This window comes from Spirosoma profusum, from assembly GCF_014699005.1.
Classification (GTDB): domain Bacteria; phylum Bacteroidota; class Bacteroidia; order Cytophagales; family Spirosomataceae; genus Spirosoma; species Spirosoma profusum.
The window spans coordinates 230,687-285,944 of sequence record NZ_JACWZY010000003.1 but is presented as its reverse complement, the minus strand read 5'-3'; the positions used below and the strand labels follow the sequence as shown (position 1 = coordinate 285,944).

The 55,258-nt window shown below is 51.1% G+C and carries 66 protein-coding genes (2 of these 66 cut by a window edge); 3 read left to right on the top strand and 63 right to left on the bottom strand.

Annotated features, from left to right (window positions below):
- The 16 genes in view from IC229_RS05900 to IC229_RS05825 are tightly spaced (at most 60 nt apart) and all read right to left on the bottom strand, a layout consistent with a single transcriptional unit that may run on beyond the window.
- On the bottom strand, positions 1-2,183 hold the 5' portion of the coding sequence (locus IC229_RS05900) for a phage tail tape measure protein (protein WP_190886010.1). It extends 1,528 nt beyond the left edge of the window; the window shows 2,183 of its 3,711 coding nt (coding positions 1-2,183); its start codon is at positions 2,181-2,183; its stop codon lies beyond the left edge, outside the window.
- Positions 2,184-2,225: 42 nt separating this feature from the next.
- Complete coding sequence (locus IC229_RS05895; protein WP_190886009.1) at positions 2,226-2,708, bottom strand: hypothetical protein; 483 nt, start codon at positions 2,706-2,708, stop codon at positions 2,226-2,228.
- Positions 2,708-4,756, bottom strand: a complete 2,049-nt coding sequence (locus tag IC229_RS05890) for a hypothetical protein (RefSeq protein WP_190886008.1) — start codon at positions 4,754-4,756, stop codon at positions 2,708-2,710. Before IC229_RS05890 ends, IC229_RS05895 begins: the two co-directional genes overlap by 1 nt.
- A gap of 4 nt (positions 4,757-4,760) precedes the next feature.
- Positions 4,761-7,379: a right-handed parallel beta-helix repeat-containing protein gene (locus IC229_RS05885; protein ID WP_190886007.1), complete on the bottom strand. Its 2,619-nt coding sequence runs from the start codon at positions 7,377-7,379 to the stop codon at positions 4,761-4,763.
- 3 nt (positions 7,380-7,382) lie between these two features.
- Positions 7,383-10,823, bottom strand: coding sequence for an SGNH/GDSL hydrolase family protein (locus IC229_RS05880; protein WP_190886006.1), 3,441 nt, complete (start codon positions 10,821-10,823; stop codon positions 7,383-7,385).
- Complete coding sequence (locus tag IC229_RS05875) at positions 10,823-11,089, bottom strand: hypothetical protein (RefSeq protein ID WP_190886005.1); 267 nt, start codon at positions 11,087-11,089, stop codon at positions 10,823-10,825. Before IC229_RS05875 ends, IC229_RS05880 begins: the two co-directional genes overlap by 1 nt.
- A 2-nt stretch (positions 11,090-11,091) precedes the next feature.
- Positions 11,092-15,876: a putative Ig domain-containing protein gene (locus tag IC229_RS05870; RefSeq protein ID WP_190886004.1), complete on the bottom strand. Its 4,785-nt coding sequence runs from the start codon at positions 15,874-15,876 to the stop codon at positions 11,092-11,094.
- A gap of 60 nt (positions 15,877-15,936) precedes the next feature.
- Positions 15,937-16,440, bottom strand: coding sequence for a hypothetical protein (locus IC229_RS05865; protein ID WP_190886003.1), 504 nt, complete (start codon positions 16,438-16,440; stop codon positions 15,937-15,939).
- A 3-nt stretch (positions 16,441-16,443) separates the two neighbouring features.
- A complete protein-coding gene (locus IC229_RS05860; protein WP_190886002.1) occupies positions 16,444-17,331 on the bottom strand; it encodes a hypothetical protein in 888 nt (295 codons plus the stop codon).
- Entirely contained in the window at positions 17,332-17,667 is a 336-nt protein-coding gene (locus IC229_RS05855; RefSeq protein ID WP_190886001.1) for a hypothetical protein, read from the bottom strand.
- Positions 17,668-17,699: 32 nt separating this feature from the next.
- Positions 17,700-18,278: an N-acetylmuramidase family protein gene (locus IC229_RS05850; RefSeq protein WP_190886000.1), complete on the bottom strand. Its 579-nt coding sequence runs from the start codon at positions 18,276-18,278 to the stop codon at positions 17,700-17,702.
- A complete protein-coding gene (locus IC229_RS05845; protein WP_190885999.1) occupies positions 18,278-18,928 on the bottom strand; it encodes a hypothetical protein in 651 nt (216 codons plus the stop codon). The genes IC229_RS05850 and IC229_RS05845 overlap by 1 nt, the downstream gene beginning before the upstream one ends.
- Complete coding sequence (locus IC229_RS05840) at positions 18,861-19,163, bottom strand: hypothetical protein (RefSeq protein WP_190885998.1); 303 nt, start codon at positions 19,161-19,163, stop codon at positions 18,861-18,863. Before IC229_RS05840 ends, IC229_RS05845 begins: the two co-directional genes overlap by 68 nt.
- A gap of 13 nt (positions 19,164-19,176) precedes the next feature.
- Positions 19,177-20,121: a DUF6712 family protein gene (locus IC229_RS05835; protein ID WP_190885997.1), complete on the bottom strand. Its 945-nt coding sequence runs from the start codon at positions 20,119-20,121 to the stop codon at positions 19,177-19,179.
- A gap of 1 nt (position 20,122) precedes the next feature.
- On the bottom strand, positions 20,123-21,538 hold the full coding sequence (locus IC229_RS05830) for a hypothetical protein (protein WP_190885996.1): 1,416 nt from the start codon (positions 21,536-21,538) through the stop codon (positions 20,123-20,125).
- Complete coding sequence (locus IC229_RS05825) at positions 21,538-21,768, bottom strand: hypothetical protein (RefSeq protein ID WP_190885995.1); 231 nt, start codon at positions 21,766-21,768, stop codon at positions 21,538-21,540. Before IC229_RS05825 ends, IC229_RS05830 begins: the two co-directional genes overlap by 1 nt.
- A gap of 223 nt (positions 21,769-21,991) precedes the next feature.
- Here IC229_RS05825 and IC229_RS05820 point away from each other — a divergent pair, with 223 nt between their 5' ends.
- Positions 21,992-25,084: an esterase/lipase family protein gene (locus tag IC229_RS05820; RefSeq protein WP_190885994.1), complete on the top strand. Its 3,093-nt coding sequence runs from the start codon at positions 21,992-21,994 to the stop codon at positions 25,082-25,084.
- Between the two features lie 15 nt (positions 25,085-25,099).
- Here IC229_RS05820 and IC229_RS05815 read toward each other — a convergent pair whose 3' ends face one another.
- Positions 25,100-25,324 carry a hypothetical protein gene (locus IC229_RS05815; RefSeq protein ID WP_190885993.1) on the bottom strand — a complete coding sequence of 75 codons (225 nt, stop codon included), beginning with the start codon at positions 25,322-25,324 and terminating at the stop codon, positions 25,100-25,102.
- Between the two features lie 392 nt (positions 25,325-25,716).
- On the bottom strand, positions 25,717-27,207 hold the full coding sequence (locus tag IC229_RS05810; RefSeq protein ID WP_190885992.1) for a hypothetical protein: 1,491 nt from the start codon (positions 27,205-27,207) through the stop codon (positions 25,717-25,719).
- Here IC229_RS05810 and IC229_RS35700 point away from each other — a divergent pair.
- On the top strand, positions 27,206-27,331 hold the full coding sequence (locus IC229_RS35700; protein ID WP_262893383.1) for a hypothetical protein: 126 nt from the start codon (positions 27,206-27,208) through the stop codon (positions 27,329-27,331). The genes IC229_RS05810 and IC229_RS35700 overlap by 2 nt on opposite strands.
- 123 nt (positions 27,332-27,454) lie before the next feature.
- On the opposite strand, the gene IC229_RS05805 is transcribed toward IC229_RS35700, so the two are convergent.
- The 42 genes from IC229_RS05805 to IC229_RS05600 all read right to left on the bottom strand — a co-directional run bounded on the left by IC229_RS05805 (position 27,455) and on the right by IC229_RS05600 (position 51,160).
- On the bottom strand, positions 27,455-28,012 hold the full coding sequence (locus IC229_RS05805; protein ID WP_190885991.1) for a hypothetical protein: 558 nt from the start codon (positions 28,010-28,012) through the stop codon (positions 27,455-27,457).
- Positions 28,013-28,074: 62 nt separating this feature from the next.
- The gene (locus IC229_RS05800) at positions 28,075-28,710 is read right to left on the bottom strand and encodes a hypothetical protein (RefSeq protein WP_190885990.1); all 636 of its coding nucleotides are present in this window, start codon (positions 28,708-28,710) and stop codon (positions 28,075-28,077) included.
- Positions 28,711-28,788: 78 nt separating this feature from the next.
- Complete coding sequence (locus tag IC229_RS05795) at positions 28,789-29,004, bottom strand: hypothetical protein (RefSeq protein WP_190885989.1); 216 nt, start codon at positions 29,002-29,004, stop codon at positions 28,789-28,791.
- A 1-nt stretch (position 29,005) separates the two neighbouring features.
- A complete protein-coding gene (locus IC229_RS05790; protein ID WP_190885988.1) occupies positions 29,006-29,542 on the bottom strand; it encodes a hypothetical protein in 537 nt (178 codons plus the stop codon).
- An 85-nt stretch (positions 29,543-29,627) separates the two neighbouring features.
- Positions 29,628-30,080 carry a hypothetical protein gene (locus IC229_RS05785; RefSeq protein WP_190885987.1) on the bottom strand — a complete coding sequence of 151 codons (453 nt, stop codon included), beginning with the start codon at positions 30,078-30,080 and terminating at the stop codon, positions 29,628-29,630.
- Positions 30,081-30,215: 135 nt separating this feature from the next.
- A complete protein-coding gene (locus tag IC229_RS05780; RefSeq protein ID WP_190885986.1) occupies positions 30,216-31,301 on the bottom strand; it encodes a hypothetical protein in 1,086 nt (361 codons plus the stop codon).
- A 92-nt stretch (positions 31,302-31,393) separates the two neighbouring features.
- Entirely contained in the window at positions 31,394-32,878 is a 1,485-nt protein-coding gene (locus IC229_RS05775; RefSeq protein ID WP_190885985.1) for a S49 family peptidase, read from the bottom strand.
- Positions 32,879-33,372: 494 nt separating this feature from the next.
- Positions 33,373-33,768: a hypothetical protein gene (locus tag IC229_RS05770; protein ID WP_190885984.1), complete on the bottom strand. Its 396-nt coding sequence runs from the start codon at positions 33,766-33,768 to the stop codon at positions 33,373-33,375.
- An 89-nt stretch (positions 33,769-33,857) separates the two neighbouring features.
- Complete coding sequence (locus tag IC229_RS05765) at positions 33,858-34,343, bottom strand: hypothetical protein (RefSeq protein ID WP_190885983.1); 486 nt, start codon at positions 34,341-34,343, stop codon at positions 33,858-33,860.
- A 60-nt stretch (positions 34,344-34,403) separates the two neighbouring features.
- Entirely contained in the window at positions 34,404-34,988 is a 585-nt protein-coding gene (locus IC229_RS05760) for a hypothetical protein (protein ID WP_190885982.1), read from the bottom strand.
- Between the two features lie 224 nt (positions 34,989-35,212).
- On the bottom strand, positions 35,213-35,512 hold the full coding sequence (locus tag IC229_RS05755; RefSeq protein WP_190885981.1) for a hypothetical protein: 300 nt from the start codon (positions 35,510-35,512) through the stop codon (positions 35,213-35,215).
- A gap of 4 nt (positions 35,513-35,516) precedes the next feature.
- Positions 35,517-35,795: a hypothetical protein gene (locus tag IC229_RS05750; protein ID WP_190885980.1), complete on the bottom strand. Its 279-nt coding sequence runs from the start codon at positions 35,793-35,795 to the stop codon at positions 35,517-35,519.
- Between the two features lie 3 nt (positions 35,796-35,798).
- Positions 35,799-36,014, bottom strand: a complete 216-nt coding sequence (locus tag IC229_RS05745) for a hypothetical protein (protein ID WP_190885979.1) — start codon at positions 36,012-36,014, stop codon at positions 35,799-35,801.
- 33 nt (positions 36,015-36,047) lie between these two features.
- Entirely contained in the window at positions 36,048-36,647 is a 600-nt protein-coding gene (locus tag IC229_RS05740) for a hypothetical protein (RefSeq protein WP_190885978.1), read from the bottom strand.
- An 8-nt stretch (positions 36,648-36,655) separates the two neighbouring features.
- Positions 36,656-37,138, bottom strand: a complete 483-nt coding sequence (locus IC229_RS05735; protein ID WP_190885977.1) for a DUF1643 domain-containing protein — start codon at positions 37,136-37,138, stop codon at positions 36,656-36,658.
- On the bottom strand, positions 37,138-37,779 hold the full coding sequence (locus tag IC229_RS05730; protein WP_190885976.1) for a hypothetical protein: 642 nt from the start codon (positions 37,777-37,779) through the stop codon (positions 37,138-37,140). Before IC229_RS05730 ends, IC229_RS05735 begins: the two co-directional genes overlap by 1 nt.
- Positions 37,763-38,266 carry a hypothetical protein gene (locus tag IC229_RS05725; protein ID WP_190885975.1) on the bottom strand — a complete coding sequence of 168 codons (504 nt, stop codon included), beginning with the start codon at positions 38,264-38,266 and terminating at the stop codon, positions 37,763-37,765. Before IC229_RS05725 ends, IC229_RS05730 begins: the two co-directional genes overlap by 17 nt.
- Before the next feature lie 2 nt (positions 38,267-38,268).
- On the bottom strand, positions 38,269-38,529 hold the full coding sequence (locus tag IC229_RS05720; protein ID WP_190885974.1) for a hypothetical protein: 261 nt from the start codon (positions 38,527-38,529) through the stop codon (positions 38,269-38,271).
- Between the two features lie 18 nt (positions 38,530-38,547).
- Complete coding sequence (locus IC229_RS05715) at positions 38,548-38,931, bottom strand: hypothetical protein (RefSeq protein ID WP_190885973.1); 384 nt, start codon at positions 38,929-38,931, stop codon at positions 38,548-38,550.
- Positions 38,931-39,275 carry a hypothetical protein gene (locus tag IC229_RS05710; protein WP_190885972.1) on the bottom strand — a complete coding sequence of 115 codons (345 nt, stop codon included), beginning with the start codon at positions 39,273-39,275 and terminating at the stop codon, positions 38,931-38,933. The genes IC229_RS05715 and IC229_RS05710 overlap by 1 nt, the downstream gene beginning before the upstream one ends.
- On the bottom strand, positions 39,265-39,495 hold the full coding sequence (locus IC229_RS05705; protein WP_190885971.1) for a hypothetical protein: 231 nt from the start codon (positions 39,493-39,495) through the stop codon (positions 39,265-39,267). Before IC229_RS05705 ends, IC229_RS05710 begins: the two co-directional genes overlap by 11 nt.
- 10 nt (positions 39,496-39,505) lie before the next feature.
- On the bottom strand, positions 39,506-40,747 hold the full coding sequence (locus tag IC229_RS05700; RefSeq protein ID WP_190885970.1) for a phosphoadenosine phosphosulfate reductase domain-containing protein: 1,242 nt from the start codon (positions 40,745-40,747) through the stop codon (positions 39,506-39,508).
- Positions 40,744-41,418 (bottom strand): hypothetical protein, encoded by a 675-nt coding sequence (locus IC229_RS05695; protein WP_190885969.1) that lies wholly within the window; start codon positions 41,416-41,418, stop codon positions 40,744-40,746. Before IC229_RS05695 ends, IC229_RS05700 begins: the two co-directional genes overlap by 4 nt.
- A 2-nt stretch (positions 41,419-41,420) precedes the next feature.
- Positions 41,421-41,624, bottom strand: a complete 204-nt coding sequence (locus IC229_RS05690) for a hypothetical protein (RefSeq protein WP_190885968.1) — start codon at positions 41,622-41,624, stop codon at positions 41,421-41,423.
- 77 nt (positions 41,625-41,701) lie between these two features.
- Positions 41,702-42,028 carry a hypothetical protein gene (locus IC229_RS05685; RefSeq protein WP_190885967.1) on the bottom strand — a complete coding sequence of 109 codons (327 nt, stop codon included), beginning with the start codon at positions 42,026-42,028 and terminating at the stop codon, positions 41,702-41,704.
- 14 nt (positions 42,029-42,042) lie between these two features.
- Positions 42,043-42,273 (bottom strand): hypothetical protein, encoded by a 231-nt coding sequence (locus IC229_RS05680; RefSeq protein WP_223833877.1) that lies wholly within the window; start codon positions 42,271-42,273, stop codon positions 42,043-42,045.
- On the bottom strand, positions 42,266-42,610 hold the full coding sequence (locus tag IC229_RS05675; protein ID WP_190885966.1) for a LytTR family DNA-binding domain-containing protein: 345 nt from the start codon (positions 42,608-42,610) through the stop codon (positions 42,266-42,268). The genes IC229_RS05680 and IC229_RS05675 overlap by 8 nt, the downstream gene beginning before the upstream one ends.
- Entirely contained in the window at positions 42,611-43,057 is a 447-nt protein-coding gene (locus IC229_RS05670) for a DUF3127 domain-containing protein (protein WP_190885965.1), read from the bottom strand.
- A 57-nt stretch (positions 43,058-43,114) separates the two neighbouring features.
- Positions 43,115-43,711 (bottom strand): hypothetical protein, encoded by a 597-nt coding sequence (locus IC229_RS05665; RefSeq protein ID WP_190885964.1) that lies wholly within the window; start codon positions 43,709-43,711, stop codon positions 43,115-43,117.
- 23 nt (positions 43,712-43,734) lie between these two features.
- Positions 43,735-44,028, bottom strand: a complete 294-nt coding sequence (locus tag IC229_RS05660; RefSeq protein ID WP_190885963.1) for a hypothetical protein — start codon at positions 44,026-44,028, stop codon at positions 43,735-43,737.
- A gap of 11 nt (positions 44,029-44,039) precedes the next feature.
- Positions 44,040-44,249: a hypothetical protein gene (locus IC229_RS05655; protein WP_190885962.1), complete on the bottom strand. Its 210-nt coding sequence runs from the start codon at positions 44,247-44,249 to the stop codon at positions 44,040-44,042.
- Positions 44,215-44,760: a hypothetical protein gene (locus tag IC229_RS05650; protein WP_190885961.1), complete on the bottom strand. Its 546-nt coding sequence runs from the start codon at positions 44,758-44,760 to the stop codon at positions 44,215-44,217. Before IC229_RS05650 ends, IC229_RS05655 begins: the two co-directional genes overlap by 35 nt.
- Before the next feature lie 68 nt (positions 44,761-44,828).
- Positions 44,829-45,107, bottom strand: coding sequence for a hypothetical protein (locus IC229_RS05645; protein ID WP_190885960.1), 279 nt, complete (start codon positions 45,105-45,107; stop codon positions 44,829-44,831).
- A gap of 278 nt (positions 45,108-45,385) precedes the next feature.
- Positions 45,386-48,232, bottom strand: a complete 2,847-nt coding sequence (locus tag IC229_RS05640; RefSeq protein WP_190885959.1) for a toprim domain-containing protein — start codon at positions 48,230-48,232, stop codon at positions 45,386-45,388.
- Positions 48,177-48,518, bottom strand: coding sequence for a CHC2 zinc finger domain-containing protein (locus IC229_RS05635; protein ID WP_190885958.1), 342 nt, complete (start codon positions 48,516-48,518; stop codon positions 48,177-48,179). The genes IC229_RS05640 and IC229_RS05635 overlap by 56 nt, the downstream gene beginning before the upstream one ends.
- Before the next feature lie 131 nt (positions 48,519-48,649).
- Positions 48,650-49,027: a hypothetical protein gene (locus IC229_RS05630; protein ID WP_190885957.1), complete on the bottom strand. Its 378-nt coding sequence runs from the start codon at positions 49,025-49,027 to the stop codon at positions 48,650-48,652.
- 51 nt (positions 49,028-49,078) lie between these two features.
- Positions 49,079-49,708 (bottom strand): hypothetical protein, encoded by a 630-nt coding sequence (locus IC229_RS05625; protein ID WP_190885956.1) that lies wholly within the window; start codon positions 49,706-49,708, stop codon positions 49,079-49,081.
- Positions 49,692-49,958, bottom strand: coding sequence for a hypothetical protein (locus IC229_RS05620; RefSeq protein WP_190885955.1), 267 nt, complete (start codon positions 49,956-49,958; stop codon positions 49,692-49,694). The genes IC229_RS05625 and IC229_RS05620 overlap by 17 nt, the downstream gene beginning before the upstream one ends.
- Positions 49,955-50,092, bottom strand: coding sequence for a hypothetical protein (locus IC229_RS05615; protein ID WP_190885954.1), 138 nt, complete (start codon positions 50,090-50,092; stop codon positions 49,955-49,957). Before IC229_RS05615 ends, IC229_RS05620 begins: the two co-directional genes overlap by 4 nt.
- Positions 50,089-50,553, bottom strand: a complete 465-nt coding sequence (locus tag IC229_RS05610; protein ID WP_190885953.1) for a hypothetical protein — start codon at positions 50,551-50,553, stop codon at positions 50,089-50,091. The genes IC229_RS05615 and IC229_RS05610 overlap by 4 nt, the downstream gene beginning before the upstream one ends.
- 28 nt (positions 50,554-50,581) lie before the next feature.
- Entirely contained in the window at positions 50,582-50,851 is a 270-nt protein-coding gene (locus IC229_RS05605; RefSeq protein ID WP_190885952.1) for a hypothetical protein, read from the bottom strand.
- A gap of 12 nt (positions 50,852-50,863) precedes the next feature.
- Complete coding sequence (locus IC229_RS05600) at positions 50,864-51,160, bottom strand: hypothetical protein (protein ID WP_190885951.1); 297 nt, start codon at positions 51,158-51,160, stop codon at positions 50,864-50,866.
- A gap of 157 nt (positions 51,161-51,317) precedes the next feature.
- On the opposite strand from IC229_RS05600, the gene IC229_RS05595 reads away from it, so the two are divergent.
- Positions 51,318-52,025 carry an XRE family transcriptional regulator gene (locus tag IC229_RS05595; protein WP_190885950.1) on the top strand — a complete coding sequence of 236 codons (708 nt, stop codon included), beginning with the start codon at positions 51,318-51,320 and terminating at the stop codon, positions 52,023-52,025.
- A 421-nt stretch (positions 52,026-52,446) separates the two neighbouring features.
- Here IC229_RS05595 and IC229_RS05590 read toward each other — a convergent pair whose 3' ends face one another.
- The 3 genes from IC229_RS05590 to IC229_RS35910 all read right to left on the bottom strand — a co-directional run.
- A complete protein-coding gene (locus IC229_RS05590) occupies positions 52,447-52,695 on the bottom strand; it encodes an integrase core domain-containing protein (RefSeq protein WP_190885949.1) in 249 nt (82 codons plus the stop codon).
- A 245-nt stretch (positions 52,696-52,940) separates the two neighbouring features.
- Positions 52,941-54,572 (bottom strand): YceI family protein, encoded by a 1,632-nt coding sequence (locus tag IC229_RS05585; RefSeq protein ID WP_190885948.1) that lies wholly within the window; start codon positions 54,570-54,572, stop codon positions 52,941-52,943.
- 312 nt (positions 54,573-54,884) lie between these two features.
- Positions 54,885-55,258, bottom strand: partial view of a ligand-binding sensor domain-containing protein gene (locus tag IC229_RS35910; protein ID WP_317171540.1) — the 3' portion only. 316 nt of this gene lie beyond the right edge of the window; only the last 374 of its 690 coding nucleotides appear in the window; its start codon lies beyond the right edge, outside the window; its stop codon occupies positions 54,885-54,887.

Sequence of the window (55,258 nt, the reverse complement as noted above, 5' to 3'; positions counted from 1 at the left end):
TCGGCCATTCGCTTTTTAAGCTCCAGCTCTTTTTCGGCATGGTCAAAGACTTCTTTCTGCTGTTTTTCTAATAACTCCTTATCCTTATCAGCATACTTCTCATTAATGGTCAGTTTATCCACCACAAGTCGATCTTCGATACCCTTTATCCATTTAGCTTTTAGCGCTGCTGTCGCCTGAGATTTTCTGGCACGTTCTTTCTCCTGATTGGCTTCAAATTCCGCTTTAGCGATTTCACGCTGCTTTTCATTCTTAATAGCCTCCATGTCCATCTTTTCGATGGCCAGCTGAGCTTCATGATTGGCGGTGATTTTGGCCTCACGTTTCTTCTTTTCTTCATCACTCAAGCCGCCACCCTGACCACCGCCCAAACCATCAACCTTGGGTGGCGTAGTAGGGGTAGCGGTAGGCTTACCAGATGAATCACTTTTCGGATATTCACCCGTCATTGCGGCTTTGGTGGTATTAAGTTCATCAATCTTTGCGTTGAGTTCATCAACCTTAGTCTGCATTTGCTTCAGTTCCTTATCCGTCAGTTTACGACGAACCTCCATACCGCCCCGGTCAACGTTGACCCATTCGGTAGTAGTCTTGGAATTCATTTTGCGGACTAATGCATCCCGCTCAGCTGTCTTATCTTTTAATTCGGCAGTTGTAGTGGCGATGCCTTCTCGATAGGTATATTTAAGAAGCGCCTTCTGCATCTTAATGAACTCCTGTGCTTTTTCTGTATTGACATCCAGAGCCTTGCCGTATTTATCAAACTCGGTGACGGCTGTGGGGACAATACTAGCAACCTGTCCAATAATGGTTTTTAGTTCAGCCTGCTCATCTTTAGTGAGTACAGATTTTTTCTTTAGGGCATCGTGTCGATCAAGTAATGGCGTCAGGTTACGGGTGAGGTCACGAACTTTGCTGTTCTGATCGTTGAACGCTTGGGTAGCTTTTTCAGAAGCCGGAGTCAATCCGCCTGTAAGGACTTTAGTTAGCCAGGTAGCTCCCTCTACTACTTTAGTGAACACCGGTACCAGCTTCGTGCCCAGGATGATGGCCAGCCCTTCAACCCTCGCCCAGAATACCTCCAGTTGATGATCCAGACTTTCATTGTTGGTTTTGGCCTGGGTGAAGGCTTCTTGGGTACCCGATACTTTTTTGGTCAGTTCGGCAATCTCATTCCGATGGGTGATCATGTGCTGAGCGGCCGTGATGTTTTCCTTACCGAATAGTTTAGTCATTTCGGCGGTGCTCATGTTCTTCTTGCCCAGGTTCTCCAGCGCTTTTTCCAGTCCGACGACCTTGGGGTTGGTGGCATCTGAACCTGATCCAAGTGTCAGCAGCACGTTCCGTAACTGCGTACCGGCTTCACCACCTTTGAGGGCGATGGTCGACATGCTTTGCAGGGCTGCGTTGGTCTGCTCGAAGGAAACGCCCTGAGCAGCGGCTACGGTACCCGAGTTCTTCAGGGCAACACCCATGTCGGCGATTTCGGCGGAGCCTTCCTTGGCACCGGCGGCAATCACATTGATGAACCGGTTGGCCTGATCAGCACCTTCACCGAACTGGTTCAATGATTCGGCTGTCACCTGGGTAGCCTGCGCCAGATCGATCTTACCCGCCTGGGCGAGCGTAATGGCCGCTTCGGTGGTCTGGGTGAGCAGCTCCTTTTGCGAAAGCAGTTCCGGTTTGGCGGAGGCCATCAACTTGTAAGCCTCCAGCATGTCGGCGCCTGATTTGCCGAACGTTGGGCCAGTACTGGCGGCTGTTTTGTTGAGGTATTCCAGGTCAGCGCCCGTCATACCTGTGACGGCTGACAGTTCCTTGCTGGCGGCATCAAATACCCGGTATTTTTCAACAACGGCCGAAATAGCGCCGGGAATCGCCTGCAGCCCCATGGAGATGACGTTACCGCCCACTACGCCAGCGGCTACGCTGGACGCCTGCTGTTTGAATTTACTCCAGGCACTGGCTGTCGTGTTAATATTGGCCGTCATCTGCCGCTGGGCAGCCAATAACGCCTGTAACTCCTTCAGCTTGTCTTTATAGCCCGGATCCGTCTCCTTCATTTTGTAAAGGGCGGAGCGGGTGTTAGTAGCCGCCAGGCTGATTTCCTTCAGGCTGGTATTGGCCTGCTGGCCATTGATCACCAAGTCAATGACGGCGCGGTCGTTCTGTGTTTTTGGCATGGGTTCAACTGTGTTGTCCCAGCCAACTGGTCATTTTGTGAATTAAACGTGCACGGTTACCGCGTCGGTTAGGTAATTTTCCAGCGCTGCGAGCGTGATATTGACGTAATAGCGGGCCATCAGCTCCCGTAACCGGTGCACCTGATGAGCTTTTTCTTTCGAGTACCAGCGGGAAGGTTTTCGGGTCATGGTTTCCCCGTTTTTACGCACCCGCTGGTATTTGCTCAGGGCATACGTCGTGCCCTTGCCTACACCCATATCGTCGAAACGGCCATAGAGCATAAAACTCAGTTGCATGCCCTTAATGCCGCCGTTGGCCCGGTCGACGTAGAGCCGTTTACGCCAGTCCGAGCGGAGTTTACCTGTCCGCACCAGGCTACGTTTACGCGATCGCGGCCGACGTCGGCCATAGACCTTCTGATCGATCTGCTTCTGCATCCGCTCGATGGTGATACTCGACCAGGCTTCCACCAGTCCTTTCAGGTTGATGCGCTGGTTGATATCAAGCTGGCTGTAATTGGTCATCACGCAATGATATTATAACCATCACCCGGGTCAAGTGCGGCCGTCTGATCATAATAATCCTCGGGTTGGCCCGTCTTCTGAAACAGGCGGAACGTTAGCAGGGCTGGCTCAATGACCGAGACACTTCCGTTGGCCAAATATTGGAGCACATACTCTTTGTAAGGCTGGGGTGGGTCATTGGTCGTGGAATTGTACGTCTTTTTGAGTCGGATGGTCACCGGCAGATTCGTAACCGGTATCGCCTGGGTACGAGTGGCCGTAGTCCAGGCTTTAATGGTTAACGATGTTGTTACGTAGAGTCCATCGGTCTGCGCGGCTTCATCCTTATAGCTGCCTTCGCCAGACTGAGCCTGTATTAATTCAAGCCAGACGAGTGGCGTTTCAACGCCAGCGGACAGATCCAGCCCGGGTGGCAGGCTCAGCGCTTCCAGGCGAACCTTGGCCAGACCGGACAGGCCCGGCATTTCAGCCCGTATCTGTTTGATGAGATAGCTGCGCAGGATGAAATCATCCAGCGTCAGGCTCACCGACCGATACAGGGGCAACTGCGCCAGTACGCCCACCGGTAGTAACAGGTTCTGCACGATCGGCAGGGTTTGATCCCTAAAATAGTAATAGTCCCGCAGCGCTTTCTGCCAGGCACCGTTCTGACCCGATAAGCCCAGTGACTCCTGGCCTACGACCTGTTGCTGGCCGTTGCGGATATCCGGCGTTCCCAGTGGATACGCATTGTTTTTACTATCGGTGGTCATGCCCCGGTAGCTCAGTAGCTTCAGGCCAATGGTACTCCGTCGTTTCCCCTCTTTGTCCGGATAGCGATCGGACGCGCTGTAGCTGGCATCGAGCACGTTGCCGGCCTGACGTACTGTTGAAATTAACCAGAAAGCGCCGGTGGACAGACGCGAGGGTTCATAGGCCAGCTGACTGGTGCCGACTCTCAGGACGATGTCTAGAGTTCCTTTTCCAATGATTTCGACCGATTGCCCAATGGTTCGCCCCTGTTCGTCTTTGTAGAGCTCGTCCTGCTCATCGATGAATTCCCTGATGGTATAGCCCTTATTTTCCCGCTCGCCGGTCGAATAGGCTCCCACCTGATAGGGCGTCAGGTCGATGGCCGGTCCCAGAGCCACCGTCCGTTTGAACTGGGCGATGGTGCAGACCCGGGAATTGGCGTTGTAACTGAACATCAGTCCGTAACGCCCTTTGATCGCCTTCAGAAAATCGCTGACGCTCATGTCGGGCAGGCACTGACCCGCCGTAATTCGGTGGCCTAACAGGGTGCTGGGAACGAGTACATTGGGCGTAAAGACGTTCATAGCCGTCAGGTTCTCGACCACCAGCCGCTGGGTTTCGGGATTGGATAGCCAGTCGGATTCGATGGTATAACCCGCCAGCGTCATGATGCGCTCGAGTACGTAGGAAAGGTAAAACTGCGGACAGATCAGATAGCCGGATTTGGTCGGCGAGTCGACCATGAAACCTATACTGCCATCCGGACGCTTTTCCCAGGCATTGACGTAATCATTGCGGACGAAGGTGGGCAGTTTGTCGGAGCCAAACGACTCCTCCAGAAACGCCGGGTTCCGAATAGGAAAGAACGTGCAGGGAAAGTAACTGGGTGGCAGTTTGGCAATGGTTTCGAGTTGAGCGGCCAGGGGCTTGGTTAGACTATCGCCCAGATTGATCGAATCGGGCAGGGCTTCCAGCAGGCTCATCTTCCGAATTTTATCGTAAAACTCGCTGGCATCGATCTTTAAAAACCCATTGAGTTTACCCCCCTCGACGCGGAAATTGAACGTAGCCCGTCGGTAAAGTACCCCCTGCATGCGCACGGTTACGGCCATTTCCGAACGTGGCTGCGCAGCATCAGGTCGGTAGCTGTGTTCGACGAACCGTTTGTTGTTATCGTTGAGTGGGGCATCGATTGGGTAACTGAATTCACCCGGCAGTTCGTCATCACTCAGCCACGAGGTTGCCTGCTCGGTGACCAGATTCTGACCCGGTGACAGCTGTAAGGTGAGGCCGTTATCGTTGGTGATGGCAATCATAAACTTACCAGGTTGAAAGGGCCGAACGAACCCACGTATTGGCCGCTACACACACGTAAATGAATCCAGCCGTCACGCGTATCTCGCCTACCGTGCCGGTATCAGTGGCAGAGGCCGGTGCCGTGTTGAGTGCCGATAATCGGTACTGTATGGCGGTAGCGGTCCCGGTCTGAGTAGTGTTGCCAGTGGTATTATCAAAACCCCATTTATAGCCGCTCGTGCTACCTGGTGCTGAGGATATAGTACCCAGGTACATCGACCCGTCCAGCATCCATTTCACGTGTCGGTTATTGTTCAATGCTCCGGACGCTAACCCCGCCGTTCCAGCAACGGTCTGAATGAGCCCCAACTCACTATCCAGTTTTTGAAGTAACCCCGCCGTCCCCGCTGAATCCCGGACCCAGTTCGTTCCGTCATGGTGCGCATTCCAGGTTAGTGTCGTATTACCCGCGCCATGAGGCTGCACCCCAAACTGACCAGCTTTCACCACGTTGTCTGTCGGGTTGTAATAGGGTCGCAGGATTTTACCGGTAAAGGTGGCCGTACCGGTGCTGGTTGGCGTTGCAAACGTATTGTTTGAACCACTCCCGCCAGCAGCGGTGAGTTTACCCGCCAGGGTTATCGCTGTAGCGGCTGTATAACTACTGTACACACTAATATCGAGCTTACCCGATATCGTGGTGGCCATGGCAGATGTGTAGGAATTGTACACACTGATATCCAGCTTTGAAGACAGCGAAGCGGCCACCCCAGCCGTATACGAGCTATAGGTACTAATGGCTACTTTATCCGCGATGAGCGAGGCCGTGGCCGCTGAATACGTTGAAAACGTACTGATATCCAGTTTACCCGCCAGTTGCGAGGCGACCAATGCCGTATAACTCGTGTACGTACTGGCTGTCACCCGGTCAGCGATCAGTGCCGCTGTAAGGGCTGAATAGCTGGTAAAGGTGGCGATAGCGAGTTTACCAGCTATAGCCGATGTATTGGTCGCCACGTCGGCGCTCAGGGACGTTACCTTTGCATTGACCGTTGTTAGGCTACTGGTATTGGCGGCAATAGCCGTGGAATTATTGCCAATGGCATTATTCTGGGCCACATCGATTGCAGTCTGGGCGGTGGTGAAGGTAGTAAACAGGGACGTCGTCAGCCACTTGTGGGTGAAGTTGGCGGTCGGCGCTTCTTCCGGATACTGGTAGTAGTTGTTGTCGGCTACCACGTAATTGCTGTAGGCATTGCCACCGGGGGCGAAAACGACACGCTTTTTGGCCGCGTCCGCTGCGTAAGAGTAGTACCCCACAAACGTATTACCGAGCATGGTTACCGAATGCACCGGACCTGATGAGGTCAGATTCACCGGGTCGAAATAAACGTCATTCACCACGTCGCTCATTCCCGTTACGCCGAACCGATTGAAGGTGTTGCCAATCAGCACCGTCGAGCCGCCCTGGGAGCCTAATGCGTTTTCCTGAGCCACCTGAATGTGCACGGTGTGAGGCCCCCGGTTGTTCTCCAGGTAGCAGCCGGTTAATATCACGGACACCGCCCCGTTAAAGGACGCAAACCAGATCAGAACGGCATTTCGGTTAGGAGCCGAGGCGTCCCAGCCATTACTTAAAAACCGGCAGGCGTCGAAGGTGTTGGTGCAGCCGTTTTCGACAAATACGCCATAGTTAGAGTTGGAATTCCACGCGCAGGACAGGAATTTAATCCCGTTGGGAGCCACGCCCAACGCCCCCACCGTAATGTATGAGCCCTGTTTGTTCCAGTCAAAGAGGCACTTTTCGACTATACCTTCCCCTACGTCGATCAGCGTCATGCCGGTACGCATGTAGGAAACCGAAATCCGCGATATGGTGGGGTTCGCCAGCTTCTGAACGAACAAGCCATCGGTGTTTTTGGCCGTTACGTCGGTGGGGAATATGCGAAAGCCTTCCAGGTTGAGCATGTCGTCCGCCGTGCCGAGCAGGCTCAGACAGGTCGTATTCGGGGGACCACCGTAGCGAATGCCACTGGAGCTTTGCCCGGTGCCGATGATGCTCAGTCGGTTGCCGCCCAGCGCCAGCACCCCGGTCGTATTGGCCAGACTGACCGAGATCGGGCTTGTCGTCTTGAAAACGGTAGTGAGCAGCAGCGTAACACCCGTTTTTTTGCAGTGATCCAGCACCAGCGCCATCGGCGTTGTATCGTCGTTATTCCCCCCTTTAGCGCCGAAATCGTAGGGCGTTACGTAGGGGCCAAGCAGCTTGAGGTAACCCACGCCATTGGCCGTTCTCAGGAAAGTAAACCCGTTGTCGGATGTCGAATCGTCATCGGCCTGGAGTACCCAGGTACCCGACTTGCGGCCCTCGAACGTGTTGATAACAGCCGGTGAGTTGGCTTTGGTCAGTGAGAGGCTGCGCACGCCCGAGACCGTCTGGGCTATGGGCAGGTTGTTGTAGCGGGGATCGATCTTAAACGGCAAATCGGTCTGGTTATTCAGTTTGTACTTCAGAATACCATCCGTACCCATGCCTATGGTGAACTGACCTGGGGGCGGGTTGGGCAGCGAACCGAGCCGGTTCGTCTGCGCCAGTCCCACCAGGCTACTCAGGAAAAACAAGAGGATCAGAATGAATCGCATGGGTTAATTGGGGTTAATCGTGCCGATGTAGGCCGGTGTGAACGTCTCGTTGCCGATGTAGATCGGATTCTCGGGATACTTCTTGGAGGTAATGGAAATGTTGGTGATGATGCTGTTATCCCAGGTGCCACCGGTGGGCGAGGTATACCCCGCCATGTTCACCACAATCGTCTGCATCGATCCGGTACCATTGACGGTAATGTGGCGGTACTGGCTTTCGGTTTGGGAGTCAGTTTGCCCGGCTTTCTGCCAGTCGAGCCGGATTTCGCGGACGTTAGTCGACCAGACGCCTTTGATGTAGATATTATTCAGATCAGCGCTTTTCCAGCTACCAAACGGACTGCGCAAACGGCCATGACCGGATTCATTATCTTCGGCCCGTTTGTGGCCAATGTTCCACACAAACTGATTGTTGATCAGCTGACCCGGCGAAGACGAAGCCGCCCAGCCGCACATTTTGCCTCCACTAAAGGTGAAGTCAAAATTCATTTTGGGGAAGCTGGTCGAATTGTAGAAGTTGCGGAAATTGCCCATCGACCCCGCGTAAATACTGCCCGTATAGGCGTACACGCCCTCCTGATCGAAGTTGATTAAGGGAGCCGAATTGATGTAGCTCGAGGAGCCCGAAAACTCATTGCCCGTGCGACCCAGAAACTGCTTGCCGTGAAAACGCGAGTTCCAGGGCGTCACCAAAAACACCCCCACGCCATCGTCGCCGGTGGAGCCGATCCAGGGCTCCGAGGTCGTAAACGCTCCGGTATCTTCCTGGTACTGGGGTATACTGTTCTGAGACGGATGGGGCGGAGTAATTTCGGTCAGACTACCACCTGTACCGGGATTATTGCCCTTGTAAATGTGGTAGTGATATTTGGTGGCAATCGTATAAATAAAGGGAAGCTCCTGGGCGGATTCCCGGTGCTGCTTTTGATTATCGGGCCGGTTGAGCTCAATGATGTAGTGGAATTTGACGTGGGTATTCACCCCCGTTCCTTCCAGCCAGTACCAGCTGTGAAAGTAGCTCTGGCCGATGACGTCATTAAGTCCCCACTGATACGGCTGGGTTTTGGTATACAATACCTCCCCCAGTCCCTGCACCGTACGTTTTTCAAAGAAATGGATCTTAGAGTGCTGCTGCCAGTGGGAGCCGCCCTGTACCAGGTTCCAGCCCACGTCGCCCGTCGGACAGTTGGCCGTGCTCTGGCCAGCCTCCAGATACATTTTACGGGGAATGGCATAGATCGATATACCACCACTACGACCCACATCCGGTGGATTGACTACACCCTCGAACACACTCGGGTGATCGGGTGTGCTGTTGGTATTGATCAGGTTCTCACCGCCGTTGATCGACAGGTGGGAAATGGATCCACCAACTGACTTAAGGATCCCGAACTTGATGCCATCTTTTTCGATGTACTGGGTCGTATTGCCCTGGGGCCAGCTCGAAATCTGGTTGTTAGTCGGCACAAACGGCGCATAGGCCATCAGGCTCGTCAGACTGCCTTCGCCGTAGCCACCGGCCATGGTGGCCACCGTATTGCCACCAGTAGTACCTTTGGGCACAGCCGCCCAGATCCGGTCAGCAATGACCTGCATGGCCGCATCCGTGGGGTGATTCTCGTAACCAGCCCGGGCACCAGGAATGTTGGAGAGATCGACGTAGACGTAACCTTCTTCATTGGCCAGCTGCTGGAGCTTCGCCGTAACGCTCGTCTGGTTACCAAAGCCGTACCAGGTCGAGCCCGTAATAATGACCTTGGTGGTGGGCTTTTTAAGCTTGTTGATTAAAGCTTTCCCATGGGCGATAAAATTCTGGGAATCATCGCCAACGTTTTCGCCCAGCCGCCAGACAATGATATCCGCCCCGAAGGCAGCTACGTTGTTGAGGTAGTCGAGTCCACCCGGCCACTGCAAACGCCAGTAGTTCTGCTCCCAGTACGGCCCATCGGCCACCGAGATATTGCCACCGGACCAGGTGAAATTGGCCAGTTCCTTGACCTGGGCGCTCGGATTCAACTGCTTGAAATAGCCGCCCAGAATATGGAAGTAATCTTTCTCGGGCGCACTGGCATCCATGCCCCAGTCAGCCAGACCACCGCGCCAGCCCGGATGGCCCGGAAACAGGGCATTCGGCGCCAGAGGACCGTGGTGGGTAATCGAGTTACCCAGTACCAGAATATTATTATAGGAAATCGCCTGACCGCAACCCGTTACGTTGACGACCGCATTGGCCGATTTAGGCTCACAGCCCGACTTGCTGGCCGTGACTACGTAGGCATACGTACCGTTGGCCGAGGGTGCCGTGGTCTGGACCGACTGGCCACTGCCACTAAAGCCGTTACCGACCCAGCTGAAGGTGAGTCCACTGGCATCAGCACCGGACACCGAAGCAGTCAGCGTCATACCGGCTCCGCACTGAACACTTTGGGGGCCGGTTGAAATGGCGAAATCGCAGGTCGTTGTGCCCGTCGATGCGTTGAAGAGTTGCTGACGGGTTACCTGGGTAGGCGTAAAGACGACACTATACACCGTGCCATTGCTTCGTTTGAAGCTCAGTTTGAGGGGTACGCTGGGCACACCACCCGAACCATCACCACGCCTGGCAAATGACCACTGTTTGTTGTAGTTGCCCTGGCCAGAAAGGCCACCGTAGCCGTAATAAACACCCGACGATAAAACTGGATTATCGGTATTGGCCAGCGCCATCGCCTGCCCATCGACGCGCTCGATCTGGAGTTGTACTCCCTCCTCGCCACTGCCTTCAATGTCAAGTTTGGCGGTTGCTGTTACATAGGTGTAGCGGGCGCTGAACCACGAAGGGCCACCGTTGTTGCTGGGGGGCGAGCTGTTGCCAGCCGCCAGAAACAGCACCGATTGAGCAGCCCGGGGAACCGGTGTGACCACGTGCGTGTAGGTGGAACCCGTCGCTACATTCTTAAAGATCAGCTTTAAGGGAACGAACGGTTTGATGCCGCCCACGCCGAAGCGTTTACCGAATTTCCAGACTTTGCCGTAGCCTACTTTGTTGTTATTACCCGAGCCGTAGAACGTACCGTTCTGCAGCAGCACACCGTCATTGTTGCGACCGATCAGCGTGCTGTCATCGTAGCGGTTGAAGCTGAGCTGCACATCGACGGTGGCCGAACTTTCGACCTCGATTCTGGCCGAGTCAGCCAGGTAGGTAATCCGGACGTTCCCCGCCCAGGCGATGGGAGCCACGCGCGGCACTTTGCAATCGACGCAGCCCTGCACGTAGGCTTCGAACTGGGCATTATTGGCCGGAGCCGGGTACTGACCATAGTCCCGCTGAACGCGGTAATAAATAACCTCGCCACTGGGCTTGGTTTCAAAATACTGGGGATAGCCGATCCCCGAAGTGATGCTGCTCTGGCCCCAGATCAGCTGGGGAATCAGTAGCAATAAAAACAAGAGTCTAGATTTCATTACAGTAGGTAGGCATTAAAGTCAAAGTCGTTCTGGTCGGCATACGGGTCAGGCTGTGGGCCTTCCAGCGCTTTATCAGGCTGTTTGGTGGGGGCATCGAGCACCGGTTTGGGCGAAACGGGCGCTTTGGCCAGCAGCAGCTGGAGCACCTCCTCGATGTCCTGTTCGCTCATCACGCCGAGCGCGATTTTCAGCAGGTCTTTCAGCAGGTGGCCCTGTACCTGACCATCCACATTGATTTCGATTATTGCGTTTTTAGCAGTCATGGTTAGGGGGCCGTATAGACGTTGATCAGGCTGGCAATGGCCGTATTGGCATCCAGTCCAAGGGTGAAGGTTTGCGTGTCGACGAGCGTGGTACCGACGAGTATTTCGATTTTGATCTGGTAGTTTTTATCGCGCCAGATGCGGGTACCGTTGGCCCCGATGGGCACTGAGTTGTAATCACTCAGCACACCACCGACCGTTACGTTGGTGGCAGCGGCCTGGTTGACTGTGGCGTAGAGCTCCAGGGTGCCCCGCACGGTTTCGCTCTCCAGGTACACTTTGTAGGTGAAGGGCACCACAGAAAGCTTGGTGGCCACGCCAATGCTGTCGAAGCTGCCGCCCGACCCTCTCGAATTGGCGAACCAGCCAATTTTTAGCAGTTGGGGCGTCACGACCGTGATTTTAAAATCATCACTCACACTGAGCCCGTGCGAATCGGTAGCCGTAATGGCGATTTCCTGTACGCCAGCAAACTGGAGAGGATAGGTAAGGGTGTTACCCGTGAAGCTCCAGCCAGCTGGCAAGGGGTTGCCATTTTTCAGTTTGGCCGTGAGCGTAATGGTATCACCCGAGTCGGGATCGCTGAACGTATTGGTTGGGATGGTGACGTTCTGCGCCGAGGCACTGCGGGCCCGCACGATATCGGCAATCGGATTGACCAATACGGGCGCATGGTTGGTGGGCACAGCCGCACTCACCAACAGTAAAAAGGCACTCCGGGCAATTTCGCCCGATGGATCTTTGGCCTCAAACATCAAACCGGCCGCTCCCACGAAATTGGCGGGTAGAACAAACTCGCCAGCGGCTTCATCCCAGTACATATTGTCGGGCACTGAAGCTCCGCTCGACAGGCCCAAAAATTCATACTCCAGCGGATCGCCGTCCGGATCAGAGAACACCAGGGCCGGATTATAGGCAAACCGGCGAACGGTAGAAATCTGGGTAAAGACCTGATCAGGCCAGGGCGTAATGACGATGGGTTTCTGATTTGCCGGCAGCAGCTCCACCTCGCCCGGCTCCTGACCAAAGTTGGTCTGAATGGTCGGTGGGTTCAACGAGAGCGACAGCGCTGTATTCAGGTTGGCATTCTCGTTAACGGGAATCACGACGTAGACCACCTGGTTGAGCCAGGTGATCTTGGGTACGTATTTGCCGGTGATGATGCCGCCGTAGGAATATTTGAAAAAGTAATTTTTAGCAGACAACACCACCATGGTGATGCGGGGCATGCTTTTCTCTTCCCGATTACCGTAGACAAACGGGGCATCGTAGAGCTGAATCTTGGGAAAGCCAGTGCCGTCCACACCCACGTACACGTCGATGGCATTGGTCACCGTATTGTAAATGGCGTGCACCTGCAGCTGGGCCGGTACCACGGTCTGAATGAATTTTCTTGGCGTGAACAGCCCATCATTCTGATTGAGCGCCATCGTCACCGAAAACGAGGTGATACCGGTCGGAATCAACGTATCGGGTTTACCAAAAATGCGGCTGCTGCGACTGGGTGCATCGGTGCTGTAGGTCATCCAGGGCGGCAGATCCAGATGATCGATACCGGCCACCTGTTTACCCGCTGCCGGTGTACCATACTCATCCCAGAACAGGGTGATGTCAAAGTAGCTATTAGCCGGTGAGGTAGGTGGATTCAGGGTCGACCGTATCCAGGTTGGGTAGCCGGGCGGTGGGGGCGGATTGCTATTGGGCAGGCATTCATCGGATATAGTTGATTGGGGCAGCAGGTACTGCTTCCAGTCCCGGATCTGCACTTCGCTGGGGTCATAGCCCCGCTCGACCCAGTCCATGGGTGAATAGTACAGAATGGGATCGCCGAAATTATCTTCGATCAGCTGACCCGTCGACGGATCGACAATCCCCCGAATAAATGCGTTGTAAGTACCCGCACCTGGCCAGCCCGGCACGTCGCCAAAGTCTTCTTCGTCGAGCTCCAGATACAGTTTATAGCCCACAAAGTCGGCCTTGGTCATCAGACTGCCAGCGGGAATGCTGGGCCGAAAGTGACCCGCATCCGGAAAGCTCATGTCCAGAATATCGCCCACTGGTTTGCCGTCGGGATCGCGGAGTGACCAGGTGATGGAACCGCCTGGCACCTGAATGTTATGGGCCTGATCGGCGTCGAAGCTGGCCTGCGCCAGGGTGATGCGTTGCTTCTTCTGGGGCAGTTTGGGCACCGGTGCGCAGCCCATCAACCTGGTCTGACGCACCTGACTGCCACCACTGCCATTACTAGCTGGCAGGTAGTCAATCAGCGCGCGGGTTACGGTAGCCGGATCGGCCAGAACTAACTTAAAGAGGCCATTGCCAATGGGTTTTGGGAAAAAGAAGCCTGTCGGCTCACTCCCATTTTCCAGTTCCGACAGGACGTAGGCATGGGCCAGAATGTCGGTACCCGTCGCCTGCAGCGCGATTACGTCGGTAACGGCGGTACCATCCCCTACGAGTTTGAAGGTGCGGCCCTGCGGCCCCTGCATGCCGATGGCATTGCCGAAAAACCGGCCGATAAAGCCCAGCAGCTCGAAATTGTCATCGGTGTTGATGGTCAGGCCAGCCAGCGCCGACGAGGTGCGGGAAATGATGCGGGTGAAATTGGTCGCATCGCCTTTCAGCAGGATGGGTAAGGTAGAGACCAGCTCAATCAGATCCGAGAGTTTCTGGGGCAGCACCTGGGTGAAAATGGCCCTGATATCCCCATTGTTGGTGATGGCATTGACCAGCTTCATCACCAGCGACTTGGCGTCGATGGGAGCCAGTTTTAGTACGTTACCGATGCGTACGAATCCTGCCCAGCCGTCCATCACGGTCGACGGTGAGTCATCGGGAATACGCAGTTGGCCTACCTGAACGGTTTTATCCGTAATTCCATTTTGCCCAACCACTAAATCAAGCGTGGGCGTGGGTGGCGTGCCCTCCAGCTCAGCGTAGGTAATGGGCTGGTCCTTCCGGCGAAACAGCGCCGACACGCTGCTTTCGGTCAGGTAACCCGCCAGCGCGTGATTGCCCCAGGCAACTGCTTGCTTGAAGTTGTTAATCAGGTTCGTGGTCAGATCCCGAACCGCATTGGGTACCGTATCGTCGATCGAACGAACGATGGTCGGGTTTCCAATAACGACGGTGCTATTGCCAGCGGGAACAAAATTCAGGGGGGGCAGTGCTCCGGCTGGTTCCTGCTCTTCGCTGTAGAATTCATCCTTGTACAGATAGACAAATTCAAACTTGTGCGCAAATAAGGTATCCCCATCCTTGGCCAGTTTGATGGGTTTGGTGGTGATACCGATCGGTTTGATGCGGCTATTGCCGATCAGCAGCCCCTGCTCAAACAGGTAGCGTTCGGGTGAACGGTAAAAATCCCGCCAGATGCGCAGCTCCGACTCCGACCGAAAGCCGGTCGTTACCTCGAAGCTGTCCTGCAGGGCGATGTCATAATCGACGAACTGGCCATCCTTGATGGCATAGTTGGCAGGCAGGTAGCGTTCGGCCTGCTCATAAAACCGGTTCAGTTCCGCTGAGCCTTTGCCACTCGTACAGAGTGATTCCGGTACGCCCAGGCTACTCAGGTAAATAAAGTAGCGGGTGTAGGGCTGGTAATCGTAATTGAGGATAAAGCGGTACGCCTCACTGATTGGATCCTCGTTACCATTCAGCCATTGAACCGTATAGTCCACCAGGCTACGGCCAGTGGGCAGGTTCTCGGTGACCAGCAGCTGCGTAGGACCAACGGCATAGGTGATTTTCTGGCCTTTCAGTACGTCATCCGTCGCCAGGCCACTCGTCAGATCCTCCGTCTCATTGTTGTCGTATGTGCGAATGATACGGAGCCTGGTGCCCGTCTGATTGGTCCGAAAATTGAGAAACGTTAAAAACTGCGGCTCATCCGCTCGAACGTACCGGGTGGTGGCTCCGTAGCGCAGAGCCCGATCACCCGCCGGTGTGGCGATATCCTTGAAAATGCCCAGGTTAAACCCCGTATCACTCCGGGAGAGGTAGTCGGCTCCGCCCAGGTACGCCTGATAGAGCTCACCATTGGTCAGCCGACCAATCTGCAGGGGGGCTCCAAAGGCTTCTCCGTAGGCGATGTAATACTTACGGGCCGAGTTTTCAGCCAGACAGGGGGTAAACAGGCTCCAGCTGGGCCAGTCGGCACTCAGATGAGCATGCAGGACACTGCCCGCATCGAACTGGGCATTCCCCCCCGCATCGGTTTCGATGGGAAAGGCATAGATCCGCTCGTAATCGGCATCCAGATCGGTGCCAGCGGTACCTGTTTTCTGCAGATACAGTTCTACGTAAACCGAGTACTGCGTCCGTAAGCGGGGATCCGCGCCAGGGGTTGGATTACCAAAGAAGTAATAGGGAGAGGCGATATTGCCCGGCGTAATGGGCTTGATATCGTAGGCGGGTCCGGGCTTTTTGGCCGTGAAATTGATGAAGTGAAAACCACCCAGCTCCTGGCGGTCGATGGTAAAATCCTCCCGAAACGGAAAGTAGCTCTTAAAAAAGGGGACCAGGCTATCGGCGTAGGCAATGGAGCCGTCACCCGCCGGAAATTCCGAATCGAGAACGGGGCTGGTTTTGGCGGTGATGGTGTGGGATTTATTGTTCCACTTCAAGGTGATGGCCGTGCCATCGGGAACAGCGCCACCGAAGCCGATGCCACTCACCGCTTTAACGCCCAACGTTTCGTAGCGACCGCTGCCCGAAAACTCGTAGAGCATCCGGCCACCACGCGTCAGGGCAAACTCGTCGGGAGTGGTAAATAACGTAACGGGCATGGGGGCGAAAATGCCCGCCAGGGGTCAGCATGGCCGCGACACCCGATGAGACGAACCAGCCTACTCCAGCCAGTCATCGCCATCGATGGCGACGGTCATGGGCTTCAGTAAGGTAAAGGCATAGCCCCAGCCGGTTGCCGATCCCCCGATAATGGGCGTGGGTTCGCCCTGGGCCTGAAACGAGATCATGACGTTCTGATCGAAGAGGGCACCCCCGTATCGGCAATCCTTTCGCACTTTGTTGAGAATCCTCCGTGCAATCCGACGGGCTTCCTGACGGGCTTCCCGAAAACTTTGGGTATTACCGGCTTCGGTTTTACAAATAATGCTCAGCCCACCCAGCACCCGGAGCCGGTTGTTATCGTGCTCGGTATCTTCCTCGTCGAAGTACTGATCGAGCAAAAGTGCAGGCAGACTCAAGCTATTGCGCACGGCCGTTTCTACCTCCGTCAGGTTATCGTCGTGCACCACAAAAAAGGATTTGTGCGTTTCGGCGTTGTGCAGAATGGCTTTGTGGCGAGTGGCCAGCCCCTCAAAATAGTCGATATACTGCTGCTCAGTCATGAGTTATTTACGCTTCATTTTATCCAGTTGCTCTTCCAATTCCTCGGCCTGGCGAATGCCTTCGTTGAGTACTTTCAAGACCAGATACAGATTCTGCTGCTCGATCTGGGGCACTTTGGTTGGGTCGAGTTTGGCCATATTAATGGCTACATCCAGCCAGCCGGCCGAATCAGTCCCTTTGGATTTGGCCGTCGCTTCGTCAGCAACGGAAAAAACGAGTGAAAAATGACGCTGCAGCGACCGCAGACAGGCTTCATACTGAGCGCCGATCAGGTGTAACAGGGCCGGATCCAGTTGCTGAAAATAATGTTGATCACGATCCAGCCGGCGTGAGTCAAACGGCTGACGAACATCATCCAGAGAGGCCAGTTTACCGGTCCTCCGGTAGAGAATAGCCGATAGTCGGGCCAGATTGCCCACCTTATGGGCCTGATCAGCGTACATAAATTCGCCGAACGTCAAGTTACCCAGCCCTTCAGCCGGTGAATAATACCGCCTGCGGTGGAAAATACGACTACGTAACACGCGCCAGCTGCCGAACTGAAAGTCAAACAGCCGGAAATGCGGCACGACAAACGCATCCGTGGGCAGGGTTTCCCCCACCCAGTTCACCGTATCGATCAGGGCCTGACCCAGCGCCAGACATTCCGTTTGCTGATCCGCCCTTACTCGTTTTCGCTGAAGAAAACGGGCGTCAAACAGCCAGCGCAGCTGCCGTCTGCCCATGCCATACAGCAGCATGAGTACTGGAAACAGGCTGGCGGGCTGATCACTCACCAGGCTCCGAAATCGCCAGAGACTCACGGCCTGGTGGGCTGTCAGCTCCGACCAGGCCGAGGGGCCACTGAAGGGATACGTTCGTTTGCCGATGCGCAACTGAAAGTCGGTCATTTAGCCTATTGCCTGTTTGCGGACAGATCGATTGAGTTTTGTCTGACTTTCCAGGGCTGATAACCGGCCACCGATTTCAGAACGGGATTCGTTGGTAGCCTTGGTCAAATTATTAACCGATTCCGATAACTGCACGTGCGAAGCCGAATTCTGCGCCAGCACCTGGGTGAGCTTTTCCTGCGTTTCCTTCCGGTCAGCATCGTGGGCTTTCATGGTGTCCTTCAGATCGGTATCCTTTACCTCCAGTTTTTTCCAGAGTACGTACACGGCGACGGCCAGCACGAAGGCCAGCGGGGAGAATTTCAATAAATCATTGCCAATGGTGGTCAGGTCCATGGGGGGTTACGGGTTTACAAGCGTGAAAATGATTAGGGGTTTTTAACGTGAAAAGCGAAGCGCAGGGCCAGTTTGAGTTGATATTTGTTATCGCGGTAGTGTTCACCGTTGTAACCATACGCAAAACCGTCCCATTCGTGATCGCGCAGCTCATCGTCGAGTTTCTTGCTGATGATGAACTTTGAGGCAGCCAGTAAATGCTGCTTTTCGCCTTTTTTAAGATCATCGACGAAGGTGTGTACATCCTTGAAGCCACACCGCCAGAACTCGTCACCCATCACCTGAAACAGTCCCCAGGAGGTGGATAAAAGAGCGGCCGTTGGATTCAGCGCCATGGCGATTTTCAGCCGGGCGTAGTCATGTACGGGCCCCTTGTTATGAGGGCAGTTGGGCATGTAGGGGTGCGACAACGTTGGATGGCTTTTGTCGTAAATCCGTCCCGTTTCTTTCCGAAACCGGTGGCCTTCAAAACGGATCAGAATGCGGCCATCGGGCAGAAATCCGTAGCCCGCACTCTCCACATCGCGAACGGCCTTGATCTCGGCGACACCGGTGCGGAGCAGCGCAGCCGCCTGCTGATAGTCAGCGGAGGTAAGACGTGCCGGTACCATCAGAACAGTGCGGTTAAAACGCCCAGCACAAATCCACCCGTCAGGCTCACGCTCGCCCAGCTCCACTTGCGTCGCTGCTGGGTTTTTATGTACGTAGCCACCTGTTCGGCCACTACGTCCGGCGAAGCTGTGGTCAGCTGTTTACGAATGCGTCGGGGCAGTGTCTGCAGCACAGCATCGCGGATCTGCTCGGCCTGTTTCAGCTTTGTAGTGGCCTGACTGAGCTGCGTATCGATAAGCTGCATCCGTGTCAAGGCTTCGTTCAAACGGGTCGATTCATGCTGGCGCAGAGCCTGCTGATCAAGGAGCCCCTTGTAGGTCAGGTTTACTTCATGTAACAGGGAATCGATCGCCCGTCGGGCGTCGCGTTTCAGTTGATCAGCCGCCTGTAATTTAGCTCTGACAGCCTGATAGGTGGCTGTATCCATGGCCACACCGGTGGCGTAGGGGAACGGCTGCTGTTTAACCATGGCCTGCACGGATTGGCCGGTGCAGTGGGTACACTGGACCAGCTGCAGCAGCAGGCTCAGCGTCACAACCACTTTTAGAAAGTTGGGCGAGGCGACGGCCTGACCGAGTCGGCTACTGACCAGGTACGATTTCAGGGAGTTCCACCCGGATCGAATCGTATTTTTTGACACTACGTTCATAAGAAGTTACGGTTTTTTGAGTGCGTTCGTGAATGATGGTGATGGCAGCGCTGGAGGCTTCGGCCCGGTGCACCAGTCTGGTGCGGGTCGTATCGGCGTAAATGGTCGTAACGGCCGGAGGATTTGCCTTTTTAGGACCGCAGCCCTGGAGCAGTTGCATCACCAGCAGAAGCATCAGGGCGGAGAGCAGCGCTACTCCTGATAGGATAGCGTTTTCTTTATAAGGGTCATTCATAGCAGTAGTAGGGTTAGATGTAGACCAGGGATGATTCTTCGCCCAACAGATCACCCCCTTCGTCATCCGATGGGGATGTCGGTAGCAGGGCAGCCAGGGCGTTTTCAAAGCCCTGCCAGAACGTATCAGCCTGCGTACGCAGGTTCTGCTGCCACCACTCCAGCAGGTCTTTACCCGGTGGGGTGTAATACGTAGCGTTACCGCCATATTGGCTGGCGTAATTCACCTGCACGTTGTTACCCGACAGCTCGACACTCAGGTTGGGAATGGCCGATAATACAGCCTCGTAGGCAATGGCCCGGAATAACTTCCGTTTGAGGGGCGCTTTCTGCTCATCGGTCACCGCGTTGGGCAACGCATCGATACGATCCAAATTCAACGTACCGAAATCATCCTCAGCCGCCTGAATAAACGGGCGCAGTGCCCAGAAGGTGAGCCAGCGATTCTGAATGGGGTATGACTTGCTAAAATCCTGCGCTGTTTTGAACAGCGCCTGCTGATGCTCCAGATAATAGGGAGCTGTATTCCATCCCGGAAATTTGGCATCGTTGGCGGCAATGAGCTGCAGCAGTTCATCAAGTTTCTGCCAGCCCGTTTCGCGCAGGCTCCGATCGAGTTTCTGGGTCTGGTAGTCGAAAGCAGCCCGGCGTCCGTCTACGGCCGTAACGGTAATGCCGTCATCACCGATCTGCACTTCAGCAAAGGGTAAATAATCTGCAAAACCCAGTTTGGCCATGGCCTGCTGGGCCAGTCCAAACGCCCCTTTCAACGTAGCGTCGGAACTTTCACTGCTCTCGGTGATCTGATCAGCGATCGTAGTGCCGACAAAACGGGGCAGCAACGATTCTGCGGATTGATCGAGCTGACTTTTCAGCGCTGGTTTTAGGGTAAAATTGGCCACGATGCCCGGAACCAGCCGGCGCAGCTCATCTGTGGTACCGTCAAACAGACTTTTCATATTAGCTCAGTTTTTTGGCGGTACCGGCACCGGTATCGAGGGTGGTGAGAATGGTGTCGTTAAAGGCAAAGGCCAGTTTAGGCATGGCCGCTTTCCAGCCATTATAGATCGAGACGAACCGAAGTGGCTCCAGCAGCATGTCCCGGAAGGGACGCAGCATCTGCAGGGCGATCAGGTAGGCTTCGCGTTTATCAGAGCCGCCGGATTGGCCGCCCATTTTATCGCCACCGGCAAAACCAACCTGACTCGGGTCGACGCCAAACGCATAAAAGATATTGGCGGCTGCTTCCAGGTTATCCTCAATGTATTTGCCGTCAATCATGGCGTCGGTGATAGGGGTCACCGTGATGTGATCCTTGTAGACTTTGTTCACCTGGTCCCAGGTGACGTCGGTGATGATCGAATTACCCGCCCGGCTGACGTCGGTCAGGGTTTTGTTCATGTCCTTAAGCCACTTGACCTTGATGGCCCGTTTACCTTCGGGAGTCGCTTTGGTATATTTCTCCCCATAGGTCTGTGCCCAGTACTCCTTATCGACTTTCCAGTGATATTTGAGCGTCATCTGGTTTTTCATCACAAACTTTTTGAACTGGGGAATCGCCAGGTGGACGTCCAGCCAGCCCGATTCAACGATCGAGTAGTGATGAGGGAGCGAATAATACCGTTTGCCCGGCGTTGGAAAACGGATCGGATACACGCAGTTATGAAACGAGGCTTCCCGGAGCCATTCGACCGCATCAGGCCGGTAGGGATCCAGGACGTTGATTTTCTTCGTCAGCAGCGGGGTGTAGCGGGGCCAGTTGGCGCTCAGGTAGATGTAGGGTAGTTCCCCTTTTGATGTCATCCGGCACCAGCGGCACTCTTCCCCGTTAAGGGGTTCCAGACTGGTTATGATCGAGCGATCCTTACTGATGATCATCTCGGGCCAGCCGTTGTAAAACGTAATGACGTCACTGGCCATTTCCCGCATGTAAAGCGAGAATTTGGGGTGATCGATGAACGCCCGGATTTCGGCCAGCAGGGCCGGATCACCCGACGGTGCCCGAAACACTTTCTGGCCTTTTTCGTCGATATCTTCCTCGACGATGAGAATACCGCCCCCCACGATCATGGTGGCCAGTTTGCCCAGCGTCTGGGGGATAATCGGATCCTGATTGTAGAGATCGACCATCCGTTGGGGGAAATCATTACCATCGCCCCAGGGCATTACGTCATCAATGGTGGGGCCGTAGAGCGACTCATCCGGAACTGCCACGGAGGGCGTAGTACCTGGCTGAAGTCCTGATTTGGGAACGCCTGAGCGTGACTGAGCCGGGCGATCGGTTTCCAGCGAAATACTGATGCCAGCACTGGCCAGAATGGCTGTGTCGAAGAATTCACCCTCGTAATAAGGGACTGTGCTGCGCTTTCCGCCCATTATAGCACCTCCTGATTGTTGAAATAGAGAATCAGATCGAGGTGCAGCCGAATCGGGTCTTTGACGCCCGGAGCCTGAACCAGCAGAAAACGTAGCGACTGGCGCTGTTTGGTCAGCAGCCTGACTTTGCGAAGTTCGAGGAATTTACCACCGGTATTGCGCTGGTGATTCGCTGTACAAATGACAACGTCGAACACCCGGTTTCTGCCCCGGGCGTCGGTTTGTCGCATTGTCTGGAGCATCTCCCCCACCTTGATCATAGGCGCGAAAGTGCTGGCCGGTGGGCAGTCGGGCCGCGACACCCGATGAGACGCCAGCCAAGCAGTATAAAAATATTTTTTGGCTGTGCTTGATTTTATGCTCAGTCGCCCAAAATGTCAAGCTAAACAACTAAATTTGACCTACTTAGTACTTTACAACTGGTAAATTATCTATCCACAAAACGCTGATTCTATGTTACGTTCTATCTGTACACTTCTTTATTTTTTACTACTACCAACTTTTATAATTGCCCAAGTCCCAACCATTGAGTGGCAAAAGTGCTTGGGTGGGAGTGTTGAGGAGAGAGCTTATTGCATTCGGCAGACAACCGATGGTGGCTATATCGTTGCCGGTTATACGAATTCCGATGAAGGAGATGGTGATGTAACTGGAAATTATGATGATTTAAATTCTTGGATAGTCAAATTAAATGCTGCTGGTGGAATACAGTGGCAGACGTGCTTGGGGAGTAATGACTACTTTGATTTTATAACCTCAATTCAACAAACAACTGACGGAGGCTATATAGTAGCCGGTCATACAGACGACGATAAACATGCAACTGCGACTAATGATGTTTACTCGGATGGATGGGTCATTAAACTCGGCCAAGGCGGTGTTATTCAATGGCAAAAATTTCTAGGGGGATCTGATTTTGAAGAATTTCAATCAATTGAACAGACTACAGACGGAGGCTATATCGTGGCGGGTTTTACAAGATCTAACGACGGAGATGTAAGTGGAAACCATGGTACTAATGTTGAAAACACATTCTATCCTAGTAGAGATATTTGGGTCGTCAAACTAAGTTCTTCAGGAAATATACAGTGGCAGAAGTGTCTGGGCGGCACTGGATCAGAGTCCGCCGAATTTATTCAGCAGACACTTGACGGAGGTTATATTGTGGGGGGGAGCGCATATTCTACTGACGGAGATGTGAGTGGTAAACATGGATTTGGATATAGTGATGGTTGGGTAGTTAAGTTAAGTCCAGCAGGTAGTATCCAATGGCAAAAGTGTTTAGGAGGATCTGCGGATGACGAAATCTTATCTATTCAGCAGACCTTTGATGGGGGCTATATTACCTCAGGATTTACGGGTTCTTCCGATGGGGATGTAAGTGGAAAACATGGCGGCAATGATAATTGGGTAGTTAGATTAAGCTCTTCTGGAGCGATCCAATGGCAAAAGTGTCTGGGAGGAAGTTTAGGAGATAGAGGTTATTCCATACGACAGACAACCGATGGAGGTTATATTGTAGCAGGTTATACTAGTTCATCAAATGGAGATGTGAGCGGATACAATGGTGGGACTGACTGCTGGATCGTTAAATTAAATTCTTCTGGGAATATCCTTTGGCAGAAATGCCTGGGAGGGACTAATTATGAAACTTTCTATTCCATTCAGCAAACCACTGATGGGGGCTATATTGCTACGGGATATACAGGTTCTTCTAATCGAGATGTTAGTGGAGGACATGGATCAAATGACATTTGGGTAGTTAAATTAACAGGGGGCCCACCGCCACTCACGCTTCAACACTTTCATCAAATCTTAAACAATTCGGCTTTCTCAAGGAGGGAATTATTACAAACAGCTATTGATCTTGACCCTCAAAAGTCACTTAATGTTTGTGCTGATGGATCAAGTGCTTCTATATTCAAAATGTACGGAGGAGGGATAGACTATAGTCAGGCTGTATTTAAACCCTCAGGATCCGATGTCTCGCAAACCGGAAGCTTTACAGTTATCACTCAAAGTCGCGATAGTATTATCGCCCGTTATAATCATCCTGATTACATTCAAGGACCTGCTAAAAGTATTGGGCAACTGGTGAGATTATTCGCTACTCCAACCAGTACGTCACCTATCCCACTTACTTCCTTTATTATTACTGTTTACCGAGCACCCGTATTTATGGTGCATGGGCTGTGGTCAGACGCATCTTGCTACAGCACGACAAAGTCAACTTTGTTATCTACGGGACAGTATGAACCACGGTTTTTACACGTTGTTGATTATCATGAAACGGCAAACCGGTCATTTAGTGTCAACGTGCCTAAAATTCCTGAGCAGATTGATCTACTTTTCTATCTACTTGAAAGAGAGGGGATTTCTGCTGGTAAAGTAGATTACATCGGTCATAGCATGGGAGGAATCCTAGGTCGTTTATATTTACAAGGACCTACATCACGAGATGATGTGCATAAGTTGATTACTGTCAACACACCTCATTCAGGCTCACCGATGCCTAGTCTGCTCACCTCAACTCAGTACCCTTATACTAATTATAATGCCTGTGTGATTATCAATAAAGCATTAGGGCCCTTTGTAGGCGGTGCCTGCGACGGTGGATCCGTTGATGATTTACGAGTTAATAGCGCAGCCATCAGGGTCGATCTAAACGGAGCAACTCGTACTAACAATAAAGTTCCTGCGCATGCCATCGTCACTACGGAATTAACTCAGAGTGATACGTTTGGCAAGCGGTCAAAAGCTAAAATTTTCGAACTGGTACTGGATCTTTACAATGTTACACCAAATGCTCTTTTTCAGGATGATCATGATCTTGTAGTTGCCTTTAACAGCCAGTTAGGAGGTATGTCTGGTTCCTGTAAATCCATTTTCTACAATCAGATGCATATTGGCTCAGTTGGCAATCCTGAAGTAATTAACAAACTGATTGCTTTACTAAATAGCCCAACCAGTACATCATTTTGTACATCGGGTTTTAATCCAATTACCATAAATCCGCCCGTTATCAATACAAACTTACAGGCAAAGACTAAAGCGATGACTGGCTCCCTTCATATTAATTCTCCGTCTCGGGGACAATATGTCGCTAATGGTCAAATCATTACCGTTTCTATTTCAGCTAGCGACGTAGTTAATGTCAGGACGTATGTAGGCTACAATTCCGATACCCTTTATTCAGCTAGATCGAATGGCATGCCTGGTAGCTATACGTTTGTGGCTGATGGACGTTTTCCAGGGGAGAAGCCGGTTATTGTATCGGGTAAAGCTTCAGATGGCACGATTGTAACGGATACGACTCATTTCTATGTCATTGGCGCATGCCATTCAATTGCTTCGGGTAATTGGTCAAATGCGGCTACCTGGTCATGTGGACATGAGCCAAGTATTTATGAAGCTGTCACCATCAACTCCGGTCATACCGTTACCATTTCGACCCCGACCGCACAAGCCTACAGGCTACGATATACCGGTGGGAAACTTATATATACTACTGGCAACAACAAAGTTTTGGTGAAAGGGGGTAGTTGAGCTACATTCTCCAACTCATTTATTAAACCGTCGCACTGGCCCGAGTACAGTAGGGTCGTAGGGCGTATTGATCAGTGTTTTGTCGACGACAATCACCCATCGCCATTGATCAGTAGCCGGATTGTAAGCATCATCGCGGGGCTGCAGCAGCTCACCCGATTTCAGCAGCCGATAGATGGCTTTGGGCGGTTCATGAAGCTGATCGGTGGTGGGCATGCATTGATTCCAGAAATAGGCCATTGTACAGTTACGAGAAAACAGGTAAAAAAGACCGGAGAAGGGTCGATTTTGTCAAAAGTCGAGTGGTATACGAATGGGGGCAAACGGATCAGAATTGCAAAATTTACACCTAAAGTCCTGATTGCCAAATGGGTGCTATGGGTGACACATTCAGCCCGTTTCTCTTTTTTAAACGTTTCTGACATTCAGAAATCACAATATAGTCTATAAATCAGGTAGTTAATCGTTGAAAAAAGTGAAAAACGCAGTCGTTTCCGTCTGTTCACCCCCAGGCACGCACTGAGCAAAAATGCAATTGCAAAAAGGGGGACAGCACCATATATGAAAAGAGCCTGCTTGATCAAGCAGGCTCCATGGGTAACAACGATGTTGACCACGCTCAGCTGGGCAGGCTAACTAATGAAGACAGCATCAAAGGCTTCAGCGCTTTCGAACTGGTGCACCAGGTGAGCGCCGATCAGCAGGGTATCCACCCCATCACTGAAGTGAGTCGTCTCCCGCTGGTCCAGCTCCAGCTTACGTTCATCACCCTTGTCTTTCTCAAAGCCACGGCTCCCCTGCTTGATCTGGGTCTGCTGCATCGATACCCGTACGTACTGACAGTTGTTGCGATTGAAGCTGACATCGAAGAACTTCTCATCACCACCCGTCAGGCAACGCCCCCACATCTCATAGCGTTGCATGGGCGAAAGCGTATGGCCCAGGTAGATCATGTCCACCTCCCAGCCTGCCGCTCTCAACACATCAGCAAAGTCATCGGCAAAGCTCATCTCCATACTCGCATTGGTAAAGATGGTCGTATGGTCGTAGAAGTAACGTACCCGCTTGGTTGGGTGATGCTTATAATACGCACAGAACGCACGTGCTGCATCCTTCAGCTTCAGCGGTGCCCGTACATAGATCTCATTGAGCACCCTATACTTACGTCCCCGTGCCTGACCAACCAGGAAAGGGTTGATGCTGGAGTTGTAATCACCCCCCACGTCCAGGGGTGCCCACTTGTCCACATCGGCATCCTTACGAGAATCCTCATACTGGCCTTTCCCAAAGTCAAAGCTATCGATATACCCATAGTCATAGGCATCGGTAAAATGGTGCTCATCCAGATCCGGATAAAAGGCATTTTCCGATAAAAAAGGTCGCTGATTGAGAATGGCTGTCCGGAAAATGAACGTCGGTAGCTGCTTGCGCAGTTTAGCGATGTTTTTTAGCCCAAAGCCGTGAATGTTGTCCAGGGTACTGGCCTCACTGAAATAGATCGTATTGGCCCGAATGGCATCCCACTGGCTTTGCCGTTTGGCGATTTCTGCCAGAATCTTGTCCCGTTTGCCGGGTTTTTTTACCAATAAATCGTAGAGCTGATAGATTTCCGCCCGAATGCTCAAAAGCGCCGAAATTCGGTCAACGGGCAGGTTTTCCGACTGCTTTTTCATGCGCTTATCCTGCTCGAGGATCCACATGGCCGCTTTGGTGGTGGGCATGTCGGTACAGAACAGCAGGGAGTGAAACTCCGGAATACCGCCGAAATAGCGATCGTCGCCCCGGTTGGTCATCAGCAGCTCATTGTCGAGCTTTTGTTTGTCGAGGAATTTGGCTTCGTCGCCGATGATCCAGTGCACCGTTTTCCCGTTGGCACTGCCCGGCCGGTCCTGAGAGACCATACTGGCCACGGCTCCGTTTTTAAAGAAAATGCAGTGATCCGAGGTAACGGGGCCCACGATCGGCTGGGGAATATTGAGCTTTTTAGGGGGGCGTTCGCGGATCCAGAAGTCACGACCACGGACCATACCCATCTGCTCCCAGCCTTTGATCACCGGTGGCAGTGTCCGCTCCAGCAGTTGCAGGTACGTAGCGCCCACAAAACAACCGTGGCCCCGGGGCATGACTTCGACGTTGCGAAAACTTCGAGGGGCAATCAGCCCCTCCGATTTACCGGTACCACGGCCCCAGACGGCGTATTCCTCGTTGGCACCCACCAGCATCGAGCGCATCTGCGGTTTGTTGTAATGCCGGTGGACCAGCTGCACATCATCGGATAAGCGCTGGGCATCCAGATCGACGTGGGCCAGTTGGATGGCCGTCGACAGATCATCCTGCAGCAGGGCATCGAGCAGCAGTTGATCCGGTAATTTATTGGTCGCTGACATCGGTGAAATCGTCAAAGGGTTGGTCGGCTTTCTTTTTGTCGACGTTCATGATCTGGGCGATCAGCTCGTCGAGTTTCGCCTGAGGCAGGGCCTGCGCACCGAGCTGCTCGGGATTGAAGCCGATCACGTTGATGATGGTCTTGTTTTCCACCGCCTGTTCGGGCTGATCAGCGCCCAGCACCGCAATCAGGTTCTTTTCGGCACTGCTGGCCGATTTGAGATCGCCTTTCAGTTTAGCCTTACGCAGGGTATCCTTGATGCTGGCGATGAGCATTTTTTTCTCAAACGCCAGTACGGGCTGATCCACTGAACCGTAAAACCTCCGCATATCGCGCAGGGTACGTCGGCAGGTACGTTCGGAGAGGTCAGGGTATTCCTTCGCCAGCAGCCGAATGAGCTGGGCGTCGGTTTTGTAGCGGTTTTTGGGCAGACAGATCTTATTATAGAGCCAGGTCCAGCGTTTGAGCTGGGCTTCCAGATCGGCATGCAGGTTGACCTTACGCGGATCATCGTCCTCGCGTTCATCGTTGTACCACTTCACGATCCTGTCAAATTTGTCATCCCAGCGCGAGGGATCGTTTTCGCTGGTGGTCAGGGCGTTAGTCATGAGGGGTTGAGGAGAGCGATTTGGGTGTTGAGCTGCTGGAGTTCAGTGAGAAAGCCCTCCAGCCGTCTGGTGACTTTCTTGCGTCGGGCGGGCTCGAAGGTATTGGCCAGCTCTTTCTGATATTTGGTGACGTAGGTACGTACCGAGTTGCGTCGTTTGAGCAGATCCGCCAGTGTATCCGATTCAGGGAGCTGGGCCGAGGCTGCATCGGGCAGAAAGCCGTGCTGCTCAAAGAAATGCTGTTCTCCATAAATGGCATCCAGCTGATCGGTGATGCCCAGGATCCGGAAGGCCAGCGCTTTGGCGTCATCGGATTGGCCCACACCACTATTAAACAGAACGCGCAGGCGCTCCTTCAACAGTGTCCGTTCATCCATCAGCTGACCAGCGCTGCTGAGCTGTGATTTTAACGTATCGGGATAAGCGGCTTTCTGATCGGCCTGCTGCTGGAGTAGTTGGGCCAGATGAGCTTCGAGGGCATCCTGCAACTTGCCCCGGTTGTAGGCATCGTCACCCGTTTTGAACAGGGTCAACAGAAAGCCTTCACCCAGCAGGGATTCGTACAAGACGACGCCCTGGGTATACACCGGCCGATCGAGCCAGGCCTGGAGTTGAGTAATGGAATGGGTCATACGTAGCGTGGAAAACAAAAGAAGCCCGGCAAAACCGGGCTTCTTTGCCGTTTATTCACAAAATCCCAGTTGCCTGGTTTAGTCGTTAGTAGCGGTTGGCAGGGCTTTCAGGTACGGAAATTCATCCGGGAAGCCCAATAGATAGGCAGCATCCTCGTTCGAGAGATTAGCCAGGTCATACGTTCGATCCTGAAAGCCAATCGGCATGTGGTCGGAAAACTCCAGATTAACCACTTCGAACGGACGAGCGGCCACTCCTGGAGCAGCCGACTCGCCGGTCTTAGCTTTGGGCATCTTAGGCAGCAGGTGTCAGCGGAACAGCAGCCGTATAGACCATGAATTCAGGCTGATAAGCCATCACCTCGAATTCCCAGCCTTTACCCCGGCCACTGGTAGCACCCGTTTTGAAATTCGGGGTGATGTAGGCCACAAAGAACTGACCGCCGATCTGCACAATCGTGCCATCGGATAGTGGTACCAGGAAGACGAACTTGTCGTTTTTGCACTGGTTGGCAAAGGCAATCGCATCCTTTTTCGAACCCGGATAGAAGAATTTGAACGTCGGTTTGAAGCTCTTCCCATCAATTTCGCCGTTGGAGCCAAGCTCTAATTCCGACGTATCGATGGTACAATACATCGTATTGAACTTCTTGCCGCTTTTCATTACGTGGGCGATGGTGATATTATACTTATCATCCGGATCCGACGGCGAAGCAGCCGGTGCACCAAACGTGAGGATATCCGCGTGAGGGGCAAAGTGGAAGAACTGGCGGGTTCCTCCCATGTTGTTTTCGGTGCCATCCGGCCCGAGCAAATCTTTGTAAGTAGCCATGATAAGGCAGGTGGAAGGATTAGGGCAGTGACCGACATCGATGTCGGTCACTGCCGGTGTGGAGGATTACGTTACGTAGGGTCAGCTATTTTTTAGCCACCAGGCGCAGGTTACCGATGCCTTCTTTCACCAGCTCCTCAGCCAGTGCCTTATTTTCTTCCAGGCTTTTGAAGGTTACCTCTTCGCCATTGTAGAAGAAATCCGACGTCAGTTCGTAGGTTTTGCCACCCACTTTCACCGTTGGCAGCGCAGGCGATCCCGCTTCTTTCTCAGCCAGTTGTTTTTTCAGATCCAATACAACAGTTTCAGCAGTCGTCAGGTCGGTGTTCGCTTTTGTTAAGTCACCCTGCGCTTTAGTCAGCTCACCTTTGGTTTTGGTCAACTCGGTCGTCACTTCCGTGACTTTGGCTTCAGCGGCTGTTTTAGCCAGGATCACAGCATCGAGCTGGCCCTTAATTGTATCACGATCCTTGGTTACAGTGGCCAGGTCGCCTTTCAGCTTTTCAATCGTTTTTTGATCGTCGGTTAAGTCCGCCATGATCGGGTTAAGGATTTAGGCAGAATCACCGGGAAGGTATTGCTGCCGAGGGTTGTCGTTAGAAAATAAATGAGTGATATTGTGCAGGTTGGGGGTGATACTGATTTGATCAGCATCACCCCCAACCTGCATCTACTATTCCTGATCGTTGACGAATAGGACGTCCAGATCAGCAATTTCGTAGGCTAGAATCGCCTGCATTTTGCAGGTGTAGCCGTGCACAAACGGAATAAGCGGCCCGATACCGGTAAAGTCGCTCGTCAGATCGGTGCCCATCTTTAAGTTTTTATCGATGTCGACGACCAAACGTTTGCTGCCCGACATCCAGCTGGCGGGTTGCAGGATCCACTTACCATCCGAACCGATGATGGCTTTACCAAAGATCTTACCGGCCCCGTTCACCACGTCCAGGAAGCTGGTACCGTTGGTAAATTTGGCCAGGGCGCTCATGTTGTAATTATCATACACTCCGCGTGAGCAGCGAATAATACCATTTACGTTACGAATCGCTTCGGGCAGATTCAGGTAGAACTGCGTAACCTTATCGAAGGTGTTGGTGGCGTCCATCGTACCCGTCGCAATTTTATTGCGGGATGGCAGCGAGGAGTAAACCTCCTTAATGATAACACCTGGCCCTTTGGCGATACTACCTGCGTTCACTTTGAGCCATTTGGCCGGGTGGGTCTGGGGCGACTGACCAGCCGTCGTAACGACCACGCAGGAATAGTACGATTTGTTAAACACCACGCGATCGCCAACGGCATACGTAGCGCCCGAATCAAACGCCAAAACGTCCTCTGAGTTGACACCCAGATACGCATTATCGTTGATTTCAGAACGTTGTTTTTTTATCTGCTCTTCCCAGAAATACTCAGCAAAGCCTCCTGGATAATCCTTGGCGTTGGCTTTCAGTTGTTCAGAGAGATACGTTTTTCGGAGCTCCTCGGGAATAACCCGCAGGATTTTCATACCGGTATGCGGTACGATCGTCCGCTTGGAGAACGTGCCCGCCTGACCATCGGGATCCACTACGTCCACATCATAGGGACGAAAGCCATCGTTGGCCTTGTATTTAGGCAGGATGCGCGGAGCTGTCAGGTTGGTGATCAGGTCCAGGTCATTGGCGATGTCCAGATCGGTGAAGATTGAGGTACGAATTTTTTTCTCGTACTGACCCGCATAGTTGTTAATCGCGGTGATGTCGTTTTGCGGTGTTGCCACTGTGATAGAAGCGGTTAAGGGTTTAGATACGGTTTGGGTAAATGACCTGCCTGATAGTGATCAGGCAGGTCAGTAATGGGAATGGCGAGGGGTTAGGCGTTGCCTTTCAGCCGCTTCAGTTCAGCATCGGTTTCGCTGATCGCTGCTTCCGGCGTCGGGGTGATCGTTTCTTCCGTCTTTTCGACCGTCGAACCGAAGGCACCGGGTTGTTTACCCAGGCGAGCGATTTCTTTGTCCTTCTCGGCGATAGTGCCGTTAGCGGTGGTCAGCTGCGCCTGCAGGTTTTGCACTTCAGCAAAGTCAGCCTGACTGATGACGTGTACGTTGAAGCCTCCAGACGCCAATTCAGCGTTGATGGCATTCGTTTGTTCTTCAGTAACTGCCTCAGCGGCTGTGCCTTTGATAGCTGCCAGCGCAGCCAGTTGCACATATCCAAAAATGGCCATGGATTTAGTTGGGGTTTGAGTTGTCGTAGGTTGGGGATCAGCATCGATAGCGGCCACCGGTTGGGTGATTTCTTCGGCTGGTTGTTCGGGTTCGGTAGCAGCTACTGGCGCCGGTGCAGCCGGTGCCACAGTTTCCACTGCAGCGGGTGTTTCGGTAATGGCAAAGCCACCATTCAGGGGCGTTGTAGGAGATTCCTGCTGACGGGCCTGGTGCAGTTCAACCACCCGGTTGACGGCCGTGTCGAGGTTGCCAAACCCGTCGATCAGCCCCAGCTCAATGGCCTGACTGGCGTAGAACAGACCGCCCTGAAATACATCAGGACCGCCTTTTTTGACGGGTTTGATGCGGGCACCACGGCCCTGCTCAACGGCTTCCCGGAACAGATCAGCGGCCTGGTTGAGATCTTCCCGTAACAGAGCAGGGTTACCGTCCAGCGCTTCGCGGAACGGCCGGTTCTTCTCCGAAGAGCGATCGGAATAAATCGTATGGGTCGTGATACCCAGCTGCTTTTTGCGCTCCCGATTATCTTCGAATTGCACGTACACGCCGATCGATCCGACCTGGTCGCTTTTCTGGGTGGCGTAGATATCGTCGGAGCCGCAGGCCAGCCAGTACGCTGCCGACGCCATCAACCCTTCGTTGATTACCGATACAGTCGGTTTCTGGGGGTTACGGATGGCGTCGTACAGCGTCGGGGTGCCACTTAACTGGCCCCCGGGACTATCGATCAGGCAGACAATGCCAATAATTTTTTCGTGGGCGTAGGCCAGATTCAATAACTGGCAGTACTCTTCGGTACCGATGGAGCAGCAGGTGCTTTCCTTGAAGATTGCACCCCGAATATCCAGTACGAAAATGGAATCATCGGGCAGCTCGGGATCTTCTAAACCGTAGCGCGTTTGGGAACGCTCAGAGGCGCTGGCTGAACTGCTGACAGCATAGCCGACACGGCTAAGCCGATCGTCGCCAGATTCTTCGTTTTCTTCGTCTTCATCGTCCTGAAAGGCTTTGGGATTAAAATCACCGGCGATGTAGCTCTGAATGAAGGGGATGTGCGCTTCGGCGAACGTGGGCTCGATGAGCCACATGCTGCGCATAAAGGCGGAGAGGGTACGAAAGTTCCGGTTCATGGCACGAAGTAGCTTTAGGGGCTCCTGCTCAGCCGCGACACCCGATGAGACGCTTTTAAACAACGAATCCGGTCACCAATGTGACCGGATTCGTTAGGGAAGCAACTGGGTGGATAGAAAGGGGTTAACTGTGCAGCAGGCCCCGGCCAAACAATAGGCCGGCCAGTACCTGACGAATGAGCAGGAGAGGAATCTGTAGCTCTGCCTGTACGAATTGTCTGGCATGGCTTAAACGACGTCGGAACGCAATAATATAAGCCCGTAGGAATCGGAATATAGTTTTGCGTTGGTAGCCTTCAACGTGATTGTAGCCACAATTCAATTCTTGTTCACGAGATCGGTACGTGTGATCGACAGCGGGAGTAGGATGGTCCGTGTTGGCCAGCCACATAAGCGTCAGGGCGGTCAGGATTAAGAATAGGGCAGCATACGGCTAGGCGTTACATGATGGAATTGTTTTGTTTAGTGACCTCAAAACAACCGCATCGATACCCTTACACCGCGACACCCGATGAGACGATACGTTCGACGAGTGGCGTAACTGAAATATCCAGATAGAACTGAGGATCTTCAACGTAACTATCATCCGATCGATAGCCGCCCCGATAAATATTAATAACGTAGGAATGACGGCCACCGGGCAAAATGCTGTAGAGGTAATACTCAGGCTCCTTGTAGGCATCATCCCCCCGCCCTGTCAGGATATAATCCAGTGCACGTATCAAATCCAGATGCGGCTGGGGCTGGTCAACCCACGGTATAGCGATCAAATCACAGTCCCTATTTAGACTTCCATGCAATACCAGATTGTAACCCATTTCGCGGGCTTTTTCCTGCAACAATCCCAAATAATGGGCATAGAGCATCGGTTTGGTTTTGATTGGTTTCATCGTCAGTAAGTAGGCTGTTCTTTACTTTTAAGAAAAATCCCATCCGTAGAGCAGATGGGATCTGGGCAAACTGTAACGTGTATGTATGCTTAAATACCAGTGACTAAAGGTGGAGGAGCGGTCACGGTTCCCTGAAAGGTAAGGGTGGCTCCCCGCTGTGAACCCATGGGACCACCCACGCCAAAACGGTACGTGAGTTGCAAGGATTGGGTTTTGGTGCCCACTCGTCGCCAGGTGCCGGTATTGTCCTGGCATTCGACAACGAAGCGGTGGCGTACCATTTGGGCCAGGGCTGTACGCTGCTGGGCTGAATCACCCGGCAGAAACAGTGAAATGGTCAGATTCCAGATCTCACCATCGTCAACCTCCTGCTGCTGCTCATCGTAGGTTTTGGTGCCTTCCGTGCCATACAGTTTAATCCAGGTATACCCGGATTTAAACGTGGGCGGACCATTGACTACCATCGGACCACCGGCGGCCGGCTCGGGCATGCTTTGCACCCCGATTACCGGCACGCACCGGATGAGATAGTGACCGGCTGGATTGTTACCACCGGCGAAGAGCAGGTCCGTCATGAAACGAAGGTGGCAACGGGCGCTGCCTGATTCCGCGACACCCGATGAGACGGTCGCTAGTTATGCCGCCAGTGGAATGGGGATAAACTGAAACGTAGAACTAACTTCTGGCGCGAAGCCATTGGCCCCAATCTGTTTCCGATACCGTAGGTACATCTGCTTGAGGGCCGCTTCGGAGAAATCATCCTCCGAAAAATCGTAGCGATCGCACCAGGTTTTAATGCGACTCATAGGCGGGGTGTCCCGGGCCTGCTCGCAAAACTGAACCAGCTCGTTTTGCATCATAAACTCCACCCAGTTGTGCCAGACGCCCAACTCGATGTAATTCAGCAGGTACTGATGGCGGGTGTAGTGAAATTCACTGATACCCACGCCGATCCGATCCGTATATACTTTTTCGGGGTAGTATATACGTTGGCTCTTGCCACGCGACTTACTGCCAGGTCGCTCCGCCCAGCAGGCAAACAGGGCTTCCTTGTGATTCTGACACATGGCCCACAGAAACAGACCCGGCCCGGTGGCCTGCGGGTCCAGCAGCATGGGTTGGGGAGTACCCGTTGTGGGATCACGTAACTTGGTACGTATAAATTTAGCTACGCGCGGCAGGGCTGGTAGTTCAAAAAGAACAGGATTCGAGAAAAGCATTAGAGTTACGGAGAGTATCACCGAAAATTACGAAGAATTTCTGCGTACAATCCGTAGGTAATTAGCCCACTGGGGCACTTGCCAATAATTTCAATACCGTTTCCAAGGGATAGCTAAACAATTGAGGATGTTGCCTTTCAGTACCTACCGTTTACGAAAGAATTTACAGTCCTATCAGTTTTGTAAACTAGTATACCGCCATCCCTGAAAGCCGGGAAAGTGTATTAATTTCTGTCTCTTACCGGTGGTGGCTCAGGTGGTGCATGACCTTCACGAATGACACGGTTAGGTGGGGGCGGAGGTGGTGGCGGAATAGGCCGCTTTTGAGCAATCTTCCAGGCTTTTTCCTTAATGTAAATCAGCCCTGCTTCCGACCACTTATGGATGATCAACAGGTTTACAAATTGCCATACAAATTCTGGTGCCTGCCCTGCCTGCAGGAATTTGGCGTAAAACTCAGCGGCCTGGTCGCGGGTCATGGTTACCATCAGGCTTTCAAATTCGATTCCAATTGCTGATTTCATTGATTTAATTAAGTCGGTCTTTGTTAACAGTATCATACAGCGCCTGCTTGACTCTCAGTGAGGCTTCATCATCCAGCATAAACTGATACTGGGTGCGGCCATCGTCGGTCTTTCGGATGCTCATTTGGCTAAAACCTATTTTCAGAAAGGGGAACACGGTCTGTTGAAATTGGTGCGCCATCCAGTCTGACAGGGTGAGCGTCCAGAAATTAGCTACCTTCTGATTGGTTTTCGTATCAATCACCGTCTCACACCTGAAATTGCTCTGATCGTTTTCCATCATAGTTCAAGCAGCTTCGATAGTGACCGGATTTACGCCTTGAATGGCACGGGCTGCATCGCCCTGAATATTTTCGTAAGCCATCTCAAGTGCTTCTTCGTAATCTAATCCGTACAGTTTCTGGCTATTCTTACTTAGCACGTAAGGTGACTGGTAATCTTTGGCGATTTTCTTTAGAGTTGAGAGCATGTTATTAAACTGCTCAGCCTGTTTTTTATTCATGATGTCAGTTATTGGGTTTAATAATTGGATTGATCAGCTATCTGTCTTCACCTGGTCTTGATTCGTTTCAGCGATTCGTTTACGTTCGAGACGTCCTTCGCTGAGTTGGATTTTGTCCAAATACTCGATCAGCCGGCGTTGGACAATTGGAAGGGTTGACCCCGATACATAGCGCTCTCGATTACCTTTGTAGCGTTCAGGAAGTTTGAATTTTATAAAAATCCAGATGCGGGAGGCTACGCTTGGCCGGGAGTAAAACTCCACTCCAAAATCGTCACAATCGAAATGTTTTACCAATACAGCCATCAGGGTTGATAGGGACATATCCTCCCACTTAAAAAGTTTATCAAATCCCGATTCACGTTTTGACTCTGGAGCAGTTCGCCAGCCATGATACCAGGCAAACAGGCTGTAAATAGCCGTATCACGGGGATCGCCCTTTTGGATATGCTCTACCATATCACGCTGGAGATCCTCTTCCCAGTCGGGTATTTTCCAGGCTTCACCAAACCCATACTTACGTTCATTCGCCATGAGCTTGTCCAGCAGTACAGCACTGAAGTTTTCCAGCAGTGCTGTAAACTCGCTTTTAAGGGCCTCCTCTCTGAGTGTTAAGGTTTCAGTAGTATCCATCTGGTTGATTAATTGAATTTTCGTAAACCCGTCAGGCGGGGTAAATACAATGGATGGCGGGGATGGCCACCGGATGTTTTGCCCAGGCAATACGCATCAGGGAAAGCAGCTATTACCTGCTGATCCCGTTTCAGATGGCTACCATGGACGCCCCAGATAAACACCACTCGTTCACAGCGGTGACGTAGCTCTTCCAGCCAGTAGTTATTGGTCACGCCAACCGGATCGGTCTGCTGTTTCATTGTCAACGGATCCGTTGCACGGTAGGCAAATAGATTACCGATATAAAAGCCACCGTACCCGAAATCCCTACAGAAGCCAATGCACCGACGTATCGTTGGATCGTCCGTTTCACCATCGGCCGTCGACGGATTTAAACCGATGAAAAAAAGGAGGGGTTTCGACTCATCCCAGATACGCCAGAGGGCGAAGCGATATTCCCGGTTTAGGGAGAAATAAGCTCCTTTGTTAATGGGGAATAGTGTTTCCATCAGCTTAAGTGTGGCAAAATTTTGGCTAATATTTGCTTTATCTCATATTCTGATATCCGCTGATACAAATCGGTATTCGTGTTTTGCTCCAGATCCTGATTGCTAAAGCAGTATGATTCATACGTGGGATCTTCCCGGCCTTCAAAAACCAGCCAGGCTGTATCGTCAAAGGGATTACACGCAACGGTGTGCAAGATTTTAGGCCCTAACTCGAGACATTGCCCTGCCTCAACCGGTTGAAAGGATTGGGTTACCATCGGATATTCAGGGTCAATCAGCTCAAAACCCTGTTTACCCTCCTTAATCTGGCTGTGATAGCGGTACTGACGCAGTTTGATGTATTCCCCCTGATCGAAAGCCAGTGGCTGTCGGACTGTCCAGTTCCAGAATGTTCCCAAAACAGCGTGTAAGGTCAAATTACAGTGATGTGGGTGAAAGCCGATCGTCAGCCCCTCATGGATGAATTGAGGGTGATTCCGGTACATTAGATTGCCTTTTGCCGCATAAAACAGGCGAATCGTTTGCCCTGGTGATTCCAGCAGCATTAAAGAATGAAGCCCCAGGCAGTGGCAGTTCCGCAATGAGCGACTGACAATCGTCTCCAGATTATTATTGATAAGGTGGTTAATGAGCGCCTTCATGGGTTGTGATTTGTTTTGTGTGATGACTATTATCTGTTAGGGACGATTCATAGCTGATTCGTATTTGTTTGTGAAATCGACCAGTGGGGCCATAGCGACGTCGTTGGGCGTTGTCCTTACGGTCTAAGCGAAAGTGGCAAGACTGACAAAGTGCTGCCAGATTCTCCAGCTCATTGTTATCAATGTTGTGATCCAGATGCGCGACCGTCAGAATAACGACCTTAAGTTTGGGCTGATCAGAATCCACGATGCAGTGTTTATTGTACTGGCGAACGTATTTACGGGCTTCCCTGGACGTTTTCTCGCCAAAGCCAAACTGGTCAGCCTCCAGATTACCAGCGAGCCGTTGCCATTCTCCCTTCTCCCAGTAGCCAACGGCGTAGTTAGCTACCCCGCAGTGCTCACAACGATTTCGGGCACGGATAAACCGAACGAAACGACTGATCTTATGCCACTTTGGATGGTATTTGCTGTAGTCAATCGGCATGGCTAGTGAGGATCAGTATTCCGTTCGATTTCAGTAGCCACATCTTCCATCCGCAGCAGATCCAGCAAGTCGGTCTGTACCTTGATGAGTGTATCAATTTGCTTGCTTATGGCCGATAGGTTTTCATTAGTCTCATCCTGTTGTTCGCGAATGAATCCCAGATGAATATTTGTCTCTTCCTGCTTTTTGAAGGAGATATTAAATCCCATCCAAACCATCCAGCTGGTGAAGAAAAACATTAGAACCAATGCAATATTTTCCATAATACAGTTTGTCTAGAGTTAACTTATAAGTGAATTTTCTTCTGGCTGAGCCGCCCCATCAATCGAATAGGTATAGCCAAAATTTCGCATGAACAGGTGCAGGTCATTGAGGCCCCGAAACGAGTAACGGAGTGCTCCATAGCGGCCTTCCGTAACGTCATCATACTTCAGCTTATCCGCCCAGATCCGGTGCTCGATCCAGGGTTGATCAAGTTGCTGCTCAATTGGCAAATCGAATATCGAAGCATGCCAGTAGTACTGAATGAAGTAATTGTCGTGGTAATCCGGCCGACGTTTGGGTAGCTGCTTTTGCTGAAAATTGGCTTTTACAAAACCGGCCTGGGTGATCATCTCCAGTGACACTGGTGGATTACCTTTACTGGTGAAGATATTGGCTTTCATTAGCGTAAAGGGATGATTAGTGAATCCTGAACCTGTTGATGATCGATACCCGCTTCCGTCAGTGCGATCGTAGCGGTGGGCTTATCGGGCAATTCACCTGGCAATATCCAGATCTGACTCTCCAGCCCATTCTCAACGTATTGGATCGATACGCTACTGGCCCGTACACCATGATGGTTGGACGTGTAGAGTTCCAGTTCACGGTACAAGGCACTACGTACATGCTCCAGCGTCTTAATGTAGATCGGGCCTTTGCCCTGGCACAACGTTTTTGCCTGAGCAATCAGGTGCTCCTCCAGTTTATTGAGGGGCTTACGAGTCCCCATGGTCAGTTTAAAGAACATAGTCGTTAGGGTTAGACCCATTCAGCAATTGTGAATTTTTGGGTCGGTTAAACGATTTGAAGGATTCGTCGACGACTGGATCGACTTCAGTATCGAGGGCATCCAGATCACAGTGTCGTTTATAAAGCAGCAGTAGGTTTTGCCGGGCCTCTTCAAGCGTTATCCCTTTCCGATCGGCGTACTGCTCGACCCGGGCACGGTCCCATTCGATACGTGTCATAAAAGTTTGGTTAGTATTCAGCAAATAGGTTCTCCATGACACTTCCATCGGCGTATTTTCGGTGATGGAGAACATTGGCTATAGGTTCAGTACCATCCCATCCATCAGGCCACGTATTTAATTTTTGCAGCTGTAGTATTCTGGCACATTCATCATCATTTAGAAAGTCCACCCGGGGCATACCGGCCAAATCGGCTTTTGTATTGACTTCGCTTTGAATGCGGGTTAATTGCAGAAAGAAATGGCGACGTGCTTCAATCGTTAGTGGCCCCATACGTTGCTGGTTTTTTGATAGGGTGCCATCTTTTCGTTTTTCTCCACCTGGCTTTCGTAGCCGATATTTGGCCATCTTCATTTCCCGATAGAGTGGCTTCAGATTGAGTAATGGAGCCAAGTAAGACCACTTTGGCATTTTACAAACAGCCGTTAAGGCAAGGTCTTTTGAGGCTAACGGACAACCCATACAGCCGGTACGGGCGTTAATTTCTTCAGCATCTTCACCTCCGTAGGCATCTGCTAGAATTGACGTATCCCAACCGCCACCGCTCAGGCCCGGGTACTCATCAAACAGATCAGTACGTTTCGAAGGAGCATATACTTTGAGCCAGTCCCAGACCAGACACAGTCGCCAGTGGATAATTGGGGCTAATGTCGATGTGATATCATTCTTAAGTCCCGTCTGATACCAACCTTGGCCACACTCGGCTCCATCTTTCGAGCAACTCTGTGAAATTCGACCATCCCGTACGGCTGATTCCCCCTGACGTACACCGGTGATAGTTAAGATCTTCTCGCCTGTTTTCTGAAAAATTGACAACAGGGCGGCTTCCATCGGCTCAACCTTGATATGGCCAGTGCACCAACGGAAGGTGTTGGAGGGCGGAGGAACACCCCGGCCTAGCATATAGACAAGGAAGCGTTTATCCATCGGAGCAACGGCCACAACAACGTTAATACCCAAACTCCTGAGCTTTTTGATAATGGCCTGCGCCGATAACCAGAGCGGTACAATCTCCATCCTGGTGTCTGCATAGCATACCGTCAGGCTTTCAGGAGGAGCGATCAACCCAGCCGCCAATAGTTGCAGCACAACAGTTAAAACGGTAGTTGAATCTTTGCCACCCGACCAGGCCATTGCCCAGTGTTTGTGCCGCCCACCATATTCATTTAAACTCGCAATGGTGAGGCCAATGGCATCAGTAATCGGCATTTTGCCATTACCGAACAGGAAAGCTTGTTCTGCTTTTTTCATGATAGCACCTCCTTCGGCTTTTTGATGGATTTGTACTCGACTACCCAGTTCCAGGGATTCTGCTCCATGGTAATCCCGTTGATCTGATTATAGAGTACGACGTAGGCTTCAATTGGGTCTTTTGTACGTACCCAACCGGCAGGAGCACTTGGCACGGGAATCTGATAGCACCCTCTTTTGAAAAAGATATAGATACCTTCTGCCAGGGCGTCAGCTTCGCTGATAGCATGCAACTGCTCAGCACGTATGGCCGTGATTTCGAACCAGAGTCGGGCAGCTTCCTTCGGCATATGAATGGAAGGAATCAGTCGTTTATCCTCATTGAGCAGAATAGGTGCCGTATACGTTGCCAACTTAACTTGCTCGGCATCGGCCTTATAACGCCATTCTCCAGTATTATTCCGATACAAGGTTTCCCGACCATAGAGCTGATCACCTGCCTGACCGTAGGGACACTGATTAAAGAGAACCAGGTTCTGACCCAGCTTGCCAGACGTTACGTTAGAGGCTACAAAAAATTTCTTTCCTAAAGACCGATTTGCATAGTCCCAGTTGCCATTATCCCTCAGAACTGGCTGAGGCTTTATCATTCGCCGGGTTTGGGTTTTTCTCCAATGGATGTTGGCCAGCACCATGGGTTCGGTGAAGAGTAGGCCACGTTGTTTGGTCATGTTCAAATGCGTTTACGTTTTCGGATCGTTGTGTACAGGGTGCCCAGGTTGATCATCAGCCACTCCATGCAGTGCATGCGGTAGCGCCGGGGTGGTCTGGGGTCCAGCAACATCAGCAGCAGGAGCAGGGCTGCCAGCCACCAAAGCAGGGTGGGTAAACCGCCTATTTTATGGGCGAAATGCGCTAAAAGGGTTGGGTTTTTCATGGTGAAGGCTGTAAAATCCCCTACCCAGTCGTCACTGGCCAATGCGAATGCAGAATGTGTAGGGGAGTTGACTAAGGTTAGGTGGTTGATTCGACCGCAGGTGTCTCCTCGGCCGGTATAGCCGGTTCGGGCTCCAGACTGGTTTTTACCCAGTATTTGTAACACTGATTGCCCAGAGTAGCCGTATCGGCCAGGTAGCCGGTGCCGTCCGGCATAACGAACAGCAGCCCACCGGTACGTTTGTGCGCAAAGCAGCGTACTTTGCCCTGATCGAAGTTGAGCGTACCCAGCTCATGGTATTCATGGGTACGTTTTTGCCGGTTGGGAATCTCTTCCCGGGTTAAGCGGACAGCGGCTACCGGTACGATCTCCGGTTTTTCTTCGGTGATTTGATCCTGACTCATAATCAATAACTAGGTTAAATTTTACGGTTTTCCTGCTTCACCTTCCACCAGGCGATCAGAAACAGGGCGATGTAGAGGCAAATAATCAATAACGGAATCATCCACAGGGGAGCGCAGACCCACCACCATGACCAGGCAATCAGGCCCGTCGATTTGAGCGTAGTCAGTACAAAAAACAGGGCGATCAGGATGATGAGCGAATGGACGCTCCAGCGGGCTGATTCCGTGATATAGGGTTCAGGCATGGGGTTCAAACTGATTAAATTGTTGCTGAATCTGGGACTTTCGCCGTCTGGCCACCGGGAGTACCACCCCGCTGGTCAGCTCCAGTGAATTTTTCCGCTTATAGATGCGGGCTACGTAGGAAAAATTCACCAGGTGTTGTTTGTGTACCCGCACCAGCTCCGGTAGGCGCTGCGCCATTACCGACAGGCAGATGGCTATTTTCAGGGCCGTACCATCGACGAAGTGGACGATGCAATAGACGTTGTTGCCTTCAACCCGGAGCACCTCCTGCAACTTGACTTGCAGGCGCGGCCGGTACAGAATCATGCGAACCGATGAGTGGGTTGGGGTTGTCATTTAAAAAGGGAGATCGTTATCCTCCCCCTCAAAGCCAGCAGGTACAGTTGCCGTCGCTGCAGGGGCTGGTCGGCTGGGCGCTTGAACAGGAGGAACGGCAGGTGCTGGGGCTGGAGCGGGCCGGGTGGCAGCAACCGCAGACTGTTTATTGACCGTTTGAATCTTCCAGGCGATTAATTCAGTAATGACACCTTTCCGGCCTCCCTTATCCGTATTGTCATACTTACGCCCATCGATATTAAACGATACCTCGATCGTCTGACCTTTCTGCAGGTTATCGACCAGGTTCACTTTGTCACCCTTCAGTTTAAATTCGGGCGTACTAGGCCATTCCGGATTAGTTGTAACATCCAGATAGAACTTGCGAACCAGAAAGTTATTCTGGCCAACTGTTTCGGTGGCCATGGCCCCCAGGAAGGTGCCGGTAATCACTAGTTTGTCACTCATACAAGTACGTTTTACCTCGCCAGGGGATATAAAAAGAGTTGTTGATACGTAAGAGAATTAAGCAGCTTCGACGATCTCGAAAATCTGAACGCCATCTACTTCAGTGGCAAACCGGGCGTCGATCTGTTTTTTGACTTTACCGATGAAATCGAAATAGTCGCTATAGGTAGCCTGGATATATACTTCTGTTTTAGCCAGCATAATCTTCTGCCAAAGCTTGATTGCATGGGCCTCAATCGCTTCCCGGTTCACTCCTGTGCGAAGGCCAATGCCGATTATACTATCCAATTGCGATTGGCAAAACAGCGTGATCTCAACTTTACGTAGAGTTAGCTCAAACGTATCCGCTCCTAATTCAAAATCATTTTTCGCTGGTCTATCTATGCCTTTCCCAATGACGATACCGATTTGGGAAGGATAGATTTCCCAGAAATCGATATTGTGCAGCACGATGCGTTCCAGAAAAGGAGGAGCCGTTGGTGTCGTGTCGACGGCTTGTGCTGTCTCAGCTGGCGATTCGCCTATTTTTCTGAGATTAGTACCAACAGTTTCAACCAATCTTTTCAGGTATTGCTTATGGTTGGTATCCAGCATATTCAGCCCACCATATAGCTCAGACAACGTAGAATGGGTTTCTTCAAAAAGAGTCTGCATAATTGTATTGATTAAAAGGATTGTTAGTCAAATTCCTGCATTTCAAAAGCCGCTACGACGACCAGTGCTTTCCACATTTCACGCTCATCCGGATCTAGTTTTTTATCCGCATCAAGCGCCAATACTATTTCAGTAGCAGCTTCAACTGGGGATAAATGTGGCCTATGTCCCCTAAGCATATTGATACTGGTTTTATGTGTATTCATATTCTGTTCCCATAATTCAGGCGTCATCTGGGATTTAATCGACTCCCGGAATTGCAGCATCTGCATGGTTTCCTCAACGCCAAGGATGCTTTTAAGCTGTTCGTCAGTCATTCTGCTATTGGTTAAAATGGTAACTCTTCCTGATTAGTAGCCTGAGGGCTCTGTTTGTACTTCATTCGGACGTTAATCTGCATCTCGATCAGCTGCAGCGTATATTCCCAGATTGGGATCATCGCAGGCATTCGGTTTTCTTCGATGGCCTTTTTATAAGCCTGACGATCCTGTTCGAGGCCAGCATCAGTCGACCTCCAGATCTGCTGCTGCAGTGTCATGGGCTTCCTGTTTTTCACCCTCCTTAAGGATGGCCACCAACCGCTTGAATTCAGTGATGGTCAGCTCTTCCATATCAGCTAGAGGTTGGTAGGTGGCCTCTTCGCTGATCTCGACCAGTATAAAGTCATCGCCCCACTTTGCCCCGATCCGGTTCAGACGGGTCAAGCCTACCCATTGCCGTTTGAAACCAACGCAGTTGTTCAGCTCCGAGGTACTGACCTTCGGAATAGCTGCTATCCGATCCAGCAGCGGTTTGTTCTGCTTATTCGATTTTGGAAAAAAACAGTTGTGGTGACGATTGGCATACACCTGTTTCCAGCCTTCCGGCTTTTGCTGGAGTCGCAATCCCTGCAGGTTGCCCGCTACGTAGTCCGAGCCACCACCGAGATACTCGGTAGCACCAAATTCAGCAACGAGTTCCCGGGCAATGGCATCAGACTGATCAATTCGTTTTCTGATAGCAAGCAACTTTTCGAAGGTTTCGCTGCCTTTTAGGACAATGTATTTCATCGAGTTGGGGATGATTTTAGGTGGACGGGGTTTGTAGCCCGGGACTTTACAGATTATTGTATGTGTGCTCATAGCAAAAGGGGTGTATCAATACGTTTCAGCGTGCCGGTACGTATCCAGTCCTCCACTGTGGTACGGGCCTCGTCGATGGTCGACTCCGTGTCCACATTCAGCAGCTCCACCATGGCTCCGTAGCGTTTATCGGTCGCAAAACCGAACAGGCAGGTGATGATCCAGAGCCGACCATCACCATCGATGTACTTCTGCCAGCGAAACAGGTCAATCCGATCCGTTTTTGAGGCTGGTTTTACCGTTTCCGGCGCTTTCTCTACCATAGTTGCGTTCATCGTTTTTATTGATTTTGCGGTGTTTTTTCCTCTGAAAAAGAGGGTCTGTATTGCACTACATTACTACACCTTATTAAAAATCTGATTTACAGTCACTTACATCGAAACAGGTGTAGTATTGGTGTAGTACGAAAAATACATTACTACAGAACTACACGATTACTACAGCTTTACTACATTATTACTACACTCTTATTATTGATTATCAGGTTGTTATCCCTTTTTGTAGTATTGTAGTCGATTTTGAAGCGTTTTTGCTTTCAAATCGGGAAAAACCGCTAGTTTCTTGCTTTTCGATGCTCCAGCGTGAGGCCAAACCGCTCGCTGAGCTTCATATAGTTCATATCACAGCAACCGGGCCTTGGAATGGTGGCGGCATCGGAGCGGCTCTCGCCATCGTTGCGCATCCGGAACTGCTTCTTGACCGATTCCCAGTCAGGCATGTCTTCAAAGGCCGCTATTTCACTCTGCAACGTATCTTTATCGGCCGGGGCTTTCATGTAAATGCGCCGGTACTGCTGAGCATAAAGGGTGTAGAGCTGGGGGAACCAGAGCCGTATCCGGATCTCATTGCCGACGGTGCGGTAATCGAAGTGGATCTCTTCGTGAACCTGATACTGCTCATAGAGCGACTGAATGATTTCGAAAAACTCCGACAGGGCTGTTTTCTCCGACATGATCCGGTGCTGCCGACGGATGTTGTTAGCGCCGACCTCGACCAGCTCCGAGAGAATATCCATAGTTCCTTCGGCCTGGGTAATGGCGATCTTCTTGGTGCTGGCCAGGATGAAGGCAACCGCCAGCGTCTGAGCCATGTTGGCATAGAAACGTTCCGGTAACTTCTCACCAGCGAACTCTTCCTTGATGTGCTTATGCAGCAGATCAAAAGCCGCTGGGTACTGCTGCTCCACCAGGCTACGGTATTGCAATAGCTCCACCGTCAAACAGCCCAGCCCGGCTTCCTGCAACTCCTCCAGTTTATAAAAGGCAGCCCGCTGCGCGTCGGATTTGTCCTGACTGATAATGGGCACAAAGACGCAGCGCGAAAAGAAGATCGGATTTTCTGGCAGGTAGTTGCTGGTCAGGGCCAGGGCCGAATGAATCTCGATGGCATCCGTTTCGGAGCTGGTATTATCCTTGGAGCGGTGATAGCCATCATTATCGTAGGCCGCCTGAAACAGGCCCTCGCAGGTGATCTCGTTGTGATACTCGTCGAACCAGATCGGGCAGTTGGACCCCTGCGACATCAGTTTCACCAGGGCAGCTTCGGTGTTCTTGGACTTGAGGTTGACACCCTCCTGCTTTTTGCCGTACGCGGCCGTCAATACCCGAATCATCGATGATTTACCGGTACCCGCTCCCCCTTTGAGAAACAGAATGGGTGAAAAGTTTTTGTAACGCAGGGCTACGTCGCGAAACAGGGCCATCAGGTTCCAGGCGTAGGGAATCAGGGCGTTCTCGTAGCCGTGGGCTTCGGCGTAGAGTTTAAAAAACTCGTTGTTACTCAGCTGGGTATCCGTTAGGGTGAACCGGTGGGCTTTGTGCTTATTCTGAACCGGCATCGACAGCACCAGCGGTTTGTCGTCTTTTTTAGTCTGCACCATCCCGAATTCATCGGGGGTGAGCTGCTGGCCATTGATGGCTACGTTGGCGAAAAAGAACACGCCCGAAGGAATGTGATAGCCATAGCGTATGATCTTGGTAGCCTTGGCAAACTGGGTTTTAGCGAACAGATAGCTTTGTAATTCACTCAGTTCCCCGTCGGATATTTTCAGCGAATAGCGTTTACCGGTGATCACCTTTTTCAGGCGGCTGGCACTGCAGAAATCTTCGTGATCGACTTCGAGGTAGATTGGATCGCCTTCCTTGGTTGGCCGCAGCTCCAGCACCCAGCTGAGGTTTTCGTTCTCATCTTCGGTCTGGTATTTGATGAACAGGTGAAAATTATCCGCTACGGTGTTCCAGCCACCCTTGCCCGATTTAACCATGATGGTACCGTCCACTTTGGAGTACCAGACCGAGCCACTCATGGCGTCATCCTCCTCGGCCTCTTTCTGCTTCTGTTTGCGGATCTTATCGACCTGCTGGGTCAGCCCTTTGGCCTCGCAATCGAGCAGATCCGCCAGCTTTTTGGTGTACTTCTTCCGCCACGTATCGTCATCAATGACAACCAGAAGATCCACCAGGCTGGATTCGGCTATTACCTGCTCCTGTAGATCGGTTGTGGCCAGCCAGCGGGTACCCAGCCAGATCAGACCGTCTTCCGCTTCTTTGCGGATGTGTTTGGCCAGATCAAAGCGATCAGGTTTCTCTTCAGCCATGAAAATTCTGGCCCAGCTGTCCGCATCGACCTTACTACCATCCTCGGGCACTGGCAGTTGAAAGATCAGTACCCGCAGGCCTGCCTGCAGCAGTTTCTCACAATCCTTCTGCAGGGCCAGCTGGCCCGCGCCACCCGGATCGATATCGTAGATCAGCGTCACCGAATCAACCAGTTTTTTGAGCTGATCAACCTGGCTATCGGATAAGGCGGTGCCTCCTTTGCCCAGGGCAGTGTCGACGCCGAAGCGGTGCAACGTAATGACGTCGAAATGGCCTTCGGTCAACACAGCCGATCGGGAGCGGCTGATCGATCGGAACCCTTTGTCGATACCAAAGAGCTGATCCCCTTTTTTAAAGATGGGGGTCTCTTTGGTATTGAGGTATTTAGGTTCCTGATCAGCGCCCATCGCCCGGCCCGTGAAGCCCACGATTCCCCGCTGCTGATCGCGCAGCGGAATCATCAGCCGATCGCGGAAAAAATCGTATTTACTCTTATCGGTCTGGGTGCAGACACCCGCGTTAACGGCTGGAACAAATGCACCATTATCCACCAGGGGCTTGGTAATAAATTTCCATTCATTGGGCGCATAGCCTAGTTGCCAGGTTGTACAGTCCTCATCGGATAGCTGACGGGAACGTACGTACTGGGTAACCGGGTGCTGCGCATCGGTGAGCAGTTGTTTGAGATGCTCATGATACTTTTTAGCGACGGCCTTATTGATGTCATAAAGCTCCAGTAAGCTTTCATCAACCAAGGTCGAGGTTGGCGAATCGGCTGCGGGGGCGGGCGGTACGGGGTTCATAAATTACGGTTTCGTTATAGCGGCCGGCCACGTACTGGACAGCTTCAGAAAAGGACATTCGCTTTAAATCCATGACAAACCCAAACACGTCACCCGCCTTGCCGCAGCCAAAACATTTATAGATCTGGCGCCTGGGGTTTACATTCAGCGAGGGTGTTTTCTCGTTGTGAAAGGGACAGCAGCCCCGGTGGTTGCTCCCTGCCTTTTTCAACTCGATCAATTCCCCGATGATGGTGACGATATCGACCTGCTGACGGAGTCTTTCCAGAAAATTCGGATCAATCATAAGGTCGAATCATGTGGGTATGCGGGCTTCTTCGTAGATTGCACGCGATGCCCGATGGGCAGCTATATGTTTAAGACTTTTGACAACCCGGCCTCTTTCGAAGCCGGGTTGTTTGCTTTATCATCTATAGGTTAGGTCCCCTTCAAAATGGCCTCGTTAATAGGCCGCATCTCCGGGCTGTTTTTCTCGTAAATCGACCAGGCCCGTTCGTCGTCATCATCCATATTGTGCCAGGTCTTGATCACACCCCGGGCGTGGATCAGCGCTTTCCGAAGGTCATCTATTAAGGCTGGCTGATCGGATTGGCTGGAAATACCCAACATCATCAGAACCTGCTGAAGCATGGTCTCAAAGTATTCCTTGGGATGAGGAGTTACTTGTCGTCCGGAATCAATAATGTTTCGGATGTAGTTGACATCCTCACCATTGATAGAGAGAATGTTAACTCCCTCAGTGATGTGCAAGACAAACCCTTCCCGTTGTTGGTAATACTGGGTTCTCTTATCCATAAGGGAGTAAAAGCAGTCACCAATCTTGATCGTTTGCTGAGTGGCCATGGCTTAATTATCAGATAGGTTGAGTTGCACATGTACGGGGTTTTCTTCTTCCCGGTACACATCGACGAGCGTAATGCCCTGATCGGCCTTGGCCTGTAAGTCAGCCTCGCTTTCGTTACCGGTGACGACGTATTCAATACGTTCCGGACAGAAGGCTCGAAAGATGCCAGGCTTCAGTTCCATTCCGTGTTCTTCGGAATAGATGGGTGTTTTACTGTGCGCCAGCAGTACCCAGTCGGTGCCAACAGTGAAATCCTTCGGCACGAAAGGCAGGCGTTTGGAGATGCCCTGCAGCGCAGCTTCCTGATTGAAGTACTCGGGCGTTTTATAGAACTTTTCGCCCACCCACATCAGGCCGAACCGTTTGATCAGCGACGAATTGAAGGGGAAACAGCCGCCCTTGCTCTGACACCCACCAATTTTGCAAGTCGCTTCACGAATGAGTGCAGCACCTACCCAGGTGAAGCCGCGACTGAACTGAATGCCCTGTCCGCAGCAGGGGCACACGGTCAGCTCGATCGGTAACTTGCCGCAGGGGCGGGAACCGGCACCCGATACGAAGTACAGGCCCCCTTTCTGCCGGTAGCCACAGCCCCGCCGTTTCTCGTAGCGTTTTTCAATGGTGAACGGCATGGCTGAGGGATTTTACATGCGTCATACCATCCAGGCCACTGGCCCGGTTGCTTAAGATCTGCTCGATAGCTGAATGGACGTCCTTTAGCACTTTGGCCGGTGGAACAGCTTCCGATTGAGCATTCTTAGGATTCTGCGCGAATTCGTACCAGTTCGCCACTTTGACTTTAGCCAGTAACAATTCCTCCGTAGGTTGCTGGTTTAACGTATCCAGCAGGTAACATTCGATGATGGCTTCGAGGGTATTCATGATTTGATCGGATTTTTAGTTGATGGGCGTGGCGTGAAAAACATGCCGATCAGTACCCCGCTCCCAATCAGGAGCAGGGCCGTGACCGTCAGGGTGAGCAACCCGATGTTGGTGGACACGAGTGACTGAATCATGGGAGCGGTAAGAAATTAATATAGGTTGGGCGAAAGGGAGGGAGCGAGAAAAACTGAGCGCATAATCGGTGCAAAACGCCCAGCAACGTAACGCGGTCAATATCGACGAGCAGGCAGTAATCAACCTCCTGTTGAAGCATCGTACGGCTGGCTGTGAACTCGAGTAAATCCTGAAATTCCGCAGCACTCATCGCTACGTTTGCTCCGGCGGCAAAGCCATCTTCGGGCTGAGGGAGTAGGGAATCCAGCCACATCAATTGATCGAGCGACAACCGCGAAGAATCGGCATCGGTGAAGTCAAACAGGCGCTTCTGAATATCGACGTCGAGCAGTTTTTGCAGATACGTCAGCTCTTCACCTTCGAGGGTTACAATGAATAACCGGTATTGATTTTTGGGAACCGGTAGGGGTGATTTTGGCGGTGGTACAGCCAGCAGGGTGATAAAATGAGGTACGTTCATGGTTGCTATATGTTTAAGATTGAATTGGTTACTCGGCAAGCTCAATGGTGATCGTCACGACTAGCATCGCCACTGCCCGGTAGGTCGTTAGGCCGATCACCTTCACGCCGGGTGTAAAGCTGGTGACAAGGTGTCCCAGGTTGACCTGTGAGCCAAAAAGCTGGACACTTCGCCAGGAGGGATGGTCCGTAACGGCTTTTACAAGTGCTTTGGCGACCTCGGGATTGGTGGCCTTTATGTCGTTGATGAACTGGCTGGTAGCATCGGTTAAAACGTCCTGATCGGCAATGATTTCCATATAGAGCTATGTTTAAGAAGTTGCTAGTTTCTGACCACGTAGGCGATTTCTCTTACTGACTTCTTCGGTCTTGAAGTGTTGGACAGCCTGTTCAACGAGTTGAGTGAACTCAGGATCAGCAGCTTTCTGCAGCCAGGCATTATGCCAGCGGGTGTAAAAGGTTAATCGATCAATAGAAGGGTTTTGAGTTGTTATCCAGTCTAAGACCTTTTGTTGCCCAATCCCCTTGGGCAAACTCTTACGAGCAATAGCCATTCGGTTCTTCCATTCCTGGCTTGCTGTAACCGATTGAGAAGCTTTTCTGACCATTTGTCAATTTGATTGTACCGTTGCTAATTCAGGCACTTGTTGTTATGCCTTTCTGCTCTACCTTAGTACTACTAATTTATGTAGTACACTTTTAAGTAGTACAAAGTAATACGCCAAAAAGTAGCAATGCAACTATTTGGCGCAAAATATTTTTTGCATGCCATCACTACCCGAGATGATAAAAAGTTTAAGACTGGCTAAAGGGCTGACACAGGGACAGTTAGCCGCTGTTGTCGGACTTGGATATCAATCCGTTCAAAAATGGGAAACCGGAAGAGGGAGACCTACAACCGCACAACTTCCTAGCGTAGCCAGGGCGTTAGGTGTGTCTATTAATGAATTAATTCAAGAAAATTTCAGCACGGAATTAGATGAACCAGGGCCGGGAATTTTTGCAACGGGAAACATTGCTTCAGTACGGCCAAACATCAAGGAGTATTACGTACAAGTCCCCTTTCTATCCGCACGAGCCCAAGCGGGCATACCAGTATTGACTTACGAAACCTTTACGACTTGGATCGACGAGACGTATCCGGTCTTTCTACCCACAACAGCCCTAAAAACTGAGCATTTAGCCATTGAGGTCGTAGGAGACTCAATGGAGCCAGGCATCATCAGCAGAGCCGTAGTTCTAGGCAGAATTATAAAACCGGATGATATAAAATACGAATCAGGCGGGGTATATGCCGTCCTGTATGCAGGTAATCGGTTTGTGCTGAAGCGTATCAGAACTAATGAAATAAATACCAATGGAACCTTAACTCTTTGGTCCGACAACCAGCTATTTGGTAATATCATACTGCACGCTGAAGACATAATCTGTATGTGGAAGATCACCGAAAAAGTCTGGGAACCAGTACGTTAAAAAGTGGCGAAAAAATGGCAAACGTACTGTCTAAAATGGCAATCGATTTTATACTAAAAAACGCCCTGGAATTGCATTTCAGGGCGTTTTTAGCTTTTTTATATGATACTTCGAGTCTCGCCTTCGGCACATCATTAAATCGCAATTACTTGTAAATCAAGAGATTGCGATTTTTTTGTTTTACTGTTGTGTACGGCTTGGTGTACGAAATCGGCTAGATTAAGATAAGAGCATACTTAGTATTTGTAGAATGATGATTGAGTCTTTACATTATTCTCGATAAGCAGAACCACATACTGATGTAGCTTCTATTTATTATCATCTGTTTTTTATACTCTATTCCATTAACTCCTGTGGCTTATTTTAGAGAGGAGTTAACAAGAAACAAGTTATGTAGGGTGGTCCGATTTAGCGGGACAGTTTAGTGTGTAGTTTTTGATAAATTTAGAAAATACTCATTTTCAATCTGTTTGGAGCTTTTGTAGCCTAATGATGAGTGCTTACGTTTGCGATTATAGTAGCACTCGATGTATTCAAATAACTCGGTACGAGCGTCCTCAAGATTCTCAAATATGCCCTGCAGAATCAACGCAGCGCGGGCAGCTCTGTTCAATCTCGACCAATAAGACTCTATGAAGGCATTGTCATACGGATCGTCAAGGCGGCTCATGCTTTTGAAAAGCACAAAGTTGACCAAGGTTTTGCTCAAGATGAGACCTTCACCGGACTACTTTTGAACTCGCAATTTGCACATTTCAGAACTATGTGTTTACTATTTTTATGAGTATGCTAGTGAACTTCGTACGTTACGATAAGCGTCCACTTGTTTGTTTAGCTGCTCTGACGGTATCTGTTCCTGCAAGAAACCGAAGTGGTGGCTACCTTTCGCTGGCAATTTTAATCAGCGCTAACTATTTATTTTTTTGCTACGATTTTCATAAAGAGTTTAACCTCGTCCAAAATTGCATCACCAGACTTAAAAAAGTGCTTTTCTGATCCATAATCGATACCCCACTCTGTTCGATCAATGATCAGCATGCCATTCATCTCGACAGTTCCGTCCATTCCGTCCTTAAATTGCATTTTGGCTGGAAAAGTAACTGCCTTCGTGATACCTTCCATGGTCAGATTCCCTGTAACTTTTATATTTCCTTCATTAACTCTTATACTTCCATCATTTGGAACTTTTGTATTTCCATCATTCCCTGTTTCAACCTTCGTAATGGCGAATGTAGAAACAGGGAATTTTTTGACATCAAAAAATGGAGGTAATTGATTGAGTGAACGTTGATCAACAAAATTTTCAATTGTATTCATATCGACTTCAACTGCACCGCCCACCAGATGACGGTTTTCGATCAACAATTCTCCTTTTGATAGATCGACGTCCCCTGTACTGGTACCATCACCAAGAAACTTAGAACCTTCCCATGCACCAAGTAGCATAGAACCTTTCCATATTATAACACTTTGCTTCGTATCTATGATATATTTTTTCTGGCCCTCTTTATTATAAAAGTCCGTGATTGTCTTTCCATCATAACGATACACTCCATTCGCATCGCCAAACCAAATACTTCCGTCGTTAGCTTCCGAAATCCCATAGAAAGCCTTTCCTGACATAATTTCGGTTACAATGGGCTCCTTACTATACAAGGACTTTGCATCATAACGGGAAAGTGCCTGGACCGTCAAATTAGCAGGATTTACCGGTCCAGTAGTCCAGATGTTTCCTTTTTTATCTTCGATTATAGCATAAGCACCTCTCTCCGATACCTTAGTAAAGGTACTGCCGTCATAGCGATAGAGGCCACCGGGTCGACGGCCTCCTTTAAAGCCATTGTAACCGCTGAGCCAAATATTGCCTTTTCTATCTTGCATTATACCCCAAACGCCGAGAAAGGGTTCGCCTTTATGGGTTAAAGTGGTAAATTTTTTCCCGTCATAAACAAAGGCGTCGCCCCTTGTGCCAACCCACAATTTCCCTGTTTTATCTTCAATGATTGTATTAATTTCATTATTCCAATGTCCTTCTTTATAAAAAAGCGGAGCGTTCGGAGATGTAAAATTTTGAAAAGATTTCCCATCGTAACGACTTATTCCACCGCCAGTGCCGAACCAAATAATGCCGGCTTTATCTTCATAAACAGACATAACTTGATTATGGGCAAGACCCTCCGTGGTAGTGAAATGTTGAATGGATTTCCCGTTGTAATAATAAACGCCTGAATCAGTAGAAGCGAACCAACTATTTCCTCGTCGATCTTCCAGGACATCCTGGAATCTGTGCTGACCTATTTTACTGGTAAGATTAGTAAACGATTTTCCATCGTATCGAAAAACATCACCAAATGATGCGTTGTTGGGGCCAGCAATCAAAATGGAGCCGTTTGTGCCTTTTTTTATATTGCGAACCATTATGTTGGGCCCGATGTCTTTAGTTTCGGACTTGATGTTATCTTTTGGTACGTTTGTTTGGTTTTGTCCCCCACAGGAAGTGAGAAAAACAGACATTAAGAGCAATGCATATACGCGGGAGTAGTTCATCCTTTTTCTTTTTTAATACCAACGAATGTCAACCGCAGCCGCGGACGGTCGCAACGGCGGACCGTAAACCTACCAGTCTTTGTGCTGAGATGCGTTGGAGGGATAGTAAAAGAATGTTAACGAAACGTAAAAGTTGCTTTTACTGACTGCTGTGGATTTTTTCCTCCAAGCAGGTGGGCATATTGTACAAAAATGTTGCCTATACAACGGTCTCGCAAAAACGCTCCTACTTGAGACGAAATAGATTTCATGTATCTGCGTCAAAATTCGGGCGTTCTAAGAAATACCTATACACATTACTTTTGACCCTGTTTACCGATTAAAGTCGGTAATGGTAGTTCCATCATACCGATACACCCCACCAGAGCCAAACCAAATACTGCCATCAGTCGCTTCTGAAATCCCAAAAAGCATGCCTACTTCTGGATTGAGTTCGGTTACCGTAGGCTTTGTAGTGGACAAGGATCTTTCATCATAACGGGAGAGTAACCAACTTAACTTTTCACTTACGCCAGTATCCTTACGTGAACTTATCCAAATGTTGCCTTTTGTATCTTCGTAGACATACCCCACAAAATTCTGAGTAAAATTGGTAAAGGTGCTGCCGTCATAGCGCCAAAGGCCTTCTTTGCCACCCAGCCAAATAGCCCCTTTCTTATCTTCGATGATCGAACGAACATTCGTCA

Excerpts from the sequence above, each read along its gene's own strand:
- IC229_RS05895 (WP_190886009.1), bottom strand. The coding sequence starts at position 2,708 with ATGACCAATTACAGCCAGCTTGATATCAACCAGCGCATCAACCTGAAA.
- IC229_RS05890 (WP_190886008.1), bottom strand. The coding sequence starts at position 4,756 with ATGATTGCCATCACCAACGATAACGGCCTCACCTTACAGCTGTCACCG.
- IC229_RS05885 (WP_190886007.1), bottom strand. The coding sequence starts at position 7,379 with ATGCGATTCATTCTGATCCTCTTGTTTTTCCTGAGTAGCCTGGTGGGA.
- IC229_RS05880 (WP_190886006.1), bottom strand. The coding sequence starts at position 10,823 with ATGAAATCTAGACTCTTGTTTTTATTGCTACTGATTCCCCAGCTGATC.
- IC229_RS05875 (WP_190886005.1), bottom strand. The coding sequence starts at position 11,089 with ATGACTGCTAAAAACGCAATAATCGAAATCAATGTGGATGGTCAGGTA.
- IC229_RS05870 (WP_190886004.1), bottom strand. The coding sequence starts at position 15,876 with ATGCCCGTTACGTTATTTACCACTCCCGACGAGTTTGCCCTGACGCGT.
- IC229_RS05865 (WP_190886003.1), bottom strand. The coding sequence starts at position 16,440 with ATGACTGAGCAGCAGTATATCGACTATTTTGAGGGGCTGGCCACTCGC.
- IC229_RS05860 (WP_190886002.1), bottom strand. The coding sequence starts at position 17,331 with ATGACCGACTTTCAGTTGCGCATCGGCAAACGAACGTATCCCTTCAGT.
- IC229_RS05855 (WP_190886001.1), bottom strand. The coding sequence starts at position 17,667 with ATGGACCTGACCACCATTGGCAATGATTTATTGAAATTCTCCCCGCTG.
- IC229_RS05850 (WP_190886000.1), bottom strand. The coding sequence starts at position 18,278 with ATGGTACCGGCACGTCTTACCTCCGCTGACTATCAGCAGGCGGCTGCG.
- IC229_RS05845 (WP_190885999.1), bottom strand. The coding sequence starts at position 18,928 with ATGAACGTAGTGTCAAAAAATACGATTCGATCCGGGTGGAACTCCCTG.
- IC229_RS05840 (WP_190885998.1), bottom strand. The coding sequence starts at position 19,163 with ATGAATGACCCTTATAAAGAAAACGCTATCCTATCAGGAGTAGCGCTG.
- IC229_RS05835 (WP_190885997.1), bottom strand. The coding sequence starts at position 20,121 with ATGAAAAGTCTGTTTGACGGTACCACAGATGAGCTGCGCCGGCTGGTT.
- IC229_RS05830 (WP_190885996.1), bottom strand. The coding sequence starts at position 21,538 with ATGGGCGGAAAGCGCAGCACAGTCCCTTATTACGAGGGTGAATTCTTC.
- IC229_RS05825 (WP_190885995.1), bottom strand. The coding sequence starts at position 21,768 with ATGCGACAAACCGACGCCCGGGGCAGAAACCGGGTGTTCGACGTTGTC.
- IC229_RS05820 (WP_190885994.1), top strand. The coding sequence starts at position 21,992 with ATGTTACGTTCTATCTGTACACTTCTTTATTTTTTACTACTACCAACT.
- IC229_RS05815 (WP_190885993.1), bottom strand. The coding sequence starts at position 25,324 with ATGGCCTATTTCTGGAATCAATGCATGCCCACCACCGATCAGCTTCAT.
- IC229_RS35700 (WP_262893383.1), top strand. The coding sequence starts at position 27,206 with ATGACTTCGACGTTGCGAAAACTTCGAGGGGCAATCAGCCCCTCCGAT.
- IC229_RS05810 (WP_190885992.1), bottom strand. The coding sequence starts at position 27,207 with ATGCCCCGGGGCCACGGTTGTTTTGTGGGCGCTACGTACCTGCAACTG.
- IC229_RS05800 (WP_190885990.1), bottom strand. The coding sequence starts at position 28,710 with ATGACCCATTCCATTACTCAACTCCAGGCCTGGCTCGATCGGCCGGTG.
- IC229_RS05795 (WP_190885989.1), bottom strand. The coding sequence starts at position 29,004 with ATGCCCAAAGCTAAGACCGGCGAGTCGGCTGCTCCAGGAGTGGCCGCT.
- IC229_RS05790 (WP_190885988.1), bottom strand. The coding sequence starts at position 29,542 with ATGGCTACTTACAAAGATTTGCTCGGGCCGGATGGCACCGAAAACAAC.
- IC229_RS05785 (WP_190885987.1), bottom strand. The coding sequence starts at position 30,080 with ATGGCGGACTTAACCGACGATCAAAAAACGATTGAAAAGCTGAAAGGC.
- IC229_RS05775 (WP_190885985.1), bottom strand. The coding sequence starts at position 32,878 with ATGAACCGGAACTTTCGTACCCTCTCCGCCTTTATGCGCAGCATGTGG.
- IC229_RS05770 (WP_190885984.1), bottom strand. The coding sequence starts at position 33,768 with ATGAAACCAATCAAAACCAAACCGATGCTCTATGCCCATTATTTGGGA.
- IC229_RS05765 (WP_190885983.1), bottom strand. The coding sequence starts at position 34,343 with ATGACGGACCTGCTCTTCGCCGGTGGTAACAATCCAGCCGGTCACTAT.
- IC229_RS05760 (WP_190885982.1), bottom strand. The coding sequence starts at position 34,988 with ATGCTTTTCTCGAATCCTGTTCTTTTTGAACTACCAGCCCTGCCGCGC.
- IC229_RS05755 (WP_190885981.1), bottom strand. The coding sequence starts at position 35,512 with ATGAAATCAGCAATTGGAATCGAATTTGAAAGCCTGATGGTAACCATG.
- IC229_RS05750 (WP_190885980.1), bottom strand. The coding sequence starts at position 35,795 with ATGATGGAAAACGATCAGAGCAATTTCAGGTGTGAGACGGTGATTGAT.
- IC229_RS05745 (WP_190885979.1), bottom strand. The coding sequence starts at position 36,014 with ATGAATAAAAAACAGGCTGAGCAGTTTAATAACATGCTCTCAACTCTA.
- IC229_RS05740 (WP_190885978.1), bottom strand. The coding sequence starts at position 36,647 with ATGGATACTACTGAAACCTTAACACTCAGAGAGGAGGCCCTTAAAAGC.
- IC229_RS05735 (WP_190885977.1), bottom strand. The coding sequence starts at position 37,138 with ATGGAAACACTATTCCCCATTAACAAAGGAGCTTATTTCTCCCTAAAC.
- IC229_RS05730 (WP_190885976.1), bottom strand. The coding sequence starts at position 37,779 with ATGAAGGCGCTCATTAACCACCTTATCAATAATAATCTGGAGACGATT.
- IC229_RS05725 (WP_190885975.1), bottom strand. The coding sequence starts at position 38,266 with ATGCCGATTGACTACAGCAAATACCATCCAAAGTGGCATAAGATCAGT.
- IC229_RS05720 (WP_190885974.1), bottom strand. The coding sequence starts at position 38,529 with ATGGAAAATATTGCATTGGTTCTAATGTTTTTCTTCACCAGCTGGATG.
- IC229_RS05715 (WP_190885973.1), bottom strand. The coding sequence starts at position 38,931 with ATGAAAGCCAATATCTTCACCAGTAAAGGTAATCCACCAGTGTCACTG.
- IC229_RS05710 (WP_190885972.1), bottom strand. The coding sequence starts at position 39,275 with ATGTTCTTTAAACTGACCATGGGGACTCGTAAGCCCCTCAATAAACTG.
- IC229_RS05705 (WP_190885971.1), bottom strand. The coding sequence starts at position 39,495 with ATGACACGTATCGAATGGGACCGTGCCCGGGTCGAGCAGTACGCCGAT.
- IC229_RS05700 (WP_190885970.1), bottom strand. The coding sequence starts at position 40,747 with ATGAAAAAAGCAGAACAAGCTTTCCTGTTCGGTAATGGCAAAATGCCG.
- IC229_RS05695 (WP_190885969.1), bottom strand. The coding sequence starts at position 41,418 with ATGACCAAACAACGTGGCCTACTCTTCACCGAACCCATGGTGCTGGCC.
- IC229_RS05690 (WP_190885968.1), bottom strand. The coding sequence starts at position 41,624 with ATGAAAAACCCAACCCTTTTAGCGCATTTCGCCCATAAAATAGGCGGT.
- IC229_RS05685 (WP_190885967.1), bottom strand. The coding sequence starts at position 42,028 with ATGAGTCAGGATCAAATCACCGAAGAAAAACCGGAGATCGTACCGGTA.
- IC229_RS05680 (WP_223833877.1), bottom strand. The coding sequence starts at position 42,273 with ATGCCTGAACCCTATATCACGGAATCAGCCCGCTGGAGCGTCCATTCG.
- IC229_RS05675 (WP_190885966.1), bottom strand. The coding sequence starts at position 42,610 with ATGACAACCCCAACCCACTCATCGGTTCGCATGATTCTGTACCGGCCG.
- IC229_RS05670 (WP_190885965.1), bottom strand. The coding sequence starts at position 43,057 with ATGAGTGACAAACTAGTGATTACCGGCACCTTCCTGGGGGCCATGGCC.
- IC229_RS05665 (WP_190885964.1), bottom strand. The coding sequence starts at position 43,711 with ATGCAGACTCTTTTTGAAGAAACCCATTCTACGTTGTCTGAGCTATAT.
- IC229_RS05660 (WP_190885963.1), bottom strand. The coding sequence starts at position 44,028 with ATGACTGACGAACAGCTTAAAAGCATCCTTGGCGTTGAGGAAACCATG.
- IC229_RS05655 (WP_190885962.1), bottom strand. The coding sequence starts at position 44,249 with ATGACACTGCAGCAGCAGATCTGGAGGTCGACTGATGCTGGCCTCGAA.
- IC229_RS05650 (WP_190885961.1), bottom strand. The coding sequence starts at position 44,760 with ATGAAATACATTGTCCTAAAAGGCAGCGAAACCTTCGAAAAGTTGCTT.
- IC229_RS05645 (WP_190885960.1), bottom strand. The coding sequence starts at position 45,107 with ATGAACGCAACTATGGTAGAGAAAGCGCCGGAAACGGTAAAACCAGCC.
- IC229_RS05640 (WP_190885959.1), bottom strand. The coding sequence starts at position 48,232 with ATGAACCCCGTACCGCCCGCCCCCGCAGCCGATTCGCCAACCTCGACC.
- IC229_RS05635 (WP_190885958.1), bottom strand. The coding sequence starts at position 48,518 with ATGATTGATCCGAATTTTCTGGAAAGACTCCGTCAGCAGGTCGATATC.
- IC229_RS05630 (WP_190885957.1), bottom strand. The coding sequence starts at position 49,027 with ATGGATAAGAGAACCCAGTATTACCAACAACGGGAAGGGTTTGTCTTG.
- IC229_RS05625 (WP_190885956.1), bottom strand. The coding sequence starts at position 49,708 with ATGCCGTTCACCATTGAAAAACGCTACGAGAAACGGCGGGGCTGTGGC.
- IC229_RS05620 (WP_190885955.1), bottom strand. The coding sequence starts at position 49,958 with ATGAATACCCTCGAAGCCATCATCGAATGTTACCTGCTGGATACGTTA.
- IC229_RS05615 (WP_190885954.1), bottom strand. The coding sequence starts at position 50,092 with ATGATTCAGTCACTCGTGTCCACCAACATCGGGTTGCTCACCCTGACG.
- IC229_RS05610 (WP_190885953.1), bottom strand. The coding sequence starts at position 50,553 with ATGAACGTACCTCATTTTATCACCCTGCTGGCTGTACCACCGCCAAAA.
- IC229_RS05605 (WP_190885952.1), bottom strand. The coding sequence starts at position 50,851 with ATGGAAATCATTGCCGATCAGGACGTTTTAACCGATGCTACCAGCCAG.
- IC229_RS05600 (WP_190885951.1), bottom strand. The coding sequence starts at position 51,160 with ATGGTCAGAAAAGCTTCTCAATCGGTTACAGCAAGCCAGGAATGGAAG.
- IC229_RS05595 (WP_190885950.1), top strand. The coding sequence starts at position 51,318 with ATGCCATCACTACCCGAGATGATAAAAAGTTTAAGACTGGCTAAAGGG.
- IC229_RS05590 (WP_190885949.1), bottom strand. The coding sequence starts at position 52,695 with ATGAGCCGCCTTGACGATCCGTATGACAATGCCTTCATAGAGTCTTAT.
- IC229_RS05585 (WP_190885948.1), bottom strand. The coding sequence starts at position 54,572 with ATGAACTACTCCCGCGTATATGCATTGCTCTTAATGTCTGTTTTTCTC.